Here is a 56,088-nt window from a genome sequence, read left to right as displayed (position 1 = left end):
AGGTCGCCAAACAGCTCCAGGGCTTCGGTGGCGATGGCAAAATCGACGGTGCCGTCCGCAGCCATTTCGGCAATCTGCATCGGCGAACCCTGATGCATGTGCAGGGCCACTTCCGGGTACTGCTTGATGAAGCTGCTGATCACCGGCGGCAATGCGTAGCGCGCCTGGGTGTGCGTAGTGGCGATCGACAGGGTGCCCTTCTTCTCGTTGGAGAATTCCTGGGCAATCTGTTTGATGCTTTCGACCTTGCGCAGGATTTCGCCAGCGGTGGTGATGATGCGCTCACCGGCCGGGGTCACGCGAGTCAGGTGCTTGCCGCTGCGCGCGAACACTTCAACGCCCAGTTCGTCTTCGAGCAGGCGGATCTGCTTGCTGATGCCCGGCTGGGACGTGTACAGGCTCTGCGCTGTCGCGGAGACGTTGAGGTCGTGGTGCGCCACTTCCCAGATGTAGCGCAATTGTTGGAGCTTCATAGGTATCCCTCAAATCAGCTGGGGCGTCACCGGCAGCAGCGACGATTTATAACTATATTAGTGGTTTGAAGAATAAATCTAGAACTATTTTAGCAGTCTAGTAGGAATCCACTGACACGGCAGCCTTAAGCCTTCCGACGTCCCAGGTGCTGGGCCAACGGCACCATGTACACCGGCACCGGCGACAGCTGGAGCAGACGCACTGCGGTGCGGCCGATGGGAATATCCACCCCCGCCCCCTGGCTGTGGCTGCCGAAAATCAGCAGATCGACACTCAGGCGCGCCGCCTGCTCAAGGATCACCTGCGCCGGATCGCCCTGGCGCACGCGCACGGCCTTGATCAACGCCAGGTCCGCTTCTTCACCCAACTCGTCCCGAAAGTTTTCCAGCACCTGCTGTTCGATGGTGGCCATGACGTTGTTGACCCCCTGACTGTGCAGTTGGTCGAGGGTCTGTTCGTCCAGGTAACTTTGCAACAGCGACTCAGCGAACTGCCCCATGGGTTCGACGGCATGGATGACATACAGCTCTGCATTGAAGGTTCGCGCCAACGCCAGCGCGTGTTGCATGACAAAAGGCGCGTATACACCGAGGTCAGTGGCATACAGCATGGAACGGATCATTCGACCTCCTCGACTGCCGCCTGGGCAGAGCAAGCTTCAGCTTAGCAGCGCGCCGATGACACGCTGTTCCGTCTGGCGCTCCACACCAGCGGCCTAGCGCAGGGTCGGTTCGTTACTGATGCCGTGCGGCACATGACCGGTTGCAACCACGCTGCGCGCCCGCTCGCAATGGCCGGCCTGGTCATCGAAGAACACATCGGCGGCGAAGGCCTCAAGGAACGCCGATTTGTCCAGCCCACCCAGGAACAGCGACTCATCCAGGCGGATATCCCACTCGCGCAACGTGCGGATCACCCGCTCATGCGCGGGTGCCGAACGCGCGGTTACCAAGGCAGTGCGAATCGGGCAGGCGCCTTCAGGAAACTCCTTCTGCAGCAGGTTCAACGCGGCAAGGAAGGGCTTGAACGGCCCGCCTCGCAACGGTTCGCGCGCCGACTGGCGCTCGCTGGCCTGGAACGCCTCCAAGCCACCCAATTGGTAGACCCGCTCAGACTCGTCGGAGAACAGCACCGCGTCACCGTCGAAGGCGATACGCAGCTCATCGCTGGCGGCGCGTTGCGCTCCTCCGGAGAGGATGGTCGCCGCCGCGAAACCGGCTTCGAGCGCACTGCGAACATCGTCGGCATCGGTCGACAGGAACAGATGACAGCCAAAGGCCGCCAGATATGGGTACGGACTGCGCCCGCCAACAAAGGCTGCGCGGTAGATACCCAGGCCGTGGTGTTCGATGGAATTGAACACGCGCAGGCCGGTGTCGGCACTGTTGCGTGACACCAGCACCACTTCGACCCGGGGTTGGCCAAGATGAGCATTGAGGCCCAACAGCTTCTGCACCAGCGGGAAGGCATCACCGGGCGCCAGCACTTCGTCCTCGTGATCGATCTGATATTGGCGGTAGGCTTCGACACCTTCTGCCAGGTAAAGACGATGGCTTTCGCTGAGGTCGAACAGCGCCCGCGAGGAGATGGCGACCACCAGTTTGTCGCCGAGATTCTTGCTCATTTTCCACTCCTTTTAGGCCAATCGCGGGGCCGGTGGGAGCGGGCTTGCCCCGCGATTGGCCCGATCAATAAACGCCAGTGCCTGATACAACGCCTCAATACGCGGCAAGCTGCAACCCGCCGCGCGCGCTTGCGCCAACGGCTCGGCATAGATTGCCGCCAGCTCCAGCGGCCGCTGCTGGGCAAAGTCGTGGTACATGCTCGGCCAGTAGTCCGGCATTTTTTCCGTTACGGCGAACAGATGCTCAGCATAGCCCTGGGGCAACTCATGACCACAGCTACGCGCGCCCTCCACCACCTCTGCCATCAGCGCCTGGACCAGCTCGCGACTCTGCGCATCCGCCATCAACGGCGTGGTGCTGGCCCTGAGCAGTACCGACAGACCGTTGTAAGGCACATTCCACACCAGCTTCTGCCAGCGCGCCTGGGCCAGGTTGCTCATCGCCTGCGAGTCGATGCCCGCTGCACGGAACAGCTCGGCACCGGCGTCGACCACCTGCTGACGCGCAGCGGCATCGGTGGCCGGGCCGCTGTGATAGCCCAGGTTCACTGCCCCCAGGGATTGATGGCGAAGCACGCCAGGCGCCTCGCGGTTGACGCAGATAAAACACAAACCGCCCAGCAGGTGCAGATGGGCTGGCAACAACGGACGCAGGCACTCCTCGACACCCAGGCCATTCTGTAACAGCACTACTTTGCAGTCGCTGGCCGCAGCCTTGGCGATTACTGGCGCAAGTTCGGCATTGCTGGTGGACTTGGCACCCACCAGCAGCCAGTCGCAGGGCGGCATGTCGGCGGCATCGGCATAAGCCAGCACTGGCATTTGCAGCGTGCCATGAATCGCACTTTCGACCCGAATCCCGTTAGCACTGACCGCGTCAAACTCACTGCGCAGGAGGAAATGCACATCGAACCCGGCCCGGGCCAGCATCAAGCCGTAGTAGCCGCCAATGGCGCCGGTGCCGATGATGCCAATACGCGGACTGCTGGTGTTCATCCTGCTCTCCTTTAACCGTTCATTTTTTGTTCAGTTTTTTTACACGCAAATCAAGCGCTTTACGATCCTTCACTATACTGAGGCGAACAAGGTCAAAAAATCGACACGGAGTCGATCATGCGTGGATACCTGCCGCACCCGGACGATGTTCCGGTCGAACTGGCCTTACGCCAGTCGCCCAGCCTGTTTCGCCAGCGCCTGCACACTATCAGCCTGGGCGGTATCGCCTGCAATCACCCCCGCGCATACCGCCGCGGCATGGCAGTCGAAATATACATCCCCTCCCTCGGCGAAACGGCGCGTTACCCCGGCTACGTGGCCTGGTGCCAGAAACAGCAGGAGGGTTATCGGGTCGGCATCGCCTTCACCGATGAACAGGCCCTGTTCGGGGCGAGAATGAGCGAGCAGGTCTGTCAGATCCAGCACCTTTACCAGCAGCAAGCCCTCGACAAAAGCACCCCTGACGACCTCGATGCCCTTGCCCAACAGTGGGTCAGCCTGCATGCCGGCGAATTCTCCGAAGCCAGTCTTGAGGCCACCCATACCCGGCAGATTCTCGTTTAAGTGCAAAAAACCCAGCGCCTGCGGGCTTTCACACGCAGGAAAGCAGGCGCTACCCATTGTCGAGCTACGGTGTAACGCGCTAAGGTTCGGCTCCCCGCTGCGTACAATTTTCGCTGCTCCGCCGCACGGGGATCGCTGGCGGCCGGCACCCGTGACCTGACGAGTAACACGATGGCTGATTTACCGATCGATGACCTAAACGTTGCCTCCAACGAGACCTTGATCACCCCCGATCAGCTCAAGAAGGAAATCCCCCTGAGCGCCGCTGCGCTCAAGACCGTGACTGCGGGCCGTGAAGTGGTGCGCAATATCCTCGACGGCAAGGATCACCGCCTGTTCGTGGTGATCGGCCCCTGCTCGATCCACGACATCAAAGCGGCCCACGAATACGCCGAGCGCCTCAAGGCCCTGGCCGCCGAAGTCTCCGATACCCTGTACCTGGTCATGCGCGTGTACTTTGAAAAGCCACGCACCACGGTCGGCTGGAAAGGCCTGATCAACGACCCGTACCTGGACGACTCGTTCAAGATTCAGGACGGCCTGCACATTGGTCGCCAGCTGCTGCTGGACCTGGCGGAAATGGGCCTGCCCACCGCGACCGAAGCCCTCGACCCGATCTCCCCGCAGTACCTGCAGGACCTGATCAGCTGGTCGGCGATCGGCGCGCGCACCACCGAATCCCAGACCCACCGTGAAATGGCCTCGGGCCTGTCCTCGGCCGTGGGCTTCAAGAACGGCACCGATGGCGGCCTGACCGTGGCAATCAATGCCCTGCAGTCGGTTTCCAGCCCTCATCGCTTCCTCGGTATCAACCAGGAAGGCGGCGTGTCCATCGTCACCACCAAAGGCAACGCCTACGGTCACGTGGTACTGCGCGGTGGCAACGGCAAGCCGAACTACGATTCCGTCAGTGTCGCTCTGTGCGAGCAGGCGCTGGCCAAGGCCAAGATCAAGCCGAACATCATGGTCGACTGCAGCCACGCCAACTCCAACAAGGACCCGGCCCTGCAGCCACTGGTGATGGAGAACGTTGCCAACCAGATCCTCGAAGGCAACCAGTCGATCATCGGCCTGATGGTCGAGAGCCATCTGAATTGGGGTTGCCAGGCGATTCCGAAGGACCTCAACGACCTGCAGTATGGTGTATCGATCACCGACGCCTGCATCGATTGGGACGCCACCGAGAAGACCCTGCGCAGCATGCACGCCAAGCTCAAGGACGTACTGCCCAAGCGCGACCGCGCCTGACAGGCAGATACAAGAACGCCGGGCATTGCCCGGCGTTTTTGTATCTGCGTTGAACGGCAGCTGCGCAGCTGCCCTTCGCGATTCTCAAGCCTTGGTGGAGTGCCGCTGCTGGCGCTCCATGTAACGTTCTACGTACGAGCATGACGGAATCACGGTGTAGCCCATGTCTTCTGCGTACTGCAGCGCCTTTTCGGTCAGCGCCGCGGCAATACCCCGGCCCCGCAACGCATTGGGAACAAAAGTGCGGTAGATATCCAGGGTTTGCTTACCCAGGTCCATGTAGGTCAGGTAAGCACGATGACCGTCCACACTGGTCTCGAATTGATGACCAGCCTGGTCATGGTGGATGGACAACGCCTCGCTCATCACTACTCCTCGCGGGTCTTATGATCTGACCCCTACCTTACCGATGTTTGTCCGGCGAAGGAACCTCTACGCCACCCCGTGCCCGTTTGGACAGCAAGAACAGCTTGGTCGTTCTCTGGCAAAAGAGCACGTACAAATAGTAGGCGCCCAGGGCCCGGATGCTCAAGGCGTCTGGTCGCAAAATTTGTGCACTTGTAGCCAGCGAATCAGGCGGCGGGTAGCGGCCTGAACAGTTGCCGGATGTTGTAGTGCTAAGACGTAGGATGACACTTTAAGTCACCGTTAGTTCAACAAAAAAACACACTTGCTACACTTGATTACAGCCGCGCATGCGGCACCTTCACAGTTTTTTTACAAAGGCTGTGGCGGTCCCGGGACAGGCGGATTTTTTTGCAGTTCTTGCGCTCTGTCAGTTTACTTACTACAAGTAATGGGTACTATGTACACCGGCTAGTTTCTCTTTGTTGAGAGATGGCTATTTAATAGAAAGTCCTTGAAGGGGAACACGATGAACAACGTTCTGAAATTTTCTGCTCTGGCTCTGGCCGCAGTTCTGGCTACCGGTTGCAGCAGCGTCTCCAAAGAAACCGAAGCTCGTCTGACCGCTACCGAAGACGCAGCTGCTCGTGCACAAGCTCGCGCTGACGAAGCCTACCGCAAAGCTGACGACGCTCTGGCTGCTGCTCAAAAAGCACAACAGACCGCTGACGAAGCTAACGAGCGCGCTCTGCGTATGCTGGACAAAGCCAGCCGTAAGTAATTATCCCTCGGGATTTTTATTTGGAGCCGACCCACTTGTGGGTCGGCTTTTTTTATGGCTCCTCACAAAGTCCTGAAGACTAGGAGCCTTGATTTTGGGTTGTTATGGCTGTGGGAGCTTATCCATTTGCTGTGGCGCCGCTGCTGGCCCCTTCCGCCCTTACGGCGGCCTACTTTCCTCTTCGGGAAAGTAGGCAAAGCCGCTCGCTCCTGCATACGGCCCTACGCTGCGCTCCGGGTCCCTTCGCTCCGGCACCTTCCGGGGCCACGCGGCCTACGACTTGCTTCGCCAAGTCTACGGCTCGCGTTCTTCGGCTACGCCGAAGGTGCTGCGCACTGGCCCCTACAGGCACCTGCGCTCAGCCTCCTGAAGTCGCAGTTCGCGGCGTCTGAACTTGCGTGTATGAAGATCAAGATCAAAAACGGGCTTGCCTGCAGTGGTGGTGCACAGCGCCCTTCGGCCCGGGCCGAATAAGCCCTCCATCCGAAGTCCATCCCCAATCATACTTCCGGCATTCCGTTAAGAACCTTTGCAAGAAAGTAAACGGCAGAAACGACGAGGCCTGCACAATGGCAGGCCTCGGATACAACAACCCAGGACTGGGGTTACTGCATGTCCAGCGGTACGCTTGAGACCATTGGTTGCTGGGCGGTGTTCGGCACGGCGATTTCCACCGGCATGCCATCTTCAGCAGCCACTACGTCACGTACCATGTCCCAGTTCATGCGCAGGTTATTAGCCAGATCTTCGCGCTTGAGCAAGGCGTTGATCACCGCGGTGTGCTTGTCGACCACCGATGGATCGCCCTTGTCGTCCAGCGGTGTGTGCGCCTCGAGGTAGACCTTGCCAGAACTCAGGCCGAACTTGTACGGCTCATTGATAATGCGCACCGGAACACCGACCGGCGCCATCTTGGCCAACTCAAGCACGTTGTTGTTGAACATGCGGAAGCAGCCATGGCTGGTGCGCATGCCGATACCGAACTTCTTGTTCGAACCGTGGATCAGGTAGCCCGGAACGCCCAGGGTGAACTTGAACGGACCCAGCGGGTTATCCGGGCCTGCCGGCACCACCGTAGGCAGGATGTCACCGTCTTCGGCGTGCTCCTTGCGGATCGAGGCCGGTGGCGTCCAGGTCGGGTTCGGCGTCTTGGCCGTCACCTTGGTGTTGGCGATCGGCGAACCCCAGCCTTCACGCCCGATACCCAGCGGATAGGTGTGCACCACGTTCTGCCCTTTCGGGTAGTAGTACATGCGGTACTCGGCCAGGTTGATGACGATGCCTTCACGCGGGCCAGGTGGCAGGATGAAACGGGTCGGCAGAATGATTTCGGTGCCAGCACCCGGCAACCAGGGGTCGACACCCGGGTTGGCGGCGATCATTTCCAGATAGCCGAGGTCGTTGGCGGTGCCGATATCGGCGAAGGTATCTTCGTACTTGGCCTTGATCACCTGGACCTGGCCAATGACGTCTTCGCCAGGCGGCGGCAGGGGAAACTCCAGCGCAGCAGCAGGACCTGCCGCCAACAGGGCGGCCAGGGTCAGGCAACGGGTGACGGCGGGAAAGCGCGGCAACATCCGGGAAATCCTTCGCTAATTCAGTGAGGTCAAGACGACGATTGTACACCGCCCCCAGCACAATCGGGAGTGATCCGCACCGAGGAAGGCGTTACAGGGGATGAAAGGTTATATCGGGACGTTACAATTGCGGCCAGACAGGCCGCGTACCACGGCGCTGGGCATCGAGAATGGCCCGGCACAGCGAGCACAGGCGCCGATCACGGTAGATGCCGCGCGCAACCGTGGACCAGCGCGGCTGCGCGGGCAACAGCGTGCCGCACAGCGTGCGGTCGGCCGAGCCTCCCAGCTCGAGCTGACGGGCCACAAGATGGACGCGGATCTCCTGGCAGGCGAACAGGTCAAGCTGTTCGTCAGGCTCGATCAATTGATAGGCAAACAGGGACCAGGCGGGACGCGGCATCGGGGGCTCCAAATCGGGGGCGCCACATTAGCCGAAAGCCGGTCAGTATAAAAGCGTCAAAGCAGCGGTTTTAGCTGCGGCCAGGCATTTTCCAGCAAGCGCGCCTGGGCACCCTGCCCCGGATGAATGCCATCAGCCTGCATCAGCTCGGGCACACCCCCCACGCCTTCAAGGAAAAACGGCACCAGCGGCACTTGTTTTTCCGTCGCCAGGTTTTCATACACCTGGGCGAACGCATCGGTGTAACGCTTGCCGTAATTGGGCGGCAAACGCATGCCCAGCAACAGCACCTTGGCACCGGCAGCGCGGGAATGGTCGATCATCGAGGCAAGATTTTGTTGCAATTGTGTTGGCAGCTGGCCGCGCAGGCCGTCATTGCCCCCCAACTCCAGTACCACCAACTCCGGTTTGTACTCTGCAAGCAGCGCCGGCAGCCGTGCCTGGCCTCCTGCACTGGTATCGCCGCTGATCGAAGCATTGACCACTTTGGCGTCGAAACCCTCGCTTTCCAGACGTTGTTCCAGCAAGGCAACCCAACCCTGGCGGGTATCCAGGCCGAAAGCGGCACTGATACTATCGCCGACAATCAGCACGGTACCCGCCGCTGCTCCCTGGGCCATGCACATCAAGGCCAGGCCAGCACTCAATAACCACACTCGCATCGGATTCTCCATGGGCCCCAGCATTCTCACTGCGCGGAACCTTAGCAAAGTGGTTCCCAGCGCGGAAGGCGACCTGACCATCCTGCACGAACTCTCACTGGAATTGAAACAGGGCGACAGCCTGGCCATTGTCGGCGCCTCCGGTTCTGGCAAATCGACGCTGCTGGGCCTGCTCGCCGGCCTCGACCTGCCCAGCGCAGGTTCGGTGATCCTGGCAGGCAATGACCTCGGCCCGCTGGATGAAGACCAGCGCGCCCGGGTACGTGCCGAGCATGTCGGCTTCGTGTTCCAGTCGTTCCAGTTGCTCGACAGCCTCAATGCCCTGGAAAACGTCATGCTGCCGCTGGAGCTGGACGGTCGCCGCGACGCCCGCGAGCATGCCCGCAGCCTGCTCGAGCGAGTCGGCCTGGGTCAGCGCTTGAGCCACTCGCCGCGCCAGCTGTCCGGCGGCGAGCAGCAACGCGTCGCCATCGCCCGGGCCTTTGCCGCCGAACCTGCGGTGCTGTTCGCCGACGAACCGACCGGCAACCTCGACAGCCACACCGGCGAGCGTATCAGCGACCTGTTGTTCGAACTGAACAAGGAACGCGGCACCACGCTGGTACTGGTCACCCATGACGAACGCCTGGCCCAGCGCTGCCGGCGCCTGATCCGCCTGGACGCCGGCCACCTGGTCGCGCCGCTGGAGCCCTGATGGCCCGCCTGCCGTTTTTCCGCCTGTTCGCCCTGGCCCTGCGCCAGTTGCTCCGCGATGCCCGCGCCGGTGAACTGCGCGTGCTGTTCTTCGCCCTGCTGGTGGCAGTGGCCGCCAGTACCGCCATCGGCTATTTCGGTGCCCGCCTCAATGGCGCCATGCTGCTGCGTGCCACCGAGTTCCTCGGCGCCGACCTGGTGCTGCAAGGCAGCTCGCCAGCCCAACCGGAACAGATTGCCAGTGGCACGTCCGCCGGGCTGCAGCACGCCCAGGTAGTCGAATTCTCCAGCGTGATTGCCACCGACAACGGCATCCAGCTGTCGAGCATCAAGGCCGCCAACAACGCCTACCCGCTACGTGGAGAACTGCGCAGCGCTGCCGAGCCCTATGCCAGCGAAACCAGCGGCGGCGGACCGGCGCCAGGCGAGGCCTGGGTCGAACCACGACTTTTGGTGGCCCTGAACCTGAAGATCGGTGACAGCATCGACGTCGGCATGAAAACCTTGCGCATGAGCCGGGTGCTGACCTACGAGCCGGACCGCGCCGGCAATTTCTACAGCCTGACACCGCGGGTACTGATCAACCTTGCCGACCTCGACGCCACCGGTGTGGTGCAACCTGGCAGCCGGGTCAGTTACCGCGACCTCTGGCGAGGGGAACCCGAAGCCCTGGCCAGCTACCGTGACAGCGTCAGCAAAGGCCTGGCGCCCAACCAGCGCCTGCAGGATTCACGCGACGGCAACCGGCAGATCGGCGGCGCCCTGGGCAAGGCCGAGCGTTACCTGAACATGGCCAGCCTGGTCGCGGTGCTGCTGGCCGGTGTTGCCGTGGCCTTGTCGGCCAGCCGCTTTGCCACTCGCCGCTTCGATGCCAGCGCACTGTTGCGTTGCCTGGGCCTGTCGCGCCGCCAGGCGCTGAGCCTGTTCTGCCTGCAACTGGCAATACTCGGCAGCCTGGCTGCGCTGGGTGGCGCACTGCTCGGCTGGCTGGCACAACTGGGACTGTTCAAGCTGCTGCAAGGCCTGATGCCCGCGCAGATTCCCCCCGGTGGCCTGGCCCCCGCGCTGGCCGGGATCGCCACCGGCCTGGTCGCCCTGGCCGGTTTTGCCCTGCCACCGCTGGCCGCATTGGGCCGGGTACCACCACTGCGGGTGCTGCGCCGCGACTTGCTGCCGGTGCCGCCAAGCAGTTGGCTGGTGTATGGCGCCGCCCTGCTCGCCCTGGGCTTGATCATGTGGCGCTTGAGCCTCGATCTGCTGTTGACCTTTGCCCTGCTCGGCGGTGGCCTGGTCGCCGCAGTGCTGCTCGGCGGCCTGTTGCTGCTCGGCCTGCGCAGCTTGCGGCGCCTGCTCGCGGACTCTCCCCTGGCCTGGCGTCTTGGCCTGGGTCAATTGCTGCGCCATCCACTGGCCGCCGCCGGTCAATCTCTGGCCTTCGGCCTGATCCTCCTGGCCATGGCGCTGATCGCCCTGCTGCGTGCCGAGCTGCTCGATACCTGGCAAAACCAGCTGCCCAAGGATGCGCCAAACTATTTCGCCTTGAACATTCTGCCTGACGACAAGAACACCTTCGCCCAACGTCTGAATGAGTTCTCTGCCGAAGCCGCGCCGCTCTACCCGGTGATTCCCGGACGTCTGACCGAAATCAACGGCCAGGCCGTGCAGCAGATCGTCAGCAAGGAATCTACCGGTGATCGCGCGGTGCAGCGCGACCTGAGCCTGACCTGGGCCGCTGACCTGCCCCAGGGTAACGCCCTGAGCGAAGGCCAATGGTGGCAGGCAAGCCCCGCGCCTGACAGTGACCTGCCTGGTGTCTCGGTCGAAACCGAACTGGCCCAGAGCCTTAAGCTCAAGCTGGGCGACCAGCTCACCTTCAGCATTGGCGGCCAGCAACGCCAGGCCGTGGTGAGCAGCCTGCGCACGGTCAATTGGGACAGCTTCCAGCCCAACTTCTACATGATCTTCCAGCCCGGCACGCTGCAGGATCTGCCCACTACCTACCTGACCAGCTTCTTCCTCGCCGCCGGTCACGATCAGCAGGTAGTGGCTCTGTCACGAGCATTCCCGGCGGTGACCATCCTCCAGGTCGATGCCCTGCTGGAGCAGCTGCGCAGCATCCTCGCCCAGGTCACCCTGGCGGTTGAATATGTGTTGTTGTTTGTCCTTGCCGCGGGGCTGGCGGTGCTATTTGCCGGCCTGCAGACCACCCTCGACGAACGCATCCGCCAGGGTGCACTGCTGCGTGCTCTGGGCGCCGGGCGCGGACTGCTGATCAAGGCCCGACGCATCGAGTTCGGTTTGCTCGGTGCCGCCAGCGGTTTGCTGGCAGCCATCGGCTGCGAGCTGATCACCCTGCTGTTGTACCGCTACGCCTTCGACCTGAGCTGGAGCCCGCATCCGTGGTTGCTGTTGCTGCCCGTGATCGGCGCCTTGCTGGTAGGTGGGGCCGGGGTTTACGGCACGCGGCGGGCGCTCAATGCAAGCCCGCTGACGGTGTTGCGTGAAGGCTGATGGAAAGCGGCGAGATAAGGTTAGAATCCTGATCTCTCGCCATACCTCCCCGACAAAGGACCCAGCGTGGCTACAAACATCATCACCCGAGAAGGCTACGAGGCGCTGAAAAGCGAGCTGGATCACCTCTGGCGCACCTACCGTCCCGAGATTACCGCCAAAGTGGCCTGGGCTGCGTCGCTGGGTGATCGCAGTGAGAATGCCGATTACCAGTACAACAAGAAGCTGCTGCGAGAAATCGACAGGCGCGTACGCTATCTGCGCAAACGCCTGGAGGACGCGAAAGTGGTCGATTACGCGCCCGAGCAGGAAGGCCGGGTGTTCTTCGGCGCCTGGGTGGAAATCGAGAACGATGAAGGCGAAACCAAGACCTTCAGGATCGTCGGTTACGACGAGATCTACGGGCGCAATGACTACATCTCGATCGACTCGCCCATGGCCCGCGCGCTGCTGAAGAAAGGCAAGGACGACGAGGTGGTGGTACAGACTCCACACGGGGAAGCGACCTGGTACATCAACAGCGTCACTTATAATCCACCGGGTTCAGCCAAAGACGCGTAACAGCGTCATGTGTTTGCTGGCGCAGCGTGACTCGCGCCGGTCTTTGACCAGTCCCATGAAAGTGCCCCTCGCACCTGGAACAGCGGACAAACACAACAATACGGTCTGAACCCTCATGCATGCCCAACGTAAAGCGCTGCACAACGAGCTGCATGCTCGCCCGTCGCTGTATTTCGACGAGCCGGCGCATGTTTATCACCTGGCCTTTCTCGGCACTGCCGCTCAATGCAATGCCCTGATGCAGCGCTGCACGCCCGACATCTTCGCGCCTGAAGCGACACAGGGCATCACTCACTTCCATGGCCATCCGTTCAAGTGGGAACGCCATGCCGAATTCTTTACCCTGACCCTGGTGGTGCCTGCAGACAGCAGCGAGTTGAACTGGCACTCGCTTCCCGAGTTGCTGGGACAGGCGATCGAGCCCTTCCAGGACTTGATCATCAATGCCGTGCAAGTGGTGGTGCGCGACGAGAACGGGCTGGACCTCAGCCGCTATGGTTTCAAGGACCCCTGCGGCTCCTGTGTCGGCGGTGGCGATGCCGTGGTCTGGAGCGATTTTCGCCTGACCGAAGACGGTACCAATCGTTTTCTGTTCATCAACCGCCGGCTCAATGCCTATCGCCAGGGCCGCATGATTCGCCGCCTGCTGGAGATCGAGACCTACCGGATGATGGCCTCGTTAAGCCTGGACACGGCTAAAGCCTTGAGCGCTCAGCTAGATGCCTATGACCGCAGCCTGGTCAGCCTGTCGGAACGCAACGTGGCCAGTGACGGTGGCAATGCCAAGGCTTTGCTGGAAGATATTGCCCAGCTGTCGCGCCAGGTGGTCGGCAGCACGGTGAAAAGCCGTCACCGCTTCAGCGCCACCCAAGCCTACGCACAGCTGGTGTTCGAACGCATGGGCGAACTGCGCGAAAGTCATGTCGCCGACTGCCAGCGCCTGGGCATATTCATCGAGCGCCGCTTCAAACCCACCGTGCGTTACTGCGCTGCCACCGAGCAGCGTCTGGAGCAACTGGCCGAAGGCGTCGCCAACCTTGGCGATCTGCTGCAAGCGCGGGTACAGGTGGAAATGGAAGAACAAAACGCCGAAATCCTGCGTAGCCTCAATGCCCGCGCCGAATCGCAGATCAAGATCCAGCGGGCGGTGGAAGGCTTGTCGATCATCGCCATCACCTACTACCTGCTGAGTCTGTTCAAACTGTTCTACGCCGGTTTGCACACCCTCGGCGCACCGATATCGGCACGCGATGCGCTACTGGCAATGGCGCCGGTAGCGATCCTTATCTTGCTGGTGATTTTGTTGCGGATCAGAAAAGCCAAGGCGCATTGAGCCGCCCTTGCCTAACACCGGGATCAACCGCGGGTGATCAAACCCTGCCGCGCAACGCGGGTCAGGTGACCGATTACCTCTGCGGCGTCTTCGGCGCTGGGCGACTGGATCACGGCCAGGTCGAAGCGGTCACTGGCGAACTGGTCAAGGGAGGCGCGGGTATCGGCGAACTGGATCAGAAAAGCGGTGGCGCTGCCTTTGCGGCGCGGCCAGCCATCGAGATAGCGCAGGAGCGTGGGCTGGTGGCTACCGCCCAGCAGGATGCGCGGCACACGGGTAGCCTGACTGGCAGGCAGAGGGGTCAGACAGACACTGGTACGTGGACAACTCATGGAGTAATTCTCCGCCTCGCAGATCCCGCTGGGCTGCGGTGGGAGGCGTCACCGAACCAGCGCTTTAGCGGTATTCGGTGAACCACATCGGGTTCTCCTGCGCCCCGCAAGTAGCTGTTTAAATCGGCGCAAGTCAGCATCCTAGAGAAGCTGCGGGCTGACTGTCAACATGAAGGGATGGAAAAAACATTTTAGCCTGGAGGCTTACAAACCCGCGGGGAGCGGCGGTGCTCCACGATGACGGTGCCGCCAAGTTTTCCTCCACGGCACCTCCACCCAGCTGAACTTTCGCGCTTGCTACAGCGATACGATCAACGTGCTATCAATCGATCCAGCGATGCATTACCTGCACCTTCGATCAATACCGCCACGGTACCTGCCATCAACGCCAAGGCAAACTCGTAGCCGTTGTTGGCCATGAACAAACCATTGCTGATGTGCACCGAGAAGATCGCCACGATCAGGGTGATGGTCAGCGCTACAGCGGCCGGCCGTACCAGCAGTCCGATGACCAGCGCCAGGCCACCGAAGAACTCGGCACTACCCGACAACAACGCCATCAGCAACCCCGGCGCCAGTCCCAGGCTCTCCATGAACTGCGCAGTCCCGGCCAGGCCGCCACCGCCAAACAGGCCGAAAAGCTTTTGTGCACCATGGGCCATGAAAATGACCCCGACGATGATGCGGATGACGCTCAGGCCCCAGCTGGCACGACTGGCAAATACGGCGTTGAGAGTGGTGTTCATGAAGACTTCCTTAGTGAGGTGTGAGGTGATGTGGGCGCCATATTAATCAAATATACGGAGGTTAAAATCGCAAAAATTGCGAAATAACAATCGGATAATTCGATTACTTACGTGCCGTTACCTTACGCCCCTTCGGCTCCAGCGACTCTCGCTCACGGTCGAATGCCAGGAAGTACTTGTTAACACTGTTGACGTAACTGACCGGCCCCATGCCGACCTGCTCCATGGCGATGCGCTCAGTCTGAAAAAACCACTGATTGCCATTCAAGCCACGCCGCCGGGCTTCCGCCCGCATCGCCTGAACCCGCTCCGGCCCGAGGTTGTAGGCCGCCAGAGTGAAGGCCATGCGCTCGCGCTCATTGAGCTGATTACTGGAAAAGAACTTGCGCCGAATCAGTGCCATGTACCGTGCACTGGCCTGCACATTGCCATCCACGTTACTGATATTGCTCACCCCTACCCGCTGCGCTGCGCTCGAGGTAATCTGCATCAACCCATGGGTTCCCCCGGCGCCTCGGGCCGCAGGGTTGAGCGAAGACTCCTTGAAGGCCACCGCCGCCAGGTTCAGCCAGTCGATGTTCTGTTCGCTGGCATGGCGCTGCAACACCGGCCGCAGCGCTTCCAGGCGCTTTCGATCACTGCGCGCCAGCGGATTGTGCACCCGGTACAGGCGCCGGTAGATGCGTTCAAAGGCCGCGTCCTGGTTCTCCGGCGGCCTATAGCCTTGCAGGAAGCGGTCGACACTGGCGTGCAGCATCACCGCATCACGCCGCACATACCAGCGCATGGCCTCGGGGGCGGCAACCTGCACCTTACGGTCGATGCGCAGCTTGGGCATGACCCTGGCCCAACGCTCAGCGATCGGCTGTTCGACAACCGTCAGATGAAAGATCCCGGCCTGGACCATTTCCAGGACATCTTCCACCGCTAACGTCGGATCGACCCATTCCACCTTGATCGGCGCCAGCTTGCGCAGTGCCAGCTTCTGGTTGATTTCATGCAGGGTATCGCCAGCGGCACTGGCGCTGGTCAGAGCCACAGTGCGGCCAGACAATTGCTCGACTCGCTGAAAGCTGCGCTCGCCCTTACGCCCGACCAGCACCATGGGCACGTTGTCGACCACCGGATCGCTGGCCACCAGGCCACGGGTAGAGGTTGGGTCGAGCAATTCACCGGGCGCCACCAGGTCGGCTTCGCCGCGCTGCAACGCCGCCAGCAGTTGCTCTTTGGCGCGGGGGATGATTTTCAGGCGGATTTCCTGGCCATCACGGGCGCGGCCATTAAGGTAATGCTCGAACGCCCGCAGGCGGTGATACTCGACGCCCACCGGCTCGCCTTTGACTTCGCCGGAACTGTTACGACTCTGGTTGACCAGCACTTTAAGCACACGGCTGCTGCGGATCTGCGCCAGATCGCGAACCTGGGTCTTGGAAACCGTCTGTTGCGGTCCGGGCAGGCGTGCGCTGGCCGGCCCTGCCTGAAGCAGCCCGAAGCTCAGCACGATCAACAAAAACAGCGCTCGGGTCATCCGTATAAAGGTCCGCGCGTGTGGGGTTGGCGCCATAGTGTGCGGTCGTTACATGACAATTGACCGCAAAAGACCACGACAACTCATTGAAGTTCTTCGATTTATCGAAATTCCTCGAGCTTTGTTATGCTGGCCGGCCACCGGCCTGAGGTAGCACCATGCAACTCATCGACATCGGCGTCAATCTGACCAACCCAAGTTTCGCTGACAAACACCAGGCGATTCTCGAGCGTGCCGAGGCCGCCGGCGTGGTGCAAATGATGGTCACCGGCACCAGCCTGGAGGGCAGCGAGCAGGCCCTGGAACTGTGCCTGGCACTGGATGAAAACGGTCAGCGGCTGTTCAGCACCGCCGGTGTTCACCCTCACGACGCCAGCAGTTGGAACACCGACAGCGCGCGGCAGATCCGCGCCTTGCTGGAGCAACCGCGGGTACGTGCAGTGGGCGAATGCGGACTGGATTTCAACCGCGACTTCTCACCGCGCCCGCAACAGGAAAAAGCCCTGGAAGAGCAACTGGCCCTGGCGGTGGAGTTACAGATGCCGGTGTTTCTCCATGAGCGCGATGCCAGTGAGCGTTTGCTGGCGATCCTCAAGGACTACCGTGACCGCCTTCCCGCCGCTGTGGTGCATTGCTTCACCGGCGAGCGCGCCGCCCTGTTCGGCTATCTCGACCTCGACCTGCACATCGGCATCACCGGCTGGATCTGCGACGAGCGTCGCGGCACGCACCTGCACCCGCTGGTCAGCAGCATTCCCCAGGGTCGCCTGATGCTCGAAAGCGATGCGCCTTACCTGTTGCCGCGCAGCTTGCGGCCAAAGCCCAAGAACGGCCGCAACGAGCCAGCCTTCCTCACCGAAGTGCTGCGCGAAGTGGCCCTGCATCGCGGTGAAAGCAGCGAGCAACTGGCCGCCCATACCAGCGCCTGCGCACGCGCCTTCTTTAATCTGCCCGCGATTATTTGACGCATATCAAGACGCCCCCTGCTCGGCTCGGCACAATGATGGCACCTTGCCAACAATGTTTCCGCTCAATCAGAGAAGACCTTCCATGGGTGCCTGGCTTAGCAATATCTCCCTGAAATACAAGTTCTGGGCCGTCAATGCGGTGGCCTTCGTCACGACCCTGTTCCTGGTGCTGTATGCCGTGCACCTGGAACAACAGGCCCGGGCGCAGGAAGCCCAGGTCAAGGCGCAGTCCGAGGCGCAGTTGCTGGCTGCCTGGCCCGCTGGCCAGGCCCTGCCGCACAACCCGCTTTGGCTGCAATACGCCCCTGGGCAAGTGCCCGCCTATGCCGATGAAAACCTCGAAGCGCTGACCAATGCCCAGGGCTGGGTCGAGCTGCATGGCCTGGCGCTGACCGGCAGCGACCCGCTCAGCGGTGCTCAGGTGATCAGCCGCGACGGCCAGCACATCGCCGTGCTCGCCCCGACCCCTAGCCTGCTTCAAGTCTTTACCGACCGTTTCACCAACTACGCAATCTGCGTGCTGATCCTGATGCTGGCGATGCTCTGCGCCTCGCAGTTGCTGATCCGCTTCCTGCTCAGCCAGCTCAACACCCTCAAGGACGTGATGCTGCACGTGGAGAAGACCGGCGACCTCTCCGCCCGTGTGCCGTTGTCCTGTGGCGATGAAGTCGGGCAGATGGCCAGCGCGTTCAATGCCATGCAGACCACCTATCACCGCGTGGTCAACACTGTGGCACGCACTGCCGCCCAGCTCGACTCGGGTGCCGCACGCCTGGCCGCGAGCATGAATGACGTGCGCCACGGCATGCTCGGCCAGCAGAGCGAGACCGATCAGGCCGCCACTGCCATCAACGAAATGTCGGCGACGGTCTATCACATCGCCCAACATGCCGGCGCCACCCGCGACCTGTCGCAGACCGCCGACACCCTCGCCGGCAGCGGCCAGGAAGTGGTCAGCCGCGTACAGACCTCGATTTCCGGACTGTCCAGCGGCGTGCAGCAGACCGCCGAGATGATTCGCCAACTGGCCGATGACAGCCAGAAGATCAACGGCGTGGTCGGCGTGATCCACAGCATTGCCGAGCAGACCAACCTGTTGGCGCTCAACGCAGCCATCGAAGCTGCCCGTGCCGGCGATCTGGGGCGCGGTTTTGCCGTGGTCGCCGATGAGGTGCGCAACCTGGCCAAGCGTGTACAGGCCTCCACCGACGAGATCACCACCATGGTTTCGGCACTGCAGGCAGGTACCCGCGATGCGGTGGACTTCATGCAGGAGAGCTCGTTCAAGGCTGACGATTGCGTCCAGCAGGCCCAGGAAGCGGGCGCCGCCCTGGCCGAGATCACCAGTGCAGTGGCGCAGATGCGTGAAAGCAATACGCAGATTGCCGTCGCTGCCGAGCAGCAAAGCCAGGTGGCAGAGGAAATGAACCGTGCGGTCGTGAGTATTCGCGACGTGACCGAAGAGACCGTACAGCAGACCGTCGACTCGGCCACCACCAGCAGCGAACTGGCCACCCTGGCCGGCGAACTCAACAAGGCCATTGGCCAACTCAAGCTATAAGCCTCATAGCCGACGCTCATTGGCCCCCTGACGGGGGCCGCACTATTCTTCAGACATAGCCCTGAGGAGTTTCCCATGAGCAAACGCTTGCCCAACCTGCACGCCTGGCAATGGCGTGGCTATCACCACAATCACCGCAACCCGACCAACCTGGTACTGCACCTGATTGCCGTGCCATTGTTCATCCTTGGCGTGCTGCTGGTGTTGTCCGGACTGTTCTCACTGGACCTGGGGCAACTGGCCGTCGGCATCATCGCCCTGGTCGCCGGCCTTGGCCTGCAGCGCCAGGGTCATCGCCTGGAAGCCGAACAGCCGGAACCCTTCAGCGACCGCAAGGACGCCATCGGCCGGTTGCTGGTGGAACAGTTCGTCACCTTTCCACGCTTTGTCTTGAGCGGCGCCTGGTGGCGCGCCTGGCGTAACCGCCATCGCCACTAGGCGAAGACGGTTACCGTTTGCCGGCTGATTGCGAGCAAATCACCTGAGGCGGTCCACAGCGCCGCCGCCGCGTGCCCGTAGCCGTCACGGGCATACTCTGTCTGCGCGCAGTACTTGCACCAGTCGAGGGTGGTCAGGCTTGCCACGGGCTGAATGAATTCGATGGTCCAGGTCAGGGTGCTGCCTGCCGCCGGTTTGTTCAGGTGCGACAGCAATGTCGGCGGCCAGGCATCCACCAGGGCCAGCAGGTGCGCCTCACTCAGGGTTTCGTCGCCACCTTCGTCACGTAGCCGGACCCAACCGCCCATGCCGCGCGCGTGGTTGTTGCTGAACGGAATCCCGCCAATGGCCCAGCGTAGGGACACATGCTGCATAAACTCGGGGGTAACGCCCTTGATGTAAGGGAGTTCACTCTTGGCGGCGGCCTCCAGGCTGCTCATTTCCACCGCGGGCAATGCCGGAACATTGACCACCGAATCGCGCCCGCCACCGAAGCTGCCCTGCATCAGGGTCACCACCTGGCCATTTTGTACGGCGCGGCCCAACAGCGAACTGACCGCCTTGCCCTCACGCAGCAGTTCCACTTCGAAGCTGATCGGCACCTCGGGCTCAGCGGGGCCAACAAAGGTGATCGCCAGCGAGCGCACCGGGCGACCTGGCGATGTTTTGGTGAGCATGGTTTCGTACAACAGGGCCGCCATCACGCCACCGAAACAGGCTCGCCCTTGCGCCCAGCTGGCAGGAATGGACACCGCCTGGGGATGCAGGCGCACCGCCTTGAGCAATTGCGAGAAGTTCATGCTGGTCTCATCCGTGGGAAAAGTCCGATCTTAACCAGCACAGACGCCAGCGACAGCCCGCATTTCGGCCATATAAGCGGCTTATCGCTGCGCCAGCACCGCTTGCAAGCGCTCCAGGGTGATATCGGCACGCTGTTCGGCCTCGTGCAACTGCGCCTGCCAGTGTTCGACGCAAGGCGCCAGGTCGCGCTGCTGCTCGGCCTGCAGCAACCACTGCAGCAGATCGTGCCAGCTACCGAGGTCACTCTGGGCGCGCTTGAGCACCCGTTGCAAGCGGCGCCCGGCATGCTCCAGCTGCGGGTAAGCCTCGGCCGCATAGCGCACGCGCTTGATCAACAAGCGCAGGCGATGACGGTCATGGGCCGGATCCTGCAGCGCTTCGCGCAGTTTGCTCCACTGTTTTTCCAGGCGCTTGTCGATGCGCTTGTGCAAGCGGCGAATCAAGCCTTCACGCTCCGCCGCCCGCAAGAAAATCGGAAAAGCATCGACAATCGCCAGCAGACGACCCAGTTCGGCACTGGCAGCGACACTGGCGAAGGTTTCCCGGCGATGGGCCAGACGCGTCTGCGCCGCGGCCAATTGATCGCGCTCAAGCAGCTGTGCCGCCAGCACCTCACGGTCACGCAATGGCGTGGTCAGATTACCCAGCGCTTTCGCCGCGCCTTCAAGTTGCTCAACCCCTGGCAACTCTTGCAGCGGCCGCAGCAAGCTGCGCAAGCGCCGCGTGGCGATGCGCAAGTCATGCAGCGCCTCGCTGTCGGTGTCAGCCGCCAGCCGCGCCTGGCAAGCAAGCAGGCGAACCTGCAAGGCCAGTACCTGGGCAATTACATGGTCGAGCATGGCCGACATGGTGTTCTCCTGTGTCAACGACCGGCGCGGGATTCACGAATGTAGAAACGGGCTTTCTCAGCCTTGTTGCTGCAACCTTCAAAAGCCTCGAACTGCTGCTGGGTCTTGGCCCCGGTCAACAACGACAGTGCCTTGGAGTAGCTGACCGTACCGGCAAAGCCTTCGGCCTTGGCCAGGTCGAGTTCCTTCCAGGCCGAGTCAAGCTGATTGGCGCAACTGTCGCGATAGGCGGTCTTGCCAGCACAACCGGCCAACACCAGAGCAATCAGAGGCAGGGCAATCCAGGCTTTCATTGGTGATTCCTCAAAAATAAATATGCAAAGTGGCGTGTTCGACGACTACAAAGAAGAAAAGTGCCCTGCAAAGCGTAGCGCAGCGCGCAGGACGATTGAAGCACAGACGCGAATGGGCGCATTGTTAGACCTTCGACGCAGTTCAACCGGGAGCCATCATGAGTAAACGCGTGGCATTGGTACTGGGCTCGGGCGGAGCTCGTGGGTATGCGCACATTGGTGTGATCGAAGAGCTGGAACGTCGCGGTTATGACATCGCCTGTGTTGCCGGTTGCTCAATGGGCGCGGTGATTGGCGGCATCTATGCGGCCGGCAAACTCGAGGAATACCGCAACTGGATCGAAAGCCTGGATTACCTGGACGTGCTACGTCTGGTCGATGTGAGTTTTCGCCTGGGGGCGATTCGCGGTGAAAAAGTCTTCGGGCAGATCCGCAAGATCGTTGGCGAAGTGAACATCGAAGACTTGCGCATCCCCTACACCGCGGTCGCCGCCGACCTCACCAACCAGCAGGAAATCTGGTTCCAGGAAGGTTGCCTGCATCAAGCAATGCGCGCCTCGGCAGCCATCCCCAGCCTGTTCACCCCGGTCGTGCAGGGTAACCGCATGCTGGTTGACGGCGGCATCCTCAATCCCTTGCCGATCATCCCGGTGGTGTCCAGCCACTGCGACCTGATCATTGCCGTGAACCTCAACTCGACCAACCAGAAACAGTATCAACTCCCGGTTATCGAACGTCCGGCCGCCTTCAAAATGCGCTTCGACAACCTGATCAGTTCGCTGGGTTCACACTTGCCGTTCAGGCGCAAACAGGCCGAGCAACTGATGCGCATCGAACAGGAACTCTCGCCGCAGGCCGCACAGATACCCAACCCCTGGCTCAGCGATGCCGCCGACCCCGAGGCTCAGCAACCGGCAGCGGCGCCGGAAAGTGAAGGCGCGCCGAAGTCGGCGGCCGGCTCATTCATTATCGACAACGTCGGCCCCGCCTCGCTGCTGGACTTGATCAACCAGAGCTTCGAGGTGATGCAGACGTCATTGGCCCAGTACAAGATTGCCGGCTACCCGCCGGACATCCTGATCAACGTGCCCAAGCGCGTGTGTCGCTTCTTCGAGTTTTACAAAGCCCCGGAGCTGATCGCCCTGGGCCGGGAGATTGCCCGCGATACTTTGGAGAACTACGAAGCGGAGCGGCGCTGAACGCTGGAGGTGGTGGGGGGGGGGGGGGGGGGGGGGGGGGGGGGGGGGGGGGGGGGGGGGGGGGGGGGGGGGGGGGGGGGGGGGGAGGGGAGAGTGGTATAGGGGAGAGCAAAACCTCCCCCCCCTCCCCCCCCCCCCCCCCCCCCCCGAAGCCCGCTCCCACCCACCACTTACCCCTGCTCCGGCCCCACCAAGCGGTACCCTACCCCAGGCTCGGTGATGATGAAGCGCGGCGCTGTAGGGTCATCTCCCAGCTTCTGCCGCACATGGGCAACGACAATACGCAGGTAGTGACTGTCATCGACATGGGTGGGCCCCCAGATGTCCTTGAGCAGTTGCTGCTGGGTAATCACCCGCCCCGGATGCGTCGCCAGCTGGGCCAACAATGCATACTCCTTGCGCGTCAGGGCGACCTCGATACCGTCCAGGGTCACCTTGCGAAAGGCCAGGTCGACCGTCAACGGGCCGAAACTCGGCGCGACGTCGGTTGCCGCAGCCTGGGGCGCCTGACGCAACAACGCGCGCACCCTGGCGAGAAATTCCTGGATGCCGAAGGGCTTGGTCACGTAGTCGTTGGCACCGTTATCGAGGGCCTCGACCTTCTGGATTTCGCTGGCACGCACTGACAACACCAACACCGGTACTGCACTCCACTCACGCAACTCACGCAGCACCTGTTGCCCGTCCATGTCCGGCAGGCCGAGGTCGAGCACCACCAGGTCTGGCCGGTTCAGCGCCGCCTGGGTCAGGCCTTCGGCTCCGGTAGCAGCCTCCACTACCTTGTAACCTTGGGAACTCAGGCTGATACGCAGGAATTTGCGGATCTGTGGTTCATCATCGATGACCAGAAGGGTTGCAATCTGGCTCATGGCGCTTCGCTTTCAGGTTCGGGTTGGGTCGGAAGCGGCAAGCATAATGTGATGCAGGTGCCGTGGCCATCGATACCCTCGCCCACCAGGATATGCCCGCCGTGAGCGCCGATCATGCCCTGGCAAATCGCCAGACCAAGGCCGGTGCCCTGCCCGCCGCGGTCGCCGCGCGCGGCGGTGTAGAACATGTCGAAGATCTTCTCGCGATCGGCCGGGGGAATACCCGGGCCTTCATCGCTGACCGCAAAGCGCAGCTGTTCGTCACCCGTCGATACCCGCAACTGCAGGCGACCGTTGGCCGGCGAAAAACGTGCGGCGTTCTCCAGTACATTGACCAGCGCCTGCTCGATCAGGGCGGCATGTACAAACAGCAGCGGCAAACCGTCCGGCACCTCGGTGGACACCTGCAATGGCGCCAGGACCACCCGCAGGCGGTTGAGTGCACTGCCGACTATATCGGTGGGTGCCACCCAGTCACGGGCCAGTTTCAGCCCGCCATGACCCAGGCGGGTCATGTCCAGCAGGTTCTGAATATAACGATCCAGGCGTTCGGCTTCGTTGCGCGTGCCCTCAAGCAACTCCTGGCGGTCAGCCATGGGGATCGCCTCGCCCAGGGCCAGAAGACTGTCGATGCTGCCACGCATGGCGGTCAAAGGCGTGCGCAGGTCATGGGATACCGACGCCAGCAACGCGCTGCGCAACTGCTCGGTTTCGCCATGCAGGCGCGCCGCTTCCAATTGTTCGGCCAGACGTGCCCGGGCCAGCGCCTGGGCCAAGGGTTGACTGAGGGCCTTGAGCAGGCGCCGACGCTGAGGCGTGAGGCTCTGACCCTGACGCGGACGCACGCCGAGCAATGCCAACGGTTGTTCTTCCACCGACAACGGCCACCACCACCAACGGCCATTGGGCAAGGTATCACTGCCCAGGCCCGCAGCCTGATCGTGCTGCCAGGCCCAATCGGCGGCGGCCCGTTCGTTGTCACTGAACTGCACGCTGCCCGCGCTGGCAACCTGCAGGCGCCCTTCCACATCGCGCTCCAGTAGGCACACCTGCAAATCGTTCCAGCCATCGAGGTGCTGCCCGGCGGCATTGAATACCGCCTGGCGGTCGGTGGCGGCGGTCAGCTTGCGCGACAGATCGAGCAACTGGTTGGTCTGCTCCTGGGTTTCGCGCAACGCCTGCAACTGCCGACGCTGGCGTGCGGCCAGGTTGCCGGTAAGCGCCGCCATCAACAGAAAGAACAGCGACGTCAGCACATCTTCTTCGCGCTGGATGCTGAAGGAGAAGTTCGGCGGAATGAACAGAAAGTCGTAGGTCAGAAACGACATCGCCGCACAGGCCAGGGCCGGGCCCAGGCTGCTGCGCACGGCGACCAGCAACACCGCAGCAAGAAACACCAGCGAGATATTCGGCAAGGCCAGGACCCCGGAAACACCCCAGGCTATTCCCGCCGCCAGCACCGTGGCGACCAACGCCAACAGGTAATGCCGCCAGACCCAAACTTTCTTCACCGCCGCACTTGGCGGCTCGGGCCGCTCATCGCGGTCGAGCACGTTGACTTCCAGGCCGTGGGCCTCACGCAACAAGCGCGTGGCCACGCCGGCCCCGAACAGGCGCCGGCGCAGGCGGTCGCGGGACTGGCCGACCAGCACCAGGTTGGCGCGACGCTCCAGGGCATGCTGGATCAGGGTCTTGGCCACTTCACCGGCGCGCAGCAACACCACTTCGCCGCCCAGGCGCTCGGCCAACTGCTGGGCCGCCTGCAAGCGCTGGCGGGCGGTTTCGTCACGCAGCTTGCCGTTGTCGACATGCACCAGGCTCCAGGGCAGGTGGCGACGCTGCGCCACCCGGCTGGCATGGCGCACCAGGCGCTCGGCCTGGGCATCGCCATCCACCCCGACCAGCAGGCGCCCGCGTAACGAGGGCGCGTCCTGGCCGAGCTGACGATAACCATGCGCGAGGTCGGCATCGACCTGGGCCGCCGCCGTCTGCATGGCCAGCTCGCGCAATGCGGTGAGGTTGGTCTGGCTGAAGAAGGCATCGATTGCCGCCCGCGCCTGCTCCGGCACATAGACCTTGCCTTCACGCAGGCGCTCAAGCAATTCACGCGGCGGCAAGTCGATCAGGACCAGTTCAAACGCTTCCTGTAGCACCCAGTCCGGCAGGGTTTCACGCACCTGCACGCCGGTGATGCCGCGCACCTGGTCGTTGAGACTTTCCAGGTGCTGGACGTTGACCGTGGTGTAGACATCGATACCGGCGGCCAGCAGCTCCTGCACATCCTGCCAGCGTTTGGCGTGACGGCTGCCGGGCGCGTTGCTGTGCGCCAGCTCGTCGACCAGCGCCAGTTGTGGCGAGGCCTTGAGCAGGCCATCCAGGTCCATTTCCTCAAGCTGCACGCCACGGTACTCCGAGCGCACCAAGGGTTGTTGCGCCAACCCGGCGAGCAAGGACTCGGTTTCCGCCCGGCCATGGGTTTCGACCACCGCCGCCAGCACCTGTACGCCCTGGCGTACCTGGGCATGGGCGGCCTGGAGCATGGCGTAGGTCTTGCCCACCCCCGGCGCCGCGCCGAGAAACACCTTGAGCCTGCCGCGCCCCTCGCGCGGCAGCCCGGCCAACAACGCATCAGCACGTTCGGAGTTGCTATCGCTCACTGCTTGTCCTTATTTCGAAGCCGGGGCCAGCCGTTCGAGGGCGGCGTTCAAGGCCAGTACATTCACCACCGGCGGACCGATCAATGGCTGCAGGGTGGACTGCTCGACTAGCGCTTGCAAGGCCTGCGTGCTGAGCTGACGCGCCGCGGCCACCCGCGGCAGTTGATAGGCCACGGCGGCAGGTGACAGATGCGGGTCCAGGCCACTGCCGGACGTGGTCAGCAGGTCCAGCGGCACCGCGCCCTGGGCCTCGATGTACTGCTGTGCGGCGCTGTCGTTGATGCGCTGGGCCAGCGCCGGGTTGCTCGGTGCCAGGTTGCTGGCACCACTGGCGACGGTGGCATAGTCAGCCGCCGATGGCCGCGCCTGGAACCAGGCATCGCCCTTGAACGCCTGGGCGATCAGCAGCGAGCCGCGCACGTAACCCTGGTCATCGCGCAGCAGGCTGCCGTTGGCCTGCTCGGGGAACGCCACCTGGGCCACCCCGGTGACCACCAGCGGGTACACCGCACCGGTGATCAGGGTCATCAGCAGGATCAGGCTTGTGGCCGGACGTAGATAAGTTGTCATGGTCATCTCCTTGGTATCAGACCAGGTGCAGAGCGGTAAGCAACATGTCGATCAGCTTGATCCCGGCGAACGGCACAATCAGCCCGCCGACGCCGTAGATCAGCAAGTTGCGACGCAACAGGTGTGCAGCACTTGCCGCCTGTACTCGCACGCCACGCAGGGCCAGGGGAATCAGCACGACGATGATCAGTGCGTTGAAGACGATGGCCGAGAGAATCGCGCTCTGCGGGCTGTTCAGGTGCATCAGGTTGAGCACACCCAATTGCGGGTAGATCGCCGCGAACAGCGCCGGGAGGATGGCGAAGTACTTGGCCACGTCGTTGGCAATCGAAAAGGTGGTCAAGGCGCCGCGGGTCACCAGCAATTCCTTGCCGACCTGGACCACGTCCAGCAGCTTGGTCGGGTCGCTGTCCAGATCGACCATGTTGGCGGCTTCGCGGGCGGCCTGGGTACCGTCGTTCATGGCCATGCCGACATCGGCCTGGGCCAGCGCTGGGGCGTCGTTGGCGCCGTCGCCGCACATGGCGACCAGGCGGCCATCGTTCTGCTCCTGGCGAATGCGCGCCAGTTTCTTTTCCGGTGTGGCTTCAGCCAGCACGTCATCGACCCCGGCTTCGGCAGCGATGGCGGCAGCGGTCAACGGGTTGTCACCGGTGACCATCACGGTGCGAATACCCAGCTTGCGCAGTTCGGCAAAGCGCTCGCGGATCCCGGGTTTTACTACGTCCTTGAGGTGGATCACCCCCAGCAAACGCTTGTCGACACACACCAGCAACGGGGTACCGCCGCTCTGGGCGATCTTGTCTACTTCGCGCGACATCGACGCTGGCATTTCCAGACGCTGCATACCGACAAAGGCCAACACCGAATCCACCGCGCCCTTGCGGAACTGACGCTGCTGGTAGTCAACGCCAGAAAGACGCGTCTCGGCACTGAAGGCCACTGGCGTCAGCTGATCTGCGCCCGGTTCGTCGAAGTCGTGCAACTGACGCAGGTACTCGACAATCGACTTGCCCTCGGCGGTGTCGTCGGCCAGCGAAGCCAGCAAAGCACCCTCGCCCAGCTCCTTGGAAGTCACACCGGGGGCGGCGTGCAAGGCGCTGCAACGACGGTTGCCGAAGGTGATGGTGCCGGTCTTGTCGAGCATCAGCACATGCACGTCACCGGCGGCCTCGACAGCGCGGCCAGAGCGGGCAATCACATTGAGGCGTACCAGGCGATCCATACCGGCGATACCGATGGCCGAGAGCAGGCCACCGATGGTGGTAGGAATCAGGGTGACCAGCAGCGCCACTAGGAACACCAGCGGCAGACTGCCACCGGCAAAGTGCGCGAACGGCTGCAAGGTCACCACAACCACCAGGAAGATCATGGTCAGGCCGATCAGCAGGATGTCCAGGGCGATCTCGTTGGGCGTTTTCTGGCGCTTGGCACCTTCGACCAGGGCGATCATGCGGTCCAGGGTCGATTCGCCCGGGTTGCTGGTGATGCGGATCAGCAACCAGTCGGAGACCAGCCGGGTATTACCGGTCACCGCCGAGCGGTCACCGCCGGACTCACGGATCACTGGCGCGGACTCACCGGTGATCGCCGCTTCGTTGACCGCAGCAATCCCTTCGAGTACTTCGCCGTCACTGGGAATCATCTCCCCGGCCAGCACCTTGACCACATCGTCCTTGCGCAGGCTGGTCGCCGGCACGGTCTCGAAATTGCCCGCGGCGTTGCGACGCCGTGCACTGAGTCCCTGGCTACCGGCCTTGAGGCTGTCGGCGCGGGCCTTGCCGCGACCTTCTGCCAACGCTTCGGCAAAGTTGGCGAACAACACGGTGAACCACAACCACAGGGCAATCTGCACCGCCACTGACGTCGGAACAACGGGGTCGGTGATCAGGCACAACAGGGTGGTGAAGATCGCGGTCAGCTCCACCACCAGCATCACCGGTGAACGTTTGAGCTGACGCGGGTCGAGCTTGACGAACGCCTGCACCAGCGCCGGACGCCAGAGCGCGGCAAAGGTGGTGCGTGCCGCCGGGGCCGGGGCCGCTTTCACTTCAGGAATCGGCATATTCATGATTCGCTCCTCAGAAACCCAGGCTCAGGTGTTCGGTGATCGGGCCCAGCGCCAGGGCCGGCAGGAAGGTCAAGCCACCGATCAATAGAATGGTGACCACCAGCAAGGTGGCGAACAACGGACCGTGGGTGGGAAAACTGTTCTCGCCCAGCGGCGCGCTTTTCTTCATCGCCAGACTGCCCGCCAGAGCCAGCACCGGCAGGATGTAGCCGAAGCGGCCGATCAGCATGCCCAGGCCCAACATCAGGTTGTGGAAGGTGGTGTTGGCGCCGAAGCCGGCAAAGGCTGAACCGTTGTTGGCACTGGCCGAGGTATAGGCGTACAGCACCTGGCTGAAACCATGGGCGCCGGGGTTGGTGACCGAGGCCACAGGGCCTGGCAGGCTGGCCGCCAGGGCACCGAGCACCAGCACGCCGACCGGCATCACCAGCAGGGTCGCGACCAGCAGCTGCACTTCTCGCGCTTGCAGTTTCTTGCCCAGGTATTCCGGTGTGCGGCCAATCATCAGGCCAGCGAGGAACACCGCAATCAGCACGTTGAGCAACATGCCGTAGAGCCCGGCACCGACGCCGCCGAAGATCACTTCACCTACCATCATGTTGACCAGCGCGACCATCCCGCTGATGGGGTTGAGGCTGTCGTGCATGTTGTTTACCGAGCCGTTGGAGGCCGCGGTGGTGGTCACTGTCCAGAGCACGCTGGCGGTAGTGCCGAAGCGGTTCTCCTTGCCTTCCAGCGGCGCCGTCTGCTCGACCTGCGGGTTGTTCAGAGTCGGGTTGGCCTGGTACTCGGACCACAGCGCCGCGCTGCCACCGATCAGGAACAGCGCAAGCATGCAGGCGATGATCGCCCGGCTCTGGCGCAGGTCCTTGACGTAATGACCGAAGGTGAACACCAGGGCTGCCGGGATCAGGATGATCGAGGCCATTTCAAACAGGTTGCTCCAGGCCGTCGGGTTCTCGAACGGGTGCGCCGAGTTGACGCCGAAGAAGCCGCCACCATTGGTGCCCAGTTGCTTGATCGCGATCTGGCTGGCCGCCGGGCCCAGCGGGATGGTCTGGTCAGCACCCTGCAGGGTCAGGGCCTGGACGTAATGACCGAAGGTCTGCGGCACGCCCTGCCAGACCAGCAACAAGGCCAGCAGCAGGCACAGCGGCAGCAAGCCGTAGAGGGTGGCGCGGGTCATGTCGACCCAGAAGTTACCCAGGGTACGGGCCGAGCGCCGGGCGATACCGCGGCACAGCGCGACCAGCACGGCAAGGCCAGTGGCAGCACTGACGAAGTTCTGTACGGTCAGGCCGATCATCTGGCTCAGGTAGCTCACCGACGCTTCGCCGCTGTAGGCCTGCCAGTTGGTGTTGGTGACGAAACTCACCGCCGTGTTGAACGCCAGCGACCACTCCTGCCCCGGCAGGTTCGCCGGATTGAGCGGCAAGTAGCCTTGCAGCAACAGCACAGCAAACACCAGCAGGAAACCGGCGAGGTTGAAAGCCAGCAAAGCCAGGGTGTACTGCTTCCAGCTCTGTTCGGTCTCGGCATTGACCCCGGACAGCCGGTAGCAGCCACGCTCCACCGGCCCCAGCACGGGCGACAGCCAGGTGCGCTGGCCTTCCATGACCTTGTAATAGAAGCGCCCAAGCCAGGGCGCCGGGACTAACACCAGCGCAAAGAACGCCAGCAGCAACGCGTAATCGTAACTGTGCATGGTCGCTCCTAACCCCGGTCAGCGCGCAGCAGCGCGACCATCAGGTAGATCATCAACGCCACTGCCAACAGCAGTGACACCCCGTCCAGAATGCTCATCGAAACTCTCCGTCCTTACGGCACTTCGCCGCTGACGGTCATTGTCGGTAGAGCTGCTGTAAAGGTGCGAGATCACGACCCCGGCGGGGACATAAAGAATGCGTAAAGAACGCCCTTAATGCCCCGCCAGTGCCCGCCATTGCGGCGGTTGTGCGTAATTGGCGACCCAGTCGACGACTGCCTCGGCCGGCATCGGCCGGGCAATGCCATAGCCCTGAGCGACATCGCAGCCCAGGCCCATCAGCAACTGGCCGTGCTCGACGGTCTCCAGACCCTCGGCAATCACCTGGCGGCCAAAAGCCCTGGCCAGGCCGATCACCGCCCGGGTCAGCGCCAGGTCGTCATGGTCATGGAGGATGTCGCGGACGAAGGACTTGTCGATCTTGATGGTGCGGGTCGGCAAGCGCTTCAGGTAACTCAAAGACGAGTAGCCGGTACCGAAATCATCCAGCGAAAACTGCACGCCCAGCTGCTGGCAGGCGTCCAGGCACTGGCTGACCCGCTGGATGTTCTCGATGGCCACCGACTCGACGATTTCCAGGTCGAGCATCTGCGGCGCTACCGCCGGATGAGACGCGAGCAGGCACTTGAGCCGTTCGACAAAGTCACTGCGCTGGACGTGCCGCGCAGCAATGTTGACGCTCACAGGCCAGACATGTCCGGCCTGTTGCCAGCGCTGCATCTGCGCCATGGCTTGCGCGATCACCCACTCGCCGATCTCGACAATCAGGTCGGTCTTCTCCACCAGCGGCAGGAAATCAGCCGGCACCACCAGGCCCTTGTGCGGGTGCTGCCAACGTAGCAAGGCCTCGAAACCGAGCACCTGACCACTGCGCATGTTGACCTTGGGCTGGTAATGCAGACACAGCTCACCGTTGTTCAGGGCCTGACGCACCCGGGCCACGGTCTGGTGGGTGGCCTTGACCTCGCGGTCCAGCGACACGTCGAACAGGTGATAGCGGTTGCGCCCACTCTGCTTGGCCACGTACAGCGCCTGATCGGCATGGCGCACCAGGGTGTCGGCATCTTCGTTGTCGAGGGGAAACAGGGTCACGCCGATGCTGGCGCTGACACTGACCTCGCGCTCGCGGATCGAGTACGGCGCAGCAATCGCCTTGAGCACCCGGCCCAGCGCCAGGTGCAACTGCGCAGGGTCCTGCACATGGCGCAAGATCAGCACGAACTCATCACCCGAGAGCCGTGCCACGGCATCGCCGCCACGCAGGATGCTCTTCAGGCGCGTGGCCACCTCCACCAGCAACAGATCGCCACTGGCATGACCGTAGCCGTCATTGACGGCCTTGAAACCGTCGAGGTCGAGCATGCACACCGCCAGGGCGATGTCTTCGCGCCGCGAGAACTCCAGCGCCTGATTGAGCAGGTCAGACAGGTAGGCACGATTGGGCAACCCGGTGAGCACGTCATGCCCCACCCGCCACTGCAGGGTATGCAGCAACTGGCGTTTCTCGGTCACGTCGAAGCGGATCGATACATACTTGCGCACCCGGCCACTGGCCGGGTCGATCAACGGCACCATGGTGCTGTCGACCCAATACAGCGAACCGTCCTTGGCACGGTTGCAGATCTCACCCTTCCAGGCTTTTCCGGCCACCAGCGCGCGCCACATTCCATCGAAAAACGCCGGCTCATGCAGGCCGGAATTGAGGATGCGGTGATTGGCGCCCAACAACTCCTCACGGCTGTAGCCGGAGATGCTGCAGAACTGTTCGTTGACGTAGGTGATCCGGCCACTCAAGTCGGTTTCGGAAAAAATCGCGGCGGCATCAACGGCCGTGCGGTAATTGTCGTCCATGAAAATCTCGTACCCTGGGGGTTCAGCGGTTGAAGCGCTCGACCAGGGCGCGCAGGCCCAACGCAATGTGTTCCAGCTCCGCGCCACGGGTGGCGGCGGCATTGGCGTTGTGCGCGGTGCGTTGAACGCTACCGGCCACGCTGTTGATCTGCGCACAGACCTCTTCGGCCACCGACGACTGCTGTTGCGACGCCGTCGCCATCTGCTGGCTCATGTCGCTGATGCGTTCCACCGCCACACGGATGCCCAGCAGCGCCTGCTGCGCTTCAAGCACGCGAGCCACGCCATGTTCTGCCTCGACTATGCCCAGACTGGCGATGCTCACCGCCTCATCAGCGCCAGCACGCAAGTTGTCGATGATGCCCTGGATCTGCAGCGTCGATTGCCGGGTCTTGCCGGCCAATGCCCGTACCTCGTCGGCAACCACGGCAAAGCCGCGGCCCTGTTCACCGGCGCGCGCCGCCTCGATAGCGGCATTCAGGGCCAACAGATTGGTCTGCTCAGCAATGCTGCGGATCACCTCGGCAGCCACCGAGATGTCCTGGGTCTGCCCGGCCAGGTGGGTCACGGCCTGATTGATCTGGCTGACGGTGCTGGCCAGCAACTGGATGGCTTCACGCATGCTGCCCGCCACCTCACTGCCCTGCCCCGCCAGTTGATTGACCGTGTGCGCCTCACCGGCCGTGTCCTGTACATGACGCGCCACCTCGGCGATCGAAGCGGTCATCTCGGTCATCGCCGTGGCGGTCAGGTCGGATTCGGCGCGCTGCTCGAGCAGTGCCGATTCGGTCGTGCGCGACAGGCAGCTGGAGTCCCGGGCCGCTTCGCTCAGTTGCACAGCCAGGTCGCTCAGTCGCGTCAACGCCGTTTTCAATCGCGCCTCTTCGCTGATCAAAATCATCTGCAATTGCGCTGCCGGGCCCAGGGCATCGCTATAGGTCAGCGCGACAACAGGGTCGGCAAAGGTCGTTCCCGAGCACTGGACAATCTGCCTCAGCTGTTGGGCAAGGCGCCGATGCGCCCACAGACCGACCAGGCCAAACAACCCGAAGGTAATGCCAAGGCCTGGCCAGCCAGGCAACACAAGCAGGGCACCGATAGCGGCTGCGCCCACCAGCAGCGGCAGGCACAGCACCTGCGCGAACTGCGCCAGATGTCGGCGGCTAGCAACCGCCGGCTTGCCTTCGCGCAATCGTGCGTACAGCGCTTCGGCGCGGTGTACCTGCTCGCGGGTTGGCTTGACCCGCACCGACTCGTAGCCCACCAGCCGACCGCCTTCGAGAATCGGCGTGACATAAGCACTGACCCAGTAGAAGTTGCCGTTCTTGCAGCGGTTCTTGACGATCCCCATCCAGCTCTGACCGGCCTTGAGGTACTGCCACATCTGCTGGAAAACCACGGCGGGCATGTCGGGATGACGGACCAGGTTGTGCGGGCTACCGATCAATTCGGCCTGGCTGAAGCCACTCATGGCGGCAAATTCAGCGTTGCAATAGGTGATGTTGCTGGCGGTGTCGGTGGCAGAAATGAGCCGTTGGTCATCTCCGAACGTCTGTTCGATTGAGGTGACCGGCAGGTTGAGACGCACGTTGAAACTCCCTTTACTGCGTTTTGGTGATCGGGCGGCGAGTTTCTGATGCAAGCGCGATACGGTTTGACTGATCGTTCAAATAACCCTACGAATTACATCACATTTTTTTATTACAGGTGATTAATTTCGCTGATACCAAATGCCAATGGCTTTTATTAAATACTTGATTTTCAAAAGAAAATAGTTGTCGACATAGTCAAGTCAACAACCGGTGTTCAGCCGCAATCGGCAAAGTGAATACCTCCTCCTATTTCCCTTTTGAAACCCAACTGGTAAGACCGGTAAAATCAAACCAGCCCCTCCGATCGGAAAATCTCTTGCAAACCCGGAAAATCCGCGCCTACACTGGCCACGCACTGGACATACCGGTAAGACCACAATAATTAAGTCCTCCGCTCTTTCGCCCTCCCCGGCATCGAAGCAAGGACACCGATCAGAGATCCCTCCCATGCTCAAATGGTGCTCGCGTTCGATCTTCCTCCAAGTAGTGCTCGGCCTGGTGCTTGGCGTCGCCTGTGGCCTCAGTTTTCCCGAAGTTTCCCTGCAGCTCAAACCCCTGGGTGACGGCTTTATCAAGCTGATCAAAATGCTCATCGGGCTGATCGTGTTCTGTGTTGTGGTCAGTGGTATTTCCGGTGCCGGTGACCTGAAGAAAGTCGGACGGATCGGCCTGAAATCGGTGATCTACTTCGAGATCCTGACCACCATCGCCCTGGTCATCGGCCTGGTGTTTGCCTTTACCTCCGGGATCGGCAGCGGCGCCAACATTCACCTCGACCAACTGTCTACCGCCGAAGCCGGCAACCTGGCCGAGCGCGGCCAGCATATCCACGGCACCGCCGCGTTTCTCATGGACCTGATTCCGACCTCGGTGATCGGTGCTTTCGCTGACAACAACATCCTTCAGGTCCTGCTGTTTTCGGTGCTGTTCGGCAGCGCCCTGAACCTGGTCGGTGAAGCAGCCTCGGGTATCTCGCGGCTGATCAATGAACTGAGCCATGTGATCTTCCGCATCATGGGTATGATCGTGCGCCTGGCGCCGATCGGCGTGTTCGGTGCCATCGCCTTCACCACTAGCAAATATGGCCTGGAATCGCTGCAGCACCTGGGTGGCCTGGTCGCCTTGTTCTACCTGACCTGCACCGGCTTCGTCCTGCTGATCCTGGGTACCGTGATGCGCCTGTCGGGCCTGCGTATCCTGCCGTTCATCAAGTACCTGCGCGAAGAACTGACCATCGTCCTCGGCACCGCATCCTCCGACGCGGTACTGCCGCAGATCATGCGCAAACTCGAGCACCTGGGTATCGGCAACTCCACCGTCGGCCTGGTGATCCCGACCGGTTATTCCTTTAACCTCGATGGCTTTTCGATCTACCTGACCCTGGCCATCGTGTTCATCGCCAACGCCACCGGCACGCCGCTGGCCATGACCGACCTGCTGACCATCCTGCTGGTGTCGCTGATCACCTCCAAGGGCGCCCACGGTATTCCCGGTTCGGCACTGGTGATTCTTGCCGCAACCCTGACGGCGATTCCGGCGATCCCGGTGGTGGGCCTGGTGCTGGTGCTGGCCGTGGACTGGTTCATGGGCATCGGCCGGGCGCTGACCAACCTGATCGGCAACTGCGTGGCCACCGTCGCCATCGGCCGCTGGGAAGGTGATATCGACATGGAGCGGGCCAATAATGTGCTGGCCGGCAAACAGGGCTTTGGCTTTGCCCAGCGCAAGACGCCCAATGCCCATCAACAAGAGTTCTGAGTGCAAGGGCCGGCACTGACGGTGCCGGCCCCAGGAGCAAACCATGCAAGTGTTCTCATGGAGTGAACAGTGATTACTTCATCGACCGTAGTGAACTCAGTGGTGGAAAAACTCCGCCAGGCCCTGGCCCGCGGCCAGTGGCGTTCCGGTGACATGCTCCCGGGCCAGCGCGAGCTGGCTGAGCAACTGGGCATCAGCCGCCCAAGCCTGCGTGAAGCGGTGACCGTACTGGAAACCCTCGGCCTGGTGCGTTCGATGCCGGGCAAAGGGGTACTGGTGCTCGATGCCGACCTGGCCGAAACCGCCCAGCCGCAGACCGGGGTGGCTGAAGCCAGCCTGGAAGACGTGTTGCAACTGCGCTACACCCTGGAGCCGTTCATCGTCGGCCTGGTTGCGCAGTCGATCAGCAGCAAAGAGATCGGCCAGTTGCGCCTGACCCTGATGGACATGCGCGAAGCCCTGGAGGCCGAGGACAGCGAAGCCGGGGTCAACGCCTACATCGCCTTCCACGAAGAGTTGTTCACGCTGACCGCCAACCCGATTTTCCAGAGCGTGGTGCAACAGACCAGCAACGCCCTCAAGCAGAGCGCTGCGGTGTTGCGCAATTCTCCCGAGCATCTGGCGGCGCGTCTGCAAGAGAACGAAGCGGTGGTGCGCGCCATCCGCAACAAGAACAGCGCCCAGGCCAGCACGCAGATGCGCCACCACATCCTTCAGGAAGGCCGGCGCATGGGTATCGAACTGAACATCCCGGACGAACATCCGGCCACTTGAATTCAGGAGAGCAGTGATGAACGCCAGCGCCCAAGCCCCTGTGACCACCCTGCCGCCCTTGCTTGTCCACGGCGAAGTGCGCCTGTCCGCCGAGCAGATCTACCCGCGCCTGTTCGACGCCATCCTCGAACAGCGCCTGGCGCCGGGCAGTGCCTTGCCCGAGCAGGCGCTGGGCGAAGCGTTCGGGGTCAGTCGCACGGTGATTCGGCGGGTGCTCGGCCGCCTGTGCGACCAGCAGGTGATTGTCCAGCGCCCGAGCCATACCGCACGTTTGGCAGCCCCGGACCCGCAACAGGCGCGGCAGATCCTCAGCGCCCGGCGCCTGGCCGAAACCACCTTGATTACCCTGGCCGCACAACGCTCGCGACCGGCGAAGATCCGCCAGTTGCGCGAACTGGTCGCCCGCGAACGCCAGCACCATGAACAGGGTCAGCGCTGCACGGCAATTCGCCTCGGAGGCGAGTTCCACCTCAAGCTGGCGGAGATTGCCAACAACGCGCCGTTGACGCGTTTCCTCAATGGTCTGGTGCCACAAACCTCGCTGATCATCGCCCAGTACGAGGCCCGGCCCTGTAGTCACTGCGCCTGGCAAGAGCATGCGGCGATCATCGATGCGCTGGAGCAAGGTGACGGTGAAGCAGCCCTGGCGTTGATGCACCAGCATCTGGACCATATCGAGGCCAAGCTGGATCTGTAGGAGCGGGCTTGCCCCGCGATCTGCCGCAAAGCGGCAGCAATATCAGCCAATGCGCTGTGACATTTGCGCCGCAAGCTCAGGTTTTACGGCCGCTGCGCGGCCGATCGCGGGACAAGGCCCGCTCCCACAGTTGCCTCGCGTGCTGACCACGGGATAAGTAGTACTTGGTCGGTCTTATCAAACTCCGATGCCCTCCCACCTATACTGAAATCACCAAGGTCTAAATCCGCCAAGCATCCCGTCGCAAAGGGGGTAGCGCTTGTGGCCCCCCGTTCTCCTCTCCTGCTCCTGCTTATCCTCCTGCTCGCCCTGGGCGGCTGCGCCTCGCGAGAAAAAGCCCCCGAGCCCCCTCCGGTGCAATTGAGCCCCGCCACCTGGGAGCAGATCGACCGGGAAATCATCGACGCTTCGCTGGCCAGTACCAGCTCGGTCAATGACTACACCCGCCGCTCCATGCGGGTGTGGAAGGACCGTGTGCAGCAATTTACCGAAAGCGACTTCATCCCCTGGTTCACCGGCTACTGGACCCAGCAATGGCTGACCATGAAAGTGGCCTGGTACAAGATGAACAGTGGCGAAGGCAAGGAGCCGCCGGAGAAGCGCCTGGCGGTTTACCTGCAAGAGCAGTATCACCGCCGGGTGCTCGACCAGGTGGCCAAGGAAATCGACCCTGAAGGCATACGCGACCGCGCCATGGAACTGTACCTGCAGTTGCTCGGCCAGCAACTGCAGCAAATTGCCCAGCGCTACCGGGCGCCGCCCGAGCAGCTCAACCTGCGTCTGACGCGAATCCAGGCCATCAACCTCGGGCCACCGAAGGCACGCGATGCCTCGCTCTACCAACTGCTGTACAGCAAACCACTGGCCGAACTGCCGGCCTATGCTGCCCTGGTCGGACACATGCACAGCGCCGTGCGTGCCGGTACCCAGCGTGCGGACATCGGGCTGTCATCGGTGGCGCAGCAGGCCAGCGAGAAACTCGGTGCGACCCTGGCGCCACGCGGCATCGCCAGTGCGGTGGCGACCGCCGTGGGGCGCGTCGCCGGCACCCTGATTTCGGTGGCAGCGGCCGGTTACGGCGCCATCTCCCACAGCCAGGAACAACCGGCCATGATCGAGCAGCTGCGGGTGATCCTCAATGTCGCGCTCAACGAGGAATGGCGCGAGCTGATGGACAACCGCAAGAGCGGCGTCATGGCCGGGGTCTACTACTTGTCCGGCGAGATCGAGGAGGGCCTGATCGGTGCCCGGCGCCTGCCGGATGAAACCGAGAGCGGCTCTTTGCGCATCGTCCTGCCAGCGCAATAGCCCGCCTCAGGCAGCGACGCGGTTGTCGTCCACAGCCTGGGCCGAGGTCGGCAGGCCGAAGATGCGATCGAACAGCCAGTTGTAGAGGAAGGTGTAGCAAGGGATCAGGATGATGAACGCCAGGTCCACCAGGAAGGCTTCGACCAGGCTCATGTCCAGCCACCAGGCAATCAACGGAATCAGGTAGATCACCAGGGTAAGCTGGAAACCAATGGCATGCGCAACACGCCGGGCAACGCTGCGCCCGCGTTTGACCTGACGGCTTTCCCAGTACTCGAACAGGGTGTTGTAGATGAAGTTCCAGGCCATGGCGATGGTGGTGATCATCACCGCCAGCGGACCGGTGTTGCTCGGCGCAGTGTCCGACAGGTAGGCCAGGCCCAGGGTCGACATGCACAGGCCAATGGCTTCATAGGCGGTCACGTAGACCAGTTTGCGTTTTACACCTTGCACCGTATTACCTCAGTTGCATCATCAGTCGCCACCCGTCCAGGCAGCAGAGGCGCGCAAGAATGCGTCAATCTTCTTGACAGAAAAAGTCAGCAGCTATCAGATTGACTGACAGGAGATTAGCCTTTGAATTTTTCCAGCGACAACATCGAACTGTTCCTCGCCGTGCTCGATCGCGGCTCCTTCTCTGCCGCCGCCCGCGCCCTGGGCCGGGTGCCTTCCGCCGTGAGCATGGCGGTCGGCAACCTCGAGGCGGAGCTGGGCTATGCCCTGTTCGAACGCACTCACCGGGAAACTCGGCCCACCGCCCTGGCCCAGGCCCTGGAGCCCCATGCGCGAATGATCGCGGCGCAACTGGGGCAGCTGCAGGTGCATGCCCTGGAACTGTCCCAGGGCCTGGAAAGCACCCTGGCCATCAGCGTCGTTCCGGACATCGACCACCGTGCGCTGCTGGCGGCGATCAAGACCATCAGCGAGTGCTATCCGCTGCTCGAGATCGAGGTCCTCAGCGCGCCTCAGGAAGAAGCCCTGCACCTGTTGCACAGCGGCCGGGTCAGCCTGTGCCTGGCATTCGCCGGGCTCGCGGTCGATCCGCAGCAACGCTTCCAGAACATCGGCATGGAGTCGCTGGTGGCGACCATCTCGCCGCAGCACCCTGCCCTGCAACGTCAACCCCGGCAGATCGCCTACCTCGAAGACCTGGTCAATGTCCGGCAGATTCTGGTCGCCAGTCGCGACCTGCCGATCACCGACACCCGCGCCCTGATCGGCAAAGCCCACTGGCGCACCGACAGCCTGAGCATGGCGGTGGAAATGGTCGAAGCCGGGCTGGGCTGGGGCGACTTTCCGCTGTCACGGGTAGCACCCTTGCTGGAGGCCGGACGTCTGTTGCGCCTGGACTTCAAGAACACCCGCAACGAACTGCAACTGCCGGTGCATGCCTTCTGGCGTCACAATCAACCCTTGCAGAAGGCCGCACGGGAACTGGTGCGCTTGCTTGGGGTGTAAGGGATTGCCTGGTATCACACCCGGGAAAAACCTGACAGCCCCTGCGGCAATCTGCCTTTCAACATTTCCCTGGCGCGGCCGATAGCCCTCTGGATAGGTACGAGCATTCGCCAAAAGCACCGCTCGGCACTCCTCCTTACTGGCACAAGGTCTCGGAACATGAACCTGAAATTTCGCCACAAGATCCTGCTGTGCGCCTGCGGCGTCGTGGTTCTGGCATTTGCTTTGTTCACCCTCTACAACGATTACCTGCAACGCAACACCATCCGACAGAACATCGAGTCGTCGGTCAAACAGGCCGGAGCGTTGACCGCCAGTAGCGTGCAGAACTGGATGAGCGGCCGCATCCTGGTCCTGGAAAACCTCGCCCAGGACGTTGCCCACCAGGGTGCCAACGCCGATTTCCCGGGACTGGTCGACCAGCCCTCGTTCACCAGCAACTTCCAGTTCACCTATGTCGGCCAGGCCAACGGTGTGTTCACCCAGCGCCCGGACGCGAAGATGCCTGACGGCTACGACCCGCGCCAACGCCCGTGGTACACCGCCGCTGTCGCCGCTAACCAGACCATGTTGACCCCGCCTTACATGGCCGCAGTCGGTGGCCTGGTGGTGACCATTGCCATGCCGGTCAAGAGCAAGACCGGTGGTGAACTGCTCGGCGTGGTCGGTGGCGACCTGAGCCTGGCGTCGCTGGTCGACATCATCAACGCCGTGGACTTCGGCGGCATCGGTCATGCTTTCCTGGTCGACCGTAATGGTCAGGTGATCGTCAGCCCGGACAAAGACCGGGTGATGAAAAACCTCAAGGACATCTACCCGGGCAGCAACCTGCAGGTGGCTCCAGGCATTCATGACGCCACCCTGGCCGGTCAGGAGCGAATCATCTCGTTCGCACCGGTCAGCGGCCTGCCATCGGCCGACTGGTACATCGGCCTGTCCGTCGACAAAGACAAGGCCTACGCCCCGCTCAGCCAGTTCCGCACTTCGGCCATTATCGCCATGCTGATTGCCGTGGCGGCCATTGCCGGCCTGCTCAGCCTGCTGATTCCGGTACTGATGCGCCCGCTGACCACCATGGGCCGCGCCATGCAGGACATCGCCCAGGGCGAAGGCGACCTGACCCGCCGTCTGGTCGTGGAGAACAAGGACGAGTTCGGTGAGCTGGCCAGTGCCTTCAATCAGTTCGTTGAACGTATTCACGCCTCGATTGCCGAAGTGTCCTCGGCCACGCGTCAGGTGCACGACCTGTCCGAACGGGTGATGAGTGCCTCCAACGCCTCGATCATCGGCTCCGAAGAGCAGAGCATGCGCACCAACAGTGTCGCGGCGGCGATCAACGAACTGGGTGCCGCCACCCAGGAAATCGCCCGCAACGCCGCCGATGCCTCGCAGCACGCCAGCGGTGCCAGCGAGCAGGCCAACGACGGCCGCCAGGTGGTGGAAGAAACCATCTCGGCAATGACCTCGCTGTCGCAAAAGATCAGCGAATCCTGCGAGCAGATCGAAACCCTCAACGCCAGCACCGACGACATCGGGCAGATCCTCGACGTGATCAAGGGCATCTCCCAGCAGACCAACCTGCTGGCCCTGAACGCTGCCATCGAAGCCGCCCGTGCCGGTGAAGCCGGTCGCGGTTTCGCCGTGGTCGCCGACGAAGTACGCAACCTGGCGCACCGCACCCAGGAGTCGGCCGAAGAGATCCACAAGATGATCACCACCCTGCAGGTCGGTTCACGCGAGGCGGTGCACAACATGAACGCCAGCCAGGTGTCGAGCGAGGAAAGCGTGATGGTCGCCAACCAGGCCGGTGAGCGCTTGAGCAGCGTCACCCAGCGCATTGGCGAGATCGACGGCATGAACCAGTCGGTTGCCGCGGCGACCGAGGAACAGACTGCCGTGGTCGAGAGCCTGAACCTGGATATCACCCAGATCAACGTGTTGAACCAGCAAGGCGTGGCCAACCTCAATGACACCCTGCGTCATTGCGATGCCCTGGCCCAGCAGGCCGGTCGCCTCAAGCAACTGGTCGACAGCTTCAAGATCTGACCCCTACCCTGGCGAGGGTGCAATGCCCTCGCCAGGTGCCTGCTACTACACCACCACGGCGCGCTTCGTCCTGCCCATGCGCAGCCAGCCGATCAGCACCGCCACCATCACCACAAAACCCAGGTAGCCGAACAACGGGTAGACCTGGCCGACCAGGCTGATAAAACCGATCAGACTACAGATGAACGCCGCCACGCCAGTGACCACAGCGCCCAGGCGAAAGCTGCGGGTACCCGCCGGCAACAGCCGCGCCAGAAACGAATAGTGCATGCCCACCGCCGTGTTGACGATCATGCCGAAGATGATCACGCACATGATCACCCCCAGCGCCGGGGAAATTTCACTGGCAATCGACAGCATCGGCATCGGCAAATCAGCCACGGTGTCCAGACGTGAGAGCAACCCGGCGCTCATCACCAGCATCAGGCCGCCGAGCCCCGCACCACCGAGAATGCCTCCCCAGATCGCGGTTTTCTCCAGGCGTGCCGAACCACCGAGGATCGCCAGCATCGGCGCCCCGGCCACCACGTTGTACGACACATAGAGAAAGGCCCCCAGCAACCAGTGACTCGCCCCTGCTTCCTGCTGGCTGGCGACCTGGTCCAGTGCGGTGAAACTCAGGTCGCGGGTGAACACCGCATACAACGCGATCGCAGTGGCTGCCAGAATCAAAAACGGCGTGACGGCACCGATCAACACGATGACTTTCTGTATGTCGAGACAGACCACCGCCACCACCAGCAGCGTTACCAGCACACTACCGGTCAGTGCCGGGATACCGAACTGCTGTTCGAGCAAGGCGCCGCCACCGGCCAGCATCACCACCGTCACGCCGAACATGAAGAAGGTGATCAACAGGTCGACGAACAGGCCCAGATAGCGCCCGCAGATGGCGTACACAACATCCTTGTGCGAGGCGGCCTGCAGGCGGTTACCGAGGCCGGCCAGGGCCATGCCGAGAAAGGTGAACAGCGCGGCACTGACCAGGGTTCCGAGCAGCCCCCAGAGGCCGAAGTTGACAAAGAACAGCAATAACTCCCGCCCTGAGGCGAAACCTGCACCCACGATAACGCCGATAAAGGCGCCTGCAATTTTCAGCTGCTCTTTCATCTCGAACCCTCTGGCATCTATGGCCCTTTGCGGGCCTTGTTGTTTTTACCCAGTGCCGCGCAGGCAGGTATGTAGCTTCAGTCGTGGCCGATCCAGGCCTGCACTTCGATCTCCACATCGACACCCAGCGCCAGCCCGGCGCTCACCGTCGAACGCACCGGGTAGCCATTGGCGAAGAAGCTTTTGTAGACCTCGTTGAAGCCGGCGAAATGCGCCATATCCGAGAGCCAGACCGTGGCCTTGACCACCTGGTCGAAGCCGACGCCGCACTCGGCCAGGGTTTCGCCGATACGCTCGAGGGTGGCCTGGGTCTGGGTCTGAATGTCGCCACGCACCACTTCACCGCTGGCGCTCATGGGCACCTGGCCGGAAAGAAACACAAAGCCGCCGAACTTGACCGCCTTGGAAAACGGGAACGGCAGGTGGCTGGGAAAACGCTGGATAGTCGAGCTCATGGGAATGTCCTTTGGGTGGTTAACGAAAGCGCGCCGGTGACAAGCGTTGCGGCTCGACACCTTCGCGATGCAACGAAGCGGGAAGTGCTTGATCCAGCAGCAGCGCACAGGCCAGCTGCGAGACACCGGCCGCCGACTGGATGCCATAACCGCCTTGGGCGGCCAGCCAGAAAAACGCCGGATTGTGCGGATCGCGACCGATCACCAGGTCGCCATCGGCAACGAATGAACGCAGCCCGGCCCAGGTGTGGCTGGGGCGGCGGATGGTCAGGGTGGTAAGGGCTTCGATGTTGTAGATGCCGATGGCCACGTCGAGCTCTTCGGGCATCACATCCTGAGGCTCGACCGGATCGGCATTGGCCGGTGAACCCAGCAATTGCCCGGCGTCGGGTTTGAAATAGAAACTCTCATCGACCCCGATCACTGCCGGCCACTGCGCAAACGCATGGTCCTGTGGCCCTTCGAAGGTGAAAGCGCTGCGCCGACAAGGCTGCAGGCCAACGGCTTGCACGCCGCACAAACGGGCAACCTGATCGGCCCAGGCGCCTGCGGCGTTGACCAGTTGGCGAGCCTGTACCACGCTGCCATCGGCCAGATGCAGGTGCCAGAGACCGTCGGCAAAGCCCCCCTCGAGCAGTTCGGCATTGCAGCGCAGCTCACCGCCCGCCTGACGAAAACCGCGCAAGAAGCCCTGATGCAGGGCATGCACATCGAGGTCCATGGCGCCTGGCTCATGGAAAGCGCCGGCAATGGCCTCGCCTCTCAGGCTCGGCACCATCGCCAGTGCAGCCTGAGGATCGAGCAAGTGCACCTCGGTGCCATTGGCCAGGTTCTGCGCATAGCTGTTGGCGAGCAGTTCCTGCTGGTCGAGGCTGGCGACATACAGACACCCCCGCGGCTCCAGCAACCGATGCTCACAGAAGCCGGCCGGCGGCGACTCGTAGAATTCCCGGCTAGCGCGGGTCAAGGCCTGGATCTGCGGTGTGCCATAGGCTTCCATGAACATCGCCGCCGAGCGCCCGGTGGAGTGGTAGCCGGGCTGCGCTTCACGCTCCAGCAACAGCACGCTGTGCTGCCCTGCCAGCCGGTATCCCAGGGAAGCACCCGCAATACCGGCGCCAATGATCACGCTGTCGAATATCTGCGTCATAACCTTGCCATTGCCTGATGAAGAACGAAAATTATCACTTATGAGAATTCTATTATATGAGAATTTAGAATTACGCAAGCGCGCACGGTAAGATGCCTGACCGAAATGCCTGACCGAGATCCTTGATGAGTGACCGCTCCCCTGCCGCCGACCGCCCTGGTACGCAGCCCCCGATCGACCGCAGCGAAGTCGGCGCGCGCTTGCGCACCGTGCGCAAGAGTCAGCAACTGACCCTCAAACAGTTGTCGGAACGCTCCGGGGTGCCGGTATCGACCTTGTCGAAAATGGAACTGGCGCAGGTTTCTGTGAGCTACGAAAAACTCGCCGCAGCGGCGCGAGCACTGAATGTCGACATCGCGCAATTGTTTCGCTCATCTGAAATGGGCGATGCGCCGGCCTCGACCACCGTGGTAGTCCACTCGCTACCCACCGCGCCGGGTTACAGCACCGGGACCTATGACTATCACCTGATCGCCGGGGAGTTTCCCGAACGCCTGATGACCCCGATGTACGCAAGGATCATCGCCCGTGAGCGCCAGCAGTTCGACGAATTCATCCGTCACCCCGGCCAGGAATTCGCCCTGGTGCTCAGCGGCCGGGTGCGCATTGAATTCGAAACCGGTGAAGCAGTAAGTATCGGCGCGCAGGAAACCGCTTACTTCAACAGCAACGTGGGACACATCTACCTGTCCGAGAGTGAGGATGGCGGCGATGCTCATGTGATGGTGGTGATGACTGATCGGTGATCGGTTCAAATCCGGTGGGTATTTCCTGTGGGAGCGGGCCTTGCCCCGCGATCGGGCGCGTAGCGGCCGCAAATCCTGAGTGTGCGCCAACCCTGTTATACCGTATGGCTTGGTTTTACTGCCGCTTTGCGGCAGATCGCGGGACAAGGCCCGCTCCCACCTGGTGAACTTAGCTCTAATCCGTCCAGTTATAACCTAATAACGAACTAGTCTATTTCGCTATAAAAAAACCTTTATGCTGGCTTCCATCCGATCACGGGCACGTTGGACGCTTAGGTAATTTATGGATGTAGGTTCATTCGGCTTCACCATTGCAGGCCTCATCGTAGGATTCATCGTCGGCATGACCGGCGTCGGCGGCGGTTCATTGATGACCCCGATCCTGCTCTGGTTCGGCATCAGCCCGGCCACCGCTGTAGGCACCGACCTGCTGTACGCCGCCATCACCAAAGCCAGCGGTGTCTGGGTCCACAGCAAAAACAAAAACATCGACTGGAAAATCACCGGCTGGCTGACCCTGGGCAGTGTCCCTGCCGCCGCAGCCACCCTGTGGTTCCTCAGCACCCTGGACACCGACACCCAGGCCGCCAACGCCGTGATCAAACAAGGCCTGGCCGTGGTCCTGGTACTCACTGCCCTGGCCATCCTGTTCAAAAGCAAACTGCAAGCCTTCGCCAGCAAACACGCAGGCGACCGCTATCACTTGAGCGGCACCAGCCTCAACCTGTTGACGGTGGTTACCGGCGTCATTCTCGGCGTGATGGTCTCGCTGACCTCCATCGGCGCTGGCGCCCTGGGTACCGTCGCGCTGTTCCTGCTCTACCCCTACCTGGTCACTCGCCGCCTGGTCGGCACCGAGATCGCCCACGCCGTACCCCTGACCCTGGTCGCAGGCCTGGGCCATGCCAGCATGGGCAACATGGACTGGTCGCTACTGGGTTATCTGCTGCTGGGCTCGCTGCCTGGCATCTACCTGGGTAGCCACCTGACCGGGCGCATCTCCGACGGCGTCCTGCGCCCGTGCCTGGCTGCCATGCTGCTGATGATCGGTTACAAGCTAGCGTTCTGAAGAGCACAACCACCGCTCTGTGCTGCGATGATTGGCAAAACATATGAAAATACGTATATTCGAATTTCCATATGTTAATGCCAGACCGAACTGATGCTCACTCCCGCGCTTGTGTTCAAAAGCCTCGCCGATGAAACCCGGGCCCGCGCCACCTTGCTCATCACCCGTGAGGGCGAGCTCTGCGTCTGCGAGCTGATGTGTGCGCTCGACGACAGCCAACCAAAGATCTCCCGCCACCTGGCCCAACTGCGTGCCTGCGGGCTATTGCTCGACCGCCGCCAGGGTCAATGGGTGTACTACAGGCTCAACCCACAGTTGCCGGCCTGGGTCCATGAAGTGCTCAAGTTGACCCTCGACGCCAACGCCGAGTGGCTTGCCCAGGACAGTGCCCGCCTCGCTGCCATGGGTGATCGCCCTACCGCCCTGTCCTGCTGCTGACTGCGAGATTTTATGCGAATCCTGTTCATGTGCACGGCCAACAGCTGCCGCAGCATTCTCTCTGAAGCGCTGTTCAATCACCTCGCTCCCGCCGGCTTTGAAGCGGTGAGCGCAGGCAGTTTCCCCAAGGGTCAGGTGTTGCCTCGCAGCCTCAGCACCTTGCAACGCGCGGGTATCGCCATCAGCGGCCTGAGTAGCAAAGGCAACGATGCGTTCGCGGACAACCCGCCGGATATCGTCATTACCGTCTGCGACAACGCTGCGGGCGAAGCCTGCCCGGTGTACTTCGGCCCGGCGCTGAAAAGTCACTGGGGCCTGGAAGACCCGTCGGAAACCCACGGCAGCGAAGCACAGATCGAGGCCGCTTTCGACGCCACCCTGGCGCACATCGAACGACGCTGCAAAGCCTTCCTCGCTCTGCCGTTCGAGCAGCTCGAAAGCGAGGGCCTGCAACGTGAACTCAATCGCATCGGCACCCTTTGAACGGAGCTTCCCATGAACGACTCGCTACCCAACCTCGACAGTGAACTGATCAAGCCCTTCGCCGAGCATGACGGTCATAAACCGCGCATCCTGCTGCTTTACGGTTCGACCCGGGAGCGTTCATTCAGCCGCCTGCTGACGGAAGAAGCGGCGCGTCTGCTGGAGCGCTTCGGTGCCGAAACGCGGATCTTCAACCCCAGCGGCCTGCCCCTGCCCGATGACGCCCCGAGCAGCCATCCCAAGGTTCAGGAGCTGCTGGAGCTGATGCAATGGTCCGAGGGCCAGGTCTGGTGCTCGCCGGAACGCCATGGCGCGATGTCTGCGGTATTCAAGGCACAGATCGACTGGGTGCCCCTGGCGCTTGGCGCGGTACGCCCGACCCAGGGCAAGACCCTGGCGGTCATGCAGGTGTGCGGCGGCTCGCAGTCGTTCAACGTGGTCAATCAGCTGCGCGTGCTGGGCCGCTGGATGCGCATGTTCACCATCCCCAACCAGTCTTCGGTACCCAAGGCCTGGCTGGAGTTCGACGCCGAGGACCGGATGAAACCCTCGGCCTACTACGACCGGGTAGTGGACGTGATGGAAGAGCTGGTCAAATTCACCGTGCTACTGCGTGATCGCGGCGAATACCTGGTGGATCGCTACTCGGAGCGCAAGGAGACGGCAGAGGCGTTGACCCAGCGCGTGGGACAGCGGTCGATCTGACACTCGCGCAGTTGCTGTCCAGGGCAATTGCTCGGCTAAGACCTTCCGTCCTCACCTGTGTGCGCCAGCACAAACTGCCGCAGCTGGGCCAAGGGCAAGGGTCGACAAAACCAGAAACCCTGACCGACAGCACAGCCTTGTGCGCGCAGGTATTCCATCTGGGCGCGCGTCTCGACGCCTTCGGCAATCACCTGGATACCCAGGCTGTTGGCCAGCATCAGGTAGCCCTTGATGATCGCCTGGTCAATCGCGCTGTTGAGCACTTCGCGAATGAACACCTGGTCGATCTTCAGGGTGTCGAACGGCAAGGCACGCAGCGTGCTGGGTGATGAATAGCCAGTGCCGAAGTCGTCAATCGACACGCGCACGCCAAGGCTTTGCAGTTGCACGATGTTCAGCCGCGCTTGCTTGATATCTTTGAGCGCGGCGGTTTCGGTGACTTCAATCTCCAGACGGTTGGCCGGCAGTCCACTGCTGCGCAGAATAGCCGTGAGTTTGTCGACAAAATCGCACTGCATGAAGGTGTAGCCGCTCATGTTCACAGCGATGGGTACATCCAGCAGGCCGGCGGCGATCAGCGCGCGGTTATCCGCACAAGCTCGAGCCACGACCCAGGCGTTGAGCGCCGACATCAGGCCACTCTGCTCGGCCAGGGGAATGAACTCCTCTGGCGAAACCTGCCCGTTTTCCCCGTCGTTCCAGCGCAACAACGCTTCCAGGCCAGTGATCCGTTGTGGATCCCGGAGTTCGAACTGAGGCTGGTAATACAGCTCCAGTTGCTCCCCTTCAATGGCCTGGCGCAAGCGTTCGAGACGTTGCTGTTCGCGGTGCTGGGCGCTGCGCATCATCGGGTTGAAACAGGCGATGCGATTGCCACCCGCGTTCTTCGCCTGATACATGGCGAAATCGGCATCGATGATCAACTGATCGGGGGCCGGCGAATCGCACTCGATGCAGTTGGCGCAGGTACTGACACCAAGGCTCGCGCGCACGGTCAGGGTCATGCCATCGATCGACAGCGGTGCCTGCAGGCAATCGAACAGGCGTGCCGCCAGGCTCATGCCGGCCTGCTCGCTTGCAGATTGCCGGGCCACGACGACAAATTCGTCACCGCCGACCCGGGCCAGCAGATCGTCGCTACGCAGGCACTGGCGAAAACGTCCGGCGATTGCCACCAGCACCTGGTCCCCCACGTAATGACCGTGGTTATCGTTGATGAACTTCAGCCCGTCGAGGTCGATGAATACCAGCACCAATTGCTGTGCCTGGGCACGCGCCAGGGCGATCTGCTCCGGCAGGCGCTCATGCAGCGCACTACGGTTCATGCAGCTGGTCAAGGTGTCATGGCTGGCCAGGTGGCTGATGCGCTGACGCAGCTGCAATTGCTCGCTGATGTCGTAACACACCCCGATCAGCAACTGACGCCCACCCAAGCGCAACTCGCCAACGCTGACGTGCAAATCGAACAGCGAACCATCCTTGCGCTTGCCCTGTAACTCGCGGACCAGTCCATGGAGCTTGCCCCCACCACCAGCCCGGTAAGACGCCAGGCATTGCTCATGGCGCGCGGCACAGGCTGAGGGCATCAGTTGGAAGATGTTCGCGCCGGTCAGTTCGGCAAAGCCGTAGCCGAACAACTTCTGAGCCGCCGCATTGATGGCCTGAACCCGCCCCCATTCGTCCGTGATAACAATGGCATCCGCAGCGGCTTCAAAAATCGCATAGGGAATGCTCGTCAGCTCACGATCAGCGTTAGCCGCAAGCTTGGCAAAATCCTCTCGGGTCATGGTCCTGGCCTAACGGTTGAACCGGTCCACCAGCGCATACATCTCGTGCGCCGTCTGTTCCAGTTCCCGGCCAAGAGTGGCAGAGCTGGCAGCAATGTCGACGTTCTGCTCCGACACCTGGGCAATGGTTGTAATTTGCCGACTGATGTCCTCGGCGACGTGGGCCTGCTGCTCAGAGGCTGCCGCCATCTGCTCGGTCATCTGATGAATGTGTTCCACCGCCACACCAATTCCCTCAAGGGCGTTTTGTGTGGCGATCACCTGGTCGACCCCGGCATGGGCTTCATCGCTGCCCTGGCGGGCAATGTCCACCGCCTGGTTGGCCGCACTGTGCAGCGTCTGAATGATGCTCTGGATGGTTTCAGTCGATTCCTGGGTCTTGAAGGCCAGCGCCCGGACTTCATCGGCAACCACGGCGAAACCACGGCCCTGCTCCCCTGCCCTGGCTGCTTCAATAGCGGCGTTGAGCGCCAACAGGTTGGTCTGGTCGGCGATCTGGCGAATCATGTTCGAGGCAATCTGGATCGACTGGGTTTCATCAGCGAAGTTTTCCACCGACTGACTGATCTGGCTCACCGTGTCCTGCAACTTCTCTATCACCAGGCGCGTCTTGCCCGCCTCCTCGGAGCCAACCTGGGTCAGTTGATTGACGTCCTCGGCCTCACGGGCAGTGTCGTGAATATGGGTGGACACCTCGGCAATCGAGGCCGCCATCTGGGTCATCGCCGTTGCGGCCATATCGGTCTCGTCACGCTGGCGTTGCAGCGACAACTCGGAGGCCTGCGCCAGCTTGCCGCTTTCGGCGGCCATGGTCTCGGTCTGGTTGGCGTAGTCGCCCGAACGGCTCAGCGCGGTACGGACCTTGGCCTGCTCACTGATCAGCGCCATCATCAGTTGCGCCACAGGGCCCTGCTGGTCGGTGTAGGTGCGGGCAATCAATTCGCTGTCGAAGCTGTCCACCGCCGCGTTACCGGCCTGGGTAAACTTGTGCTGCAGACGCCAGTGGGCGGCTATCTGCATGCCGACAAAGCCGCAGGCCAGTACACCAATGGCCGCCCAGCTATCAAGAAAGACCACGGCCACCAGGCCAGGCACGCCCAGCACCAACGGCGCCAGCCCATGCTCGAGCGCAGCCTTGGCCAGGCCCTTGATGCTCCCGCTGCGCTTGCCCGTGCGCATGCGCTCATACAGTGCCGAGGCACGCTCGATATCCGCCCGCTGCGGCTTGACCCGGACCGACTCGTAACCCACCACCACCGCGCCCTCGAAGATCGGTGTGATGTAGGCACTGACCCAATAGTGATCACCGTTGCGGCAGCGGTTCTTGACGATGCCCATCCAGCTTTTGCCGTCCTTCAAATAGGACCACATATGGGCAAATACTGCTTCCGGCATGTCCGGATGGCGCACGATATTATGCGGGCTGCCGAGCAGCTCCTCGCGGCTGAAGCCACTGATAGCCACCAGTTCATCATTACAGTAGGTCAGGTTGCCGTGCAGGTCGGTGGCGGAAATCAGCCGTTGCTCGTTCTGGAATATGACTTCCTGCTGGGTGACCGGCAGATTACTTCTCATGCTCTGGCATCCGTTTTTCTTGGATTAATTCAGGTGTAATTACCCACATTGTATTTGTGGCAATTGGCCATACGCCCATGAATAGAGGCGCCTCAGCTATAGCGAAATGGAATAGAGGGTTAATTGGCGTGATCGTCTGCTGCGCAGGGCTGGCCGGTCAGGTTCAGGCATTCGCGAAACAGTCGTGTGGCAGGGTCGAGGCTACGGCTGGCCGAGTAGAAACAACCGATACGCCCGAAACTCAGGGACTTGCCGAGATCGAAGGCCTTGAGTTTGCCGCCATGGGCCAGTTGCCGGGCGGTTTGTTGCGGGAGGAAGCCAATGGTTTGTTGGTCCTGCATCAACTCATAGTTGGTCAGGGCTGCAATCGATTCGATGACATTGACTGGCGGCCCCAGCTCCAGTGTTTCGAACAAGCGGTCGACAGTGCGGCGCAGCAGCCCACTGCGCGGCGGCAGAATCCACGGAAATGGATGCAGCTCAGCCAGGCTCACTGGCCGATTGGCGGCGTGCAGTGGATGTTCGGCACCAGCAACAACACACAGCCCCTCCTCGTACAGCACATCGACCTTCAGCCGCGGCTCGTACTCATGCCAGCGCCAGTCATCGGGAATCCGCCCGACAACGATATCCAGCTCGCCGGCCAGCAGGCTGGAGAACAATTGATCCATCTGCCCGACCCGAACGGTCACCAACACCCCGGGTGCACGCTCCTTGAGCAGGCGCAAGGTATGTGGCAACAACAAGGTCGATGACGAAGTCAGGGACCCGACCATGACCTGGCCGGTAGTACCGCTGTGAAAGGCGTTGACCTCATCGGTGAGGCTGCGCAGTTCACTGAGCATCGCATGGGCCCGACGCACCACCACACCCCCTAACTCGGTAGCGTGCACGCCGCGGTTGCCGCGTACCAACAGGGCCGAGCCGAGAAAGGCTTCCATTTCGTGAATGATCTTGGTAACGGCTGGCTGGGTCAGGTTCAGCGCCTGGGCGGCGCCTACCAACGAACCGCTGCGCAGCACCTGGTCGAAGACCACCAATTGATAGAGTTTGAGTTTACGGGCAACGGAAACGACGGTTGACTTCATGGGTAACACCTGGCGACTATCGAGTGTTAACCGTGTTTTAGCGGCACACCCTCGATATACGGGCGACTCCTTATTATTTTATTAACTCACACCGAAACTTCGCAGCGAAGAATGAGGAGTTATTCATTCCTTTAAAGCCAATATAGAGGGCATAAGAACGGGGGAAATTGATACAGATCATCTATTACGGGCAAGCAGGAGAGAGGCACAGACCCGAAAGACGCAGGCGTTATACAAACACAAACTATTCGCACTTATTTACAGTTATTACTTTCAATGTAAACACATCTCAACGCGAGATTAAAATCAAAATACGGAAATGCAATATAACCATTTGGAATACCTGCATTTTTATTATTCGTTTAACTTCTCAGGCGGTGCCTGGAAACAAAAAGCCCCGCACGCGGCGGGGCTTGTGCTTGAGCGACGTCAGAACGATTCAACAGGCTTTTGCGCAGCCGCGTGGGCTTTGTTCAACTCCAGCTTCGGGAAGGAGAAACGGATAACCAGCGTAGCGTCCGCCCCTTCCCCTGTCAGCAGCAACTCGGCAGAACGGGTGTTATCAGGAGACCCCAGAAGCATCATGGTCATACTGGCGTACTTTTTCACGGTGTCCGCCCCCTCAAGGAAGGTGTAACTGAAATCGCCCGCCGCAGTGCCCAACTCTGCGTAGCTGGTGAATTTGGTCAAGAATTCATCGCGACTACGGGTTTGCCTGGCGAGCTCGACCAAATCCAGTTGCGATTTGCCATCTGACATCATCGACAGGGTAAACGTATTGTTCAGTGCGGCCATTGCTGCGTCATAAAGCGCTTGTTCATAATCACTGACCAACGAAACCGTCGTCAACTTGTCCGCGGAAAAAACCAGGGCCATGGTGAACTTGTGGCCGATAAAATCCACATCATCCTTACACACGGCGACTGCCCCTACATCTTCTGAGCAATCGTAGTAGCCCTTGGCTTCAGAATAGGTGGACAGCGGCGAGTCATAGGCAATGTCCTTGAACAGTTTGTTCTCGGCCATTGCCGAGGGACTGCCTCCCATAAGCATTGCCAATGCAAATCCGATAGATCCCATTCTTTTTGACATTAGGTACTTCCTTGTAAGTGAGCAAAACAATTCAATAGTGGCGCACTGCTATAGCATACCTGCACCCGATGTTTCCACTGGAACACCCGATGCGTCTCTCCCCTGCGAGCCGACAGAACCGCCCGGATGCACAGCAGAATTGGTAGACTATCTCACCTTTGCTTTTTGATCGGATCAATGAACATTCATCATCCCTTCGCGCTGCTGGTTGCTGGTCTCTTTATAAGCGGATGCGCCTCACTTTCTGGTACCGACAAGACAGATGTGCACCCGCCGCTGATCGTCGCTCACCGGGGAGGGGCTGCCGATTATCCGGAGAACACCCTACTGGCCATCGACAATGCCCTGCTCAATAACGTGGATATGATCTGGCTCACTGTGCAGCTCAGCAGTGACAATGTACCGGTGCTGTACCGGCCAGCCGATCTCGATGCGAATACTCAGAGCTCAGGCCCAGTTTCCGGCAAGACCTTAGCGCAGCTACAAGCACTCAATGCCGGGTGGCAGTTCAAGCGTATAACGGCCGACGGCCAGGTTACCTTCCCTTATCGTACTCAGGCGGTGCCGCTGCCTTCGTTGGAGCAGGCACTTGCAGCGACCCCCCCTACCACACCAATAATCCTTGATATGAAGGCCTTACCCGCCGCTCCGCAAGCCCAGGCAGTTGCACGCGTGCTGGAGAAGAATCTGGCGTGGAACCGAGTACTGATCTACTCCACTGATGCAGACTACCAAAAATACTTCAGCCGCTACTCTCATGCCCGAATGTTTGAATCCAGGGATAAAACCCGCGAGCGTCTAGCAACTATGGCCCTGGCACACAGCTGTATCTCAGCGCCGCAAGCTGGCACTTGGGTCGCATTTGAGTACCAGCGTCAGGTTGAATTAGTTGAAACATTTACTCTGGGCGCAGGGCGCTCACCGGTGAATGCCAAATTGTGGACACCCCAAGCCATCGATTGCTTCCAATCCAAGGGCAAGACGAACATTTTGGCTATCGGAATCAATAGCGATGAGGATTACCGGATGGCCGCTTACTTGAAGATCGATGCGGTACTGGTAGATTCGCCGAAAAAAGGTCGCGAAATGAAGCAACGTATCGAACGGTCGTTGAACCGTGATTAATTTCACGCCGGATTATGCTGACGAAATCCAATAGACCCGAAGTATAGCCCTCTCCCCGGTTGCACTGGAGTATTGACAACAAGTGGCGTCACAGCCAAGCGCTGACTTTCGCTTTGGAAGCGGAAGGGCTGGTCTTCTTTCCAGGCCACGAGCCAATGAAGGGAGAAAATTGCCGAGGCACCACAAGGTGCCCCAAGCGCAGGGGTGACTTCCACCTGATCGAATGATCTCCTGCCTGGTGCCACCGCCCAATGGATAAGAAAGCACTTACCAAACCAGAAGCCAGGTCATGAGAACTGCCACAGCAGATTCAGAGGCCCTGAGCTTGTTCGAGCCGCTGGGACTGCACGACCTACGAGAGCAAGCCCGGGGTGCTGTGATTCGTTCGCTCTACGCGAAGATTGTGAGGTTGGAACGCTAATTAATGCTCACACGTCGGAATCTTTCTGGCAAAAGTATCCTGGTGACGAGATGAGAACAACTTATCCCCAACTCGTCAGACCACCGAAATGCCCATCCAAGAATCACACTAGCAATGACTACAATACAATTTACCACAATACCCGCAGAGACTGAGCCGTCCACCAATATATTGAGCCTAACACCAAGCGAATGAATAACCACACCATGCAATATATATACAGGAAACGATATACTTCCCAAAAACTGGCTGAATGGATGCTCCAAAAAACGCTGACCTCCCCTACTGCAAACTGCAGACCATACTATTACTGCAGCTAGCACAGTCACAAGAACTGGGTGGCCAGTTTGTGGAGTGAATGCAAGCGCAACAGCCGCAATCAAGAATGCATATCCTGAATACGGGATATGAGTATCAGCCACGCCGACACTATTACGCATCTCAGCGAGAATTATACCAGCGACAAACGCCGCATAGATTGGCTGGACAACCAGAAAAACCAGGGCAACAGCAAAATAACCATAGAACCGCCAACTGCGGCGAGATAGCAAAAACACCAACAGCAGCGTAAGGAACGATCCAACAAGCTCATAAGGCATCGTCCAAAGCTGCGGAATTGGCCTTCCCGCAACTGGCGGTTCGAACATGAACGCCCCAACGAATGCAAAATGGGTAACCACCGATAGATCGCCAGCGGCGATCATTCGGGCTGGCGTAATGACCAGCCCTGATATAACCGCAAGATAAACAACAGCACATCCCAAGGCTATAGGAACAACTAGGCGAAAGTATCGACCGACAGAAATCCGAGCTAGCACGCCTAAATCATTTCTCCGCAAATAACCGACCGATAATGCATATCCAGAAACAATGAAAAATGCAGAAACTGCCGAGTCCCCACGGAACGGCAACAGTCCACCAAGCCACTCGGATGACGTCGCT

At 61.4% G+C, this 56,088-nt stretch carries 52 protein-coding genes and 5 pseudogenes (2 of these 57 cut by a window edge); 24 read left to right on the top strand and 33 right to left on the bottom strand.

Translation table 11 applies throughout. From position 1 onward, the window contains the following. The 4 genes from cysB to ACO6VD_RS02835 all read right to left on the bottom strand — a co-directional run. A protein-coding gene (cysB, locus tag ACO6VD_RS02850; protein WP_038609205.1) for an HTH-type transcriptional regulator CysB crosses the window boundary here: on the bottom strand, window positions 1-473 show its beginning. The gene continues 502 nt to the left of window position 1, outside the view; only the first 473 of its 975 coding nucleotides appear in the window; its start codon is at window positions 471-473; the stop codon falls past the left edge of the window. 125 nt (window positions 474-598) lie between these two features. Continuing rightward, on the bottom strand, window positions 599-1,096 hold the full coding sequence (locus tag ACO6VD_RS02845) for a universal stress protein (protein WP_400173823.1): 498 nt from the start codon (window positions 1,094-1,096) through the stop codon (window positions 599-601). A 93-nt stretch (window positions 1,097-1,189) separates the two neighbouring features. Further along, window positions 1,190-2,098 (bottom strand): 5'-nucleotidase, encoded by a 909-nt coding sequence (locus ACO6VD_RS02840; RefSeq protein WP_422416911.1) that lies wholly within the window; start codon window positions 2,096-2,098, stop codon window positions 1,190-1,192. A 12-nt stretch (window positions 2,099-2,110) separates the two neighbouring features. Next, on the bottom strand, window positions 2,111-3,094 hold the full coding sequence (locus ACO6VD_RS02835; protein WP_422416909.1) for a putative 2-dehydropantoate 2-reductase: 984 nt from the start codon (window positions 3,092-3,094) through the stop codon (window positions 2,111-2,113). Window positions 3,095-3,211: 117 nt separating this feature from the next. On the opposite strand from ACO6VD_RS02835, the gene ACO6VD_RS02830 reads away from it, so the two are divergent. Both ACO6VD_RS02830 and ACO6VD_RS02825 read left to right on the top strand, forming a co-directional pair. Then, window positions 3,212-3,658 (top strand): PilZ domain-containing protein, encoded by a 447-nt coding sequence (locus ACO6VD_RS02830; protein WP_422416907.1) that lies wholly within the window; start codon window positions 3,212-3,214, stop codon window positions 3,656-3,658. Between the two features lie 171 nt (window positions 3,659-3,829). After that, complete coding sequence (locus ACO6VD_RS02825; RefSeq protein ID WP_400173827.1) at window positions 3,830-4,906, top strand: 3-deoxy-7-phosphoheptulonate synthase; 1,077 nt, start codon at window positions 3,830-3,832, stop codon at window positions 4,904-4,906. 84 nt (window positions 4,907-4,990) lie between these two features. Here ACO6VD_RS02825 and ACO6VD_RS02820 read toward each other — a convergent pair whose 3' ends face one another. Then, entirely contained in the window at window positions 4,991-5,272 is a 282-nt protein-coding gene (locus ACO6VD_RS02820; protein ID WP_028941432.1) for a GNAT family N-acetyltransferase, read from the bottom strand. Between the two features lie 508 nt (window positions 5,273-5,780). On the opposite strand from ACO6VD_RS02820, the gene oprI reads away from it, so the two are divergent. Beyond that, on the top strand, window positions 5,781-6,032 hold the full coding sequence (gene oprI, locus ACO6VD_RS02815; RefSeq protein WP_003259780.1) for an outer membrane lipoprotei OprI: 252 nt from the start codon (window positions 5,781-5,783) through the stop codon (window positions 6,030-6,032). A 605-nt stretch (window positions 6,033-6,637) separates the two neighbouring features. Here oprI and ACO6VD_RS02810 read toward each other — a convergent pair. From ACO6VD_RS02810 to ACO6VD_RS02800, 3 genes are all read right to left on the bottom strand, one after another. Then, on the bottom strand, window positions 6,638-7,609 hold the full coding sequence (locus ACO6VD_RS02810) for a L,D-transpeptidase family protein (protein ID WP_422416906.1): 972 nt from the start codon (window positions 7,607-7,609) through the stop codon (window positions 6,638-6,640). Window positions 7,610-7,730: 121 nt separating this feature from the next. Next, window positions 7,731-8,012 (bottom strand): hypothetical protein, encoded by a 282-nt coding sequence (locus ACO6VD_RS02805; protein WP_422416904.1) that lies wholly within the window; start codon window positions 8,010-8,012, stop codon window positions 7,731-7,733. Between the two features lie 56 nt (window positions 8,013-8,068). After that, window positions 8,069-8,674 (bottom strand): arylesterase, encoded by a 606-nt coding sequence (locus tag ACO6VD_RS02800; RefSeq protein WP_422416902.1) that lies wholly within the window; start codon window positions 8,672-8,674, stop codon window positions 8,069-8,071. A gap of 10 nt (window positions 8,675-8,684) precedes the next feature. Between ACO6VD_RS02800 and ACO6VD_RS02795 the strand changes: the two genes are divergently transcribed. From ACO6VD_RS02795 to ACO6VD_RS02780, 4 genes are all read left to right on the top strand, one after another. Then, a complete protein-coding gene (locus ACO6VD_RS02795; RefSeq protein WP_400173906.1) occupies window positions 8,685-9,368 on the top strand; it encodes an ABC transporter ATP-binding protein in 684 nt (227 codons plus the stop codon). After that, window positions 9,368-11,878, top strand: coding sequence for an ABC transporter permease (locus ACO6VD_RS02790; RefSeq protein ID WP_422416899.1), 2,511 nt, complete (start codon window positions 9,368-9,370; stop codon window positions 11,876-11,878). Before ACO6VD_RS02795 ends, ACO6VD_RS02790 begins: the two co-directional genes overlap by 1 nt. 66 nt (window positions 11,879-11,944) lie before the next feature. Next, window positions 11,945-12,439: a transcription elongation factor GreB gene (gene greB, locus ACO6VD_RS02785; RefSeq protein WP_422416897.1), complete on the top strand. Its 495-nt coding sequence runs from the start codon at window positions 11,945-11,947 to the stop codon at window positions 12,437-12,439. Between the two features lie 115 nt (window positions 12,440-12,554). Further along, window positions 12,555-13,772 carry a DUF3422 domain-containing protein gene (locus ACO6VD_RS02780; RefSeq protein ID WP_422416895.1) on the top strand — a complete coding sequence of 406 codons (1,218 nt, stop codon included), beginning with the start codon at window positions 12,555-12,557 and terminating at the stop codon, window positions 13,770-13,772. 23 nt (window positions 13,773-13,795) lie between these two features. Here the strand turns inward: ACO6VD_RS02780 and ACO6VD_RS02775 are convergent, their stop codons facing one another. The 3 genes from ACO6VD_RS02775 to ACO6VD_RS02765 form a co-directional block, all read right to left on the bottom strand. After that, complete coding sequence (locus ACO6VD_RS02775; RefSeq protein WP_400173910.1) at window positions 13,796-14,104, bottom strand: hypothetical protein; 309 nt, start codon at window positions 14,102-14,104, stop codon at window positions 13,796-13,798. A 311-nt stretch (window positions 14,105-14,415) separates the two neighbouring features. Further along, window positions 14,416-14,850, bottom strand: a complete 435-nt coding sequence (locus ACO6VD_RS02770) for a DoxX family protein (RefSeq protein ID WP_157191886.1) — start codon at window positions 14,848-14,850, stop codon at window positions 14,416-14,418. A gap of 103 nt (window positions 14,851-14,953) precedes the next feature. Next, complete coding sequence (locus ACO6VD_RS02765) at window positions 14,954-16,378, bottom strand: transglycosylase SLT domain-containing protein (protein ID WP_422416892.1); 1,425 nt, start codon at window positions 16,376-16,378, stop codon at window positions 14,954-14,956. A 158-nt stretch (window positions 16,379-16,536) separates the two neighbouring features. On the opposite strand from ACO6VD_RS02765, the gene ACO6VD_RS02760 reads away from it, so the two are divergent. From ACO6VD_RS02760 to ACO6VD_RS02750, 3 genes are all read left to right on the top strand, one after another. After that, window positions 16,537-17,343, top strand: a complete 807-nt coding sequence (locus ACO6VD_RS02760; RefSeq protein ID WP_422416890.1) for a TatD family hydrolase — start codon at window positions 16,537-16,539, stop codon at window positions 17,341-17,343. An 85-nt stretch (window positions 17,344-17,428) separates the two neighbouring features. Beyond that, entirely contained in the window at window positions 17,429-18,907 is a 1,479-nt protein-coding gene (locus ACO6VD_RS02755) for a methyl-accepting chemotaxis protein (protein ID WP_422416888.1), read from the top strand. Between the two features lie 75 nt (window positions 18,908-18,982). Then, complete coding sequence (locus tag ACO6VD_RS02750; protein WP_422416886.1) at window positions 18,983-19,345, top strand: Mpo1-like protein; 363 nt, start codon at window positions 18,983-18,985, stop codon at window positions 19,343-19,345. Here ACO6VD_RS02750 and ACO6VD_RS02745 read toward each other — a convergent pair. The 3 genes from ACO6VD_RS02745 to ACO6VD_RS02735 all read right to left on the bottom strand — a co-directional run bounded on the left by ACO6VD_RS02745 (window position 19,342) and on the right by ACO6VD_RS02735 (window position 21,287). After that, window positions 19,342-20,145, bottom strand: a complete 804-nt coding sequence (locus tag ACO6VD_RS02745) for an acyl-CoA thioesterase (protein ID WP_422416884.1) — start codon at window positions 20,143-20,145, stop codon at window positions 19,342-19,344. The two genes, ACO6VD_RS02750 and ACO6VD_RS02745, sit on opposite strands and share 4 nt — an antisense overlap. Window positions 20,146-20,226: 81 nt before the next feature. After that, window positions 20,227-20,994 (bottom strand): CHAD domain-containing protein, encoded by a 768-nt coding sequence (locus ACO6VD_RS02740; protein ID WP_422416882.1) that lies wholly within the window; start codon window positions 20,992-20,994, stop codon window positions 20,227-20,229. A gap of 14 nt (window positions 20,995-21,008) precedes the next feature. Then, window positions 21,009-21,287, bottom strand: coding sequence for a hypothetical protein (locus ACO6VD_RS02735; protein ID WP_422416879.1), 279 nt, complete (start codon window positions 21,285-21,287; stop codon window positions 21,009-21,011). Between the two features lie 158 nt (window positions 21,288-21,445). On the opposite strand from ACO6VD_RS02735, the gene ACO6VD_RS02730 reads away from it, so the two are divergent. Continuing rightward, window positions 21,446-22,486: a patatin-like phospholipase family protein gene (locus ACO6VD_RS02730; protein WP_422416877.1), complete on the top strand. Its 1,041-nt coding sequence runs from the start codon at window positions 21,446-21,448 to the stop codon at window positions 22,484-22,486. Between the two features lie 170 nt (window positions 22,487-22,656). Here the strand turns inward: ACO6VD_RS02730 and ACO6VD_RS02725 are convergent, their stop codons facing one another. From ACO6VD_RS02725 to ACO6VD_RS02685, 9 genes and pseudogenes are all read right to left on the bottom strand, one after another. After that, complete coding sequence (locus ACO6VD_RS02725) at window positions 22,657-23,355, bottom strand: response regulator (RefSeq protein WP_422416874.1); 699 nt, start codon at window positions 23,353-23,355, stop codon at window positions 22,657-22,659. After that, complete coding sequence (locus ACO6VD_RS02720) at window positions 23,352-26,012, bottom strand: ATP-binding protein (RefSeq protein ID WP_422416872.1); 2,661 nt, start codon at window positions 26,010-26,012, stop codon at window positions 23,352-23,354. Before ACO6VD_RS02720 ends, ACO6VD_RS02725 begins: the two co-directional genes overlap by 4 nt. A gap of 9 nt (window positions 26,013-26,021) precedes the next feature. Beyond that, window positions 26,022-26,582, bottom strand: a complete 561-nt coding sequence (kdpC, locus tag ACO6VD_RS02715) for a potassium-transporting ATPase subunit KdpC (RefSeq protein WP_422416870.1) — start codon at window positions 26,580-26,582, stop codon at window positions 26,022-26,024. A gap of 16 nt (window positions 26,583-26,598) precedes the next feature. Then, window positions 26,599-28,653 carry a potassium-transporting ATPase subunit KdpB gene (gene kdpB / locus ACO6VD_RS02710; protein ID WP_422416868.1) on the bottom strand — a complete coding sequence of 685 codons (2,055 nt, stop codon included), beginning with the start codon at window positions 28,651-28,653 and terminating at the stop codon, window positions 26,599-26,601. Window positions 28,654-28,663: 10 nt separating this feature from the next. Beyond that, window positions 28,664-30,358 (bottom strand): potassium-transporting ATPase subunit KdpA, encoded by a 1,695-nt coding sequence (kdpA, locus tag ACO6VD_RS02705; RefSeq protein WP_422416866.1) that lies wholly within the window; start codon window positions 30,356-30,358, stop codon window positions 28,664-28,666. Window positions 30,359-30,366: 8 nt separating this feature from the next. Continuing rightward, complete coding sequence (gene kdpF, locus ACO6VD_RS02700; protein WP_105642480.1) at window positions 30,367-30,456, bottom strand: K(+)-transporting ATPase subunit F; 90 nt, start codon at window positions 30,454-30,456, stop codon at window positions 30,367-30,369. Window positions 30,457-30,571: 115 nt separating this feature from the next. Then, window positions 30,572-32,269: a putative bifunctional diguanylate cyclase/phosphodiesterase gene (locus tag ACO6VD_RS02695; RefSeq protein WP_422416863.1), complete on the bottom strand. Its 1,698-nt coding sequence runs from the start codon at window positions 32,267-32,269 to the stop codon at window positions 30,572-30,574. A gap of 22 nt (window positions 32,270-32,291) precedes the next feature. Continuing rightward, window positions 32,292-32,777: pseudogene (locus tag ACO6VD_RS02690) on the bottom strand (methyl-accepting chemotaxis protein); the annotation flags it as partial. Window positions 32,778-33,578: 801 nt separating this feature from the next. After that, a pseudogene (locus tag ACO6VD_RS02685) lies at window positions 33,579-33,740 on the bottom strand (PAS domain-containing protein); the annotation flags it as partial. Window positions 33,741-34,308: 568 nt separating this feature from the next. Between ACO6VD_RS02685 and ACO6VD_RS02680 the strand changes: the two are divergent. The 4 genes from ACO6VD_RS02680 to ACO6VD_RS02665 all read left to right on the top strand — a co-directional run bounded on the left by ACO6VD_RS02680 (window position 34,309) and on the right by ACO6VD_RS02665 (window position 38,398). Continuing rightward, window positions 34,309-35,619, top strand: coding sequence for a C4-dicarboxylate transporter DctA (locus ACO6VD_RS02680; RefSeq protein ID WP_400172967.1), 1,311 nt, complete (start codon window positions 34,309-34,311; stop codon window positions 35,617-35,619). 69 nt (window positions 35,620-35,688) lie between these two features. Further along, a complete protein-coding gene (locus ACO6VD_RS02675) occupies window positions 35,689-36,393 on the top strand; it encodes a FadR/GntR family transcriptional regulator (protein ID WP_422416861.1) in 705 nt (234 codons plus the stop codon). Window positions 36,394-36,409: 16 nt separating this feature from the next. Next, complete coding sequence (locus tag ACO6VD_RS02670) at window positions 36,410-37,090, top strand: GntR family transcriptional regulator (RefSeq protein WP_422416859.1); 681 nt, start codon at window positions 36,410-36,412, stop codon at window positions 37,088-37,090. Between the two features lie 261 nt (window positions 37,091-37,351). Beyond that, the gene (locus tag ACO6VD_RS02665; RefSeq protein WP_422416857.1) at window positions 37,352-38,398 is read left to right on the top strand and encodes a hypothetical protein; all 1,047 of its coding nucleotides are present in this window, start codon (window positions 37,352-37,354) and stop codon (window positions 38,396-38,398) included. A gap of 6 nt (window positions 38,399-38,404) precedes the next feature. On the opposite strand, the gene ACO6VD_RS02660 is transcribed toward ACO6VD_RS02665, so the two are convergent. After that, window positions 38,405-38,851, bottom strand: a complete 447-nt coding sequence (locus ACO6VD_RS02660; protein ID WP_400172963.1) for a PACE efflux transporter — start codon at window positions 38,849-38,851, stop codon at window positions 38,405-38,407. Between the two features lie 123 nt (window positions 38,852-38,974). On the opposite strand from ACO6VD_RS02660, the gene ACO6VD_RS02655 reads away from it, so the two are divergent. The 3 genes and pseudogenes from ACO6VD_RS02655 (at window position 38,975) to ACO6VD_RS02645 (ending at window position 41,902) form a co-directional block, all read left to right on the top strand. Then, complete coding sequence (locus tag ACO6VD_RS02655) at window positions 38,975-39,856, top strand: LysR family transcriptional regulator (RefSeq protein ID WP_422416855.1); 882 nt, start codon at window positions 38,975-38,977, stop codon at window positions 39,854-39,856. Window positions 39,857-40,015: 159 nt separating this feature from the next. Further along, window positions 40,016-41,047: pseudogene (locus ACO6VD_RS02650) on the top strand (cache domain-containing protein); the annotation flags it as partial. Window positions 41,048-41,116: 69 nt separating this feature from the next. Then, entirely contained in the window at window positions 41,117-41,902 is a 786-nt protein-coding gene (locus ACO6VD_RS02645; RefSeq protein ID WP_400172974.1) for a methyl-accepting chemotaxis protein, read from the top strand. A gap of 45 nt (window positions 41,903-41,947) precedes the next feature. Here the strand turns inward: ACO6VD_RS02645 and ACO6VD_RS02640 are convergent, their stop codons facing one another. The 3 genes from ACO6VD_RS02640 to ACO6VD_RS02630 all read right to left on the bottom strand — a co-directional run bounded on the left by ACO6VD_RS02640 (window position 41,948) and on the right by ACO6VD_RS02630 (window position 44,617). Beyond that, window positions 41,948-43,012 (bottom strand): hypothetical protein, encoded by a 1,065-nt coding sequence (locus tag ACO6VD_RS02640; RefSeq protein ID WP_422416853.1) that lies wholly within the window; start codon window positions 43,010-43,012, stop codon window positions 41,948-41,950. Window positions 43,013-43,089: 77 nt separating this feature from the next. After that, the gene (locus tag ACO6VD_RS02635; RefSeq protein WP_422416851.1) at window positions 43,090-43,467 is read right to left on the bottom strand and encodes a RidA family protein; all 378 of its coding nucleotides are present in this window, start codon (window positions 43,465-43,467) and stop codon (window positions 43,090-43,092) included. Between the two features lie 19 nt (window positions 43,468-43,486). Then, window positions 43,487-44,617 carry an NAD(P)/FAD-dependent oxidoreductase gene (locus ACO6VD_RS02630; protein ID WP_422416849.1) on the bottom strand — a complete coding sequence of 377 codons (1,131 nt, stop codon included), beginning with the start codon at window positions 44,615-44,617 and terminating at the stop codon, window positions 43,487-43,489. 125 nt (window positions 44,618-44,742) lie between these two features. Here ACO6VD_RS02630 and ACO6VD_RS02625 point away from each other — a divergent pair, with 125 nt between their 5' ends. The 5 genes from ACO6VD_RS02625 to arsH all read left to right on the top strand — a co-directional run bounded on the left by ACO6VD_RS02625 (window position 44,743) and on the right by arsH (window position 48,058). Beyond that, complete coding sequence (locus ACO6VD_RS02625; RefSeq protein ID WP_422416847.1) at window positions 44,743-45,363, top strand: helix-turn-helix domain-containing protein; 621 nt, start codon at window positions 44,743-44,745, stop codon at window positions 45,361-45,363. Window positions 45,364-45,646: 283 nt separating this feature from the next. Beyond that, on the top strand, window positions 45,647-46,432 hold the full coding sequence (locus ACO6VD_RS02620) for a sulfite exporter TauE/SafE family protein (RefSeq protein ID WP_400172955.1): 786 nt from the start codon (window positions 45,647-45,649) through the stop codon (window positions 46,430-46,432). Window positions 46,433-46,525: 93 nt separating this feature from the next. Next, window positions 46,526-46,870, top strand: a complete 345-nt coding sequence (locus ACO6VD_RS02615) for a metalloregulator ArsR/SmtB family transcription factor (RefSeq protein ID WP_422416844.1) — start codon at window positions 46,526-46,528, stop codon at window positions 46,868-46,870. A gap of 12 nt (window positions 46,871-46,882) precedes the next feature. Then, window positions 46,883-47,353, top strand: a complete 471-nt coding sequence (locus ACO6VD_RS02610; protein ID WP_422416842.1) for an arsenate reductase ArsC — start codon at window positions 46,883-46,885, stop codon at window positions 47,351-47,353. Window positions 47,354-47,365: 12 nt separating this feature from the next. Beyond that, the gene (arsH, locus tag ACO6VD_RS02605; protein WP_422416840.1) at window positions 47,366-48,058 is read left to right on the top strand and encodes an arsenical resistance protein ArsH; all 693 of its coding nucleotides are present in this window, start codon (window positions 47,366-47,368) and stop codon (window positions 48,056-48,058) included. Between the two features lie 35 nt (window positions 48,059-48,093). On the opposite strand, the gene ACO6VD_RS02600 is transcribed toward arsH, so the two are convergent. From ACO6VD_RS02600 to ACO6VD_RS02580, 5 genes and pseudogenes are all read right to left on the bottom strand, one after another. Beyond that, on the bottom strand, window positions 48,094-49,845 hold the full coding sequence (locus tag ACO6VD_RS02600) for a putative bifunctional diguanylate cyclase/phosphodiesterase (RefSeq protein ID WP_422416838.1): 1,752 nt from the start codon (window positions 49,843-49,845) through the stop codon (window positions 48,094-48,096). 9 nt (window positions 49,846-49,854) lie between these two features. Further along, window positions 49,855-50,802: pseudogene (locus ACO6VD_RS02595) on the bottom strand (methyl-accepting chemotaxis protein); the annotation flags it as partial. A 357-nt stretch (window positions 50,803-51,159) separates the two neighbouring features. Beyond that, window positions 51,160-51,420: pseudogene (locus ACO6VD_RS02590) on the bottom strand (PAS domain-containing protein); the annotation flags it as partial. A gap of 119 nt (window positions 51,421-51,539) precedes the next feature. Further along, window positions 51,540-52,508, bottom strand: coding sequence for a LysR family transcriptional regulator (locus ACO6VD_RS02585; RefSeq protein WP_422416836.1), 969 nt, complete (start codon window positions 52,506-52,508; stop codon window positions 51,540-51,542). Between the two features lie 429 nt (window positions 52,509-52,937). Continuing rightward, window positions 52,938-53,600 (bottom strand): hypothetical protein, encoded by a 663-nt coding sequence (locus ACO6VD_RS02580; RefSeq protein WP_422416834.1) that lies wholly within the window; start codon window positions 53,598-53,600, stop codon window positions 52,938-52,940. A 177-nt stretch (window positions 53,601-53,777) separates the two neighbouring features. Here ACO6VD_RS02580 and ACO6VD_RS02575 point away from each other — a divergent pair, with 177 nt between their 5' ends. After that, entirely contained in the window at window positions 53,778-54,725 is a 948-nt protein-coding gene (locus ACO6VD_RS02575; protein WP_422416832.1) for a glycerophosphodiester phosphodiesterase family protein, read from the top strand. Between the two features lie 417 nt (window positions 54,726-55,142). Here ACO6VD_RS02575 and ACO6VD_RS02570 read toward each other — a convergent pair whose 3' ends face one another. Next, a protein-coding gene (locus ACO6VD_RS02570; RefSeq protein ID WP_422416830.1) for an acyltransferase family protein crosses the window boundary here: on the bottom strand, window positions 55,143-56,088 show its 3' portion. 113 nt of this gene lie beyond the right edge of the window; only the last 946 of its 1,059 coding nucleotides appear in the window; the start codon falls outside the window, past its right edge — the gene reads right to left on this strand; its stop codon occupies window positions 55,143-55,145.

It is taken from the genome of Pseudomonas sp. GZD-222, from assembly GCF_049310525.1.
Taxonomy (GTDB): domain Bacteria; phylum Pseudomonadota; class Gammaproteobacteria; order Pseudomonadales; family Pseudomonadaceae; genus Aquipseudomonas.
This window is presented reverse-complemented; position numbering and strand designations above follow the sequence as displayed.

What these genes read in the sequence shown, in the direction of transcription:
- ACO6VD_RS02840 (WP_422416911.1), bottom strand. Translation starts at nt 2,098, where the DNA reads ATGAGCAAGAATCTCGGCGACAAACTGGTGGTCGCCATCTCCTCGCGG.
- ACO6VD_RS02680 (WP_400172967.1), top strand. Translation starts at nt 34,309, where the DNA reads ATGCTCAAATGGTGCTCGCGTTCGATCTTCCTCCAAGTAGTGCTCGGC.
- ACO6VD_RS02755 (WP_422416888.1), top strand. Translation starts at nt 17,429, where the DNA reads ATGGGTGCCTGGCTTAGCAATATCTCCCTGAAATACAAGTTCTGGGCC.
- ACO6VD_RS02670 (WP_422416859.1), top strand. Translation starts at nt 36,410, where the DNA reads ATGAACGCCAGCGCCCAAGCCCCTGTGACCACCCTGCCGCCCTTGCTT.
- ACO6VD_RS02585 (WP_422416836.1), bottom strand. Translation starts at nt 52,508, where the DNA reads ATGAAGTCAACCGTCGTTTCCGTTGCCCGTAAACTCAAACTCTATCAA.
- ACO6VD_RS02740 (WP_422416882.1), bottom strand. Translation starts at nt 20,994, where the DNA reads ATGTCGGCCATGCTCGACCATGTAATTGCCCAGGTACTGGCCTTGCAG.
- ACO6VD_RS02825 (WP_400173827.1), top strand. Translation starts at nt 3,830, where the DNA reads ATGGCTGATTTACCGATCGATGACCTAAACGTTGCCTCCAACGAGACC.
- kdpB (WP_422416868.1), bottom strand. Translation starts at nt 28,653, where the DNA reads ATGAATATGCCGATTCCTGAAGTGAAAGCGGCCCCGGCCCCGGCGGCA.
- ACO6VD_RS02645 (WP_400172974.1), top strand. Translation starts at nt 41,117, where the DNA reads ATGAGTGCCTCCAACGCCTCGATCATCGGCTCCGAAGAGCAGAGCATG.
- ACO6VD_RS02640 (WP_422416853.1), bottom strand. Translation starts at nt 43,012, where the DNA reads ATGAAAGAGCAGCTGAAAATTGCAGGCGCCTTTATCGGCGTTATCGTG.
- ACO6VD_RS02835 (WP_422416909.1), bottom strand. Translation starts at nt 3,094, where the DNA reads ATGAACACCAGCAGTCCGCGTATTGGCATCATCGGCACCGGCGCCATT.
- ACO6VD_RS02845 (WP_400173823.1), bottom strand. Translation starts at nt 1,096, where the DNA reads ATGATCCGTTCCATGCTGTATGCCACTGACCTCGGTGTATACGCGCCT.
- ACO6VD_RS02730 (WP_422416877.1), top strand. Translation starts at nt 21,446, where the DNA reads ATGAGTAAACGCGTGGCATTGGTACTGGGCTCGGGCGGAGCTCGTGGG.
- ACO6VD_RS02765 (WP_422416892.1), bottom strand. Translation starts at nt 16,378, where the DNA reads ATGACCCGAGCGCTGTTTTTGTTGATCGTGCTGAGCTTCGGGCTGCTT.
- arsH (WP_422416840.1), top strand. Translation starts at nt 47,366, where the DNA reads ATGAACGACTCGCTACCCAACCTCGACAGTGAACTGATCAAGCCCTTC.
- ACO6VD_RS02795 (WP_400173906.1), top strand. Translation starts at nt 8,685, where the DNA reads ATGGGCCCCAGCATTCTCACTGCGCGGAACCTTAGCAAAGTGGTTCCC.
- ACO6VD_RS02600 (WP_422416838.1), bottom strand. Translation starts at nt 49,845, where the DNA reads ATGACCCGAGAGGATTTTGCCAAGCTTGCGGCTAACGCTGATCGTGAG.
- ACO6VD_RS02575 (WP_422416832.1), top strand. Translation starts at nt 53,778, where the DNA reads ATGAACATTCATCATCCCTTCGCGCTGCTGGTTGCTGGTCTCTTTATA.
- ACO6VD_RS02800 (WP_422416902.1), bottom strand. Translation starts at nt 8,674, where the DNA reads ATGCGAGTGTGGTTATTGAGTGCTGGCCTGGCCTTGATGTGCATGGCC.
- ACO6VD_RS02820 (WP_028941432.1), bottom strand. Translation starts at nt 5,272, where the DNA reads ATGAGCGAGGCGTTGTCCATCCACCATGACCAGGCTGGTCATCAATTC.
- ACO6VD_RS02810 (WP_422416906.1), bottom strand. Translation starts at nt 7,609, where the DNA reads ATGTTGCCGCGCTTTCCCGCCGTCACCCGTTGCCTGACCCTGGCCGCC.
- ACO6VD_RS02775 (WP_400173910.1), bottom strand. Translation starts at nt 14,104, where the DNA reads ATGAGTTGTCCACGTACCAGTGTCTGTCTGACCCCTCTGCCTGCCAGT.
- kdpF (WP_105642480.1), bottom strand. Translation starts at nt 30,456, where the DNA reads ATGAGCATTCTGGACGGGGTGTCACTGCTGTTGGCAGTGGCGTTGATG.
- oprI (WP_003259780.1), top strand. Translation starts at nt 5,781, where the DNA reads ATGAACAACGTTCTGAAATTTTCTGCTCTGGCTCTGGCCGCAGTTCTG.
- kdpC (WP_422416870.1), bottom strand. Translation starts at nt 26,582, where the DNA reads ATGACAACTTATCTACGTCCGGCCACAAGCCTGATCCTGCTGATGACC.
- ACO6VD_RS02745 (WP_422416884.1), bottom strand. Translation starts at nt 20,145, where the DNA reads ATGAACTTCTCGCAATTGCTCAAGGCGGTGCGCCTGCATCCCCAGGCG.
- ACO6VD_RS02750 (WP_422416886.1), top strand. Translation starts at nt 18,983, where the DNA reads ATGAGCAAACGCTTGCCCAACCTGCACGCCTGGCAATGGCGTGGCTAT.
- ACO6VD_RS02580 (WP_422416834.1), bottom strand. Translation starts at nt 53,600, where the DNA reads ATGTCAAAAAGAATGGGATCTATCGGATTTGCATTGGCAATGCTTATG.
- ACO6VD_RS02635 (WP_422416851.1), bottom strand. Translation starts at nt 43,467, where the DNA reads ATGAGCTCGACTATCCAGCGTTTTCCCAGCCACCTGCCGTTCCCGTTT.
- ACO6VD_RS02760 (WP_422416890.1), top strand. Translation starts at nt 16,537, where the DNA reads ATGCAACTCATCGACATCGGCGTCAATCTGACCAACCCAAGTTTCGCT.
- ACO6VD_RS02725 (WP_422416874.1), bottom strand. Translation starts at nt 23,355, where the DNA reads ATGAGCCAGATTGCAACCCTTCTGGTCATCGATGATGAACCACAGATC.
- ACO6VD_RS02620 (WP_400172955.1), top strand. Translation starts at nt 45,647, where the DNA reads ATGGATGTAGGTTCATTCGGCTTCACCATTGCAGGCCTCATCGTAGGA.
- ACO6VD_RS02805 (WP_422416904.1), bottom strand. Translation starts at nt 8,012, where the DNA reads ATGCCGCGTCCCGCCTGGTCCCTGTTTGCCTATCAATTGATCGAGCCT.
- ACO6VD_RS02790 (WP_422416899.1), top strand. Translation starts at nt 9,368, where the DNA reads ATGGCCCGCCTGCCGTTTTTCCGCCTGTTCGCCCTGGCCCTGCGCCAG.
- ACO6VD_RS02830 (WP_422416907.1), top strand. Translation starts at nt 3,212, where the DNA reads ATGCGTGGATACCTGCCGCACCCGGACGATGTTCCGGTCGAACTGGCC.
- ACO6VD_RS02630 (WP_422416849.1), bottom strand. Translation starts at nt 44,617, where the DNA reads ATGACGCAGATATTCGACAGCGTGATCATTGGCGCCGGTATTGCGGGT.
- ACO6VD_RS02735 (WP_422416879.1), bottom strand. Translation starts at nt 21,287, where the DNA reads ATGAAAGCCTGGATTGCCCTGCCTCTGATTGCTCTGGTGTTGGCCGGT.
- ACO6VD_RS02770 (WP_157191886.1), bottom strand. Translation starts at nt 14,850, where the DNA reads ATGAACACCACTCTCAACGCCGTATTTGCCAGTCGTGCCAGCTGGGGC.
- kdpA (WP_422416866.1), bottom strand. Translation starts at nt 30,358, where the DNA reads ATGCACAGTTACGATTACGCGTTGCTGCTGGCGTTCTTTGCGCTGGTG.
- ACO6VD_RS02625 (WP_422416847.1), top strand. Translation starts at nt 44,743, where the DNA reads ATGAGTGACCGCTCCCCTGCCGCCGACCGCCCTGGTACGCAGCCCCCG.
- ACO6VD_RS02610 (WP_422416842.1), top strand. Translation starts at nt 46,883, where the DNA reads ATGCGAATCCTGTTCATGTGCACGGCCAACAGCTGCCGCAGCATTCTC.
- ACO6VD_RS02695 (WP_422416863.1), bottom strand. Translation starts at nt 32,269, where the DNA reads ATGGACGACAATTACCGCACGGCCGTTGATGCCGCCGCGATTTTTTCC.
- ACO6VD_RS02615 (WP_422416844.1), top strand. Translation starts at nt 46,526, where the DNA reads ATGCTCACTCCCGCGCTTGTGTTCAAAAGCCTCGCCGATGAAACCCGG.
- ACO6VD_RS02780 (WP_422416895.1), top strand. Translation starts at nt 12,555, where the DNA reads ATGCATGCCCAACGTAAAGCGCTGCACAACGAGCTGCATGCTCGCCCG.